Origin of the sequence: Streptomyces filipinensis, assembly GCF_014649495.1 — a bacterium.
Lineage (GTDB): Bacteria > Actinomycetota > Actinomycetes > Streptomycetales > Streptomycetaceae > Streptomyces > Streptomyces filipinensis.
Genome location: NZ_BMTD01000014.1, coordinates 57672 through 114447 on the forward strand (window position 1 = coordinate 57672; position 56776 = coordinate 114447).

Consider the following 56776-nt stretch of genomic DNA (forward strand, 5'->3'; position numbering starts at 1 on the left):
GAGGGCCCCGAGGTCGGCGGCCCGCACGCGCCGTACCGCCAGTCGCAGCGGATGGACCTCTACGCCGACGTCGCCCAGAAGCTCCTGGACGGCGGGTACGCCTACCGCTGCTACTGCTCCCAGGAGGAGCTGGACACCCGCCGCGAGGCCGCCCGTGCCGCCGGCAGGCCCTCCGGCTACGACGGCCACTGCCGCGACCTGTCCGCCGAGCAGGTCGAGGAGTACAAGGCCCAGGGCCGCACCCCGATCGTCCGCTTCCGCATGCCGGACGAGACGATCACCTTCACCGACCTGGTCCGCGGCGAGCTGACCTTCACGCCGGAGAACGTGCCGGACTACGGCATCGTCCGCGCGAACGGCGCCCCGCTGTACACGCTGGTCAACCCGGTCGACGACGCCCTGATGGAGATCACCCACGTCCTGCGCGGCGAGGACCTGCTCTCCTCCACCCCGCGCCAGATCGCGCTGTACAAGGCGCTGACCGAGCTGGGCATCGCCCAGCAGACCCCGCGGTTCGGCCACCTCCCCTACGTCATGGGCGAGGGCAACAAGAAGCTGTCCAAGCGCGACCCGCAGGCGTCCCTCAATCTCTACCGCGAGAAGGGCTTCCTGCCCGAGGGCCTGCTGAACTACCTGTCCCTGCTGGGCTGGTCGCTCTCCGCGGACCAGGACATCTTCACGATCGAAGAGATGGTCGCGGCCTTCGACATCGCCGACGTGAACCCCAACCCGGCACGCTTCGACCTGAAGAAGTGCGAGGCGATCAACGGCGACCACATCCGCATGCTGGATGTGAAGGAGTTCACCGAGCGCTGCGCCCCCTGGCTGAAGGCCCCGTTCGCCCCCTGGGCACCGGAGGACTTCGACGCGGCCAAGTGGGAGGCCATCGCCCCGCACGCCCAGACCCGCCTCAAGGTCCTGTCGGAGATCACCGAGAACGTCGACTTCCTGTTCCTGCCGGAGCCGGTCTTCGACGAGGCGTCGTGGACGAAGGCGATGAAGGAAGGCAGCGACGCCCTCCTGCGCACCGCCCGCGAGAAGCTGGAGCCGGCCGACTGGACGTCGCCCGAGTCCCTCAAGGAGGCCGTCCTGGCCGCCGGCGAGGCCCACGGCCTCAAGCTCGGCAAGGCCCAGGCCCCGGTCCGCGTCGCCGTCACCGGCCGCACCGTCGGCCTGCCGCTCTTCGAGTCCCTGGAAGTCCTGGGCAAGGAGAAGACGCTGGCCAGGATCGACGCGGCGCTGGCGAAGCTGAGCGCCTAGCCGGCCCATGCGTCAGGGGCGGCACCCGGAGTGTTTCCGGGTGCCGCCCCTGTTGCGTCGGTCACCGCGCGTCGGCTTCGTCCATGCGGGCCGGTCCGCCGGCCGTCCGGCGGTACCGTCGGTGTCATGACGATCAGAGCCGTGGTCTGGGACGTGGACGACACCCTGTTCGACTACACGAGCGCCGACCGTGAGGGCATGCGGGCGCATCTGGCGGTGGAGGGGCTGCTCGCCGGGTACGACAGCCCCGAACAGGCCCTCGTCCGGTGGCGGGAGATCACCGACCGGCAGTGGGCGCGGTACGCGGCGGGGGAGTGTTCCTTCCAGGAGCAGCGGCGCGACCGCGTGCGGGTGTTCCTCGACACGGAGCTGGCCGACGCCGAGTGCGACGCCTGGTTCCAGCGGTACATCGGGCACTACGAGGCCGCCTGGACCCTCTTCCCGGACGTCCTGCCCGCCCTGGAGGCCCTCGCCGTCGACTACCGGCACGCGGTGCTGTCCAACTCCAGCATCACGGTCCAGGAGCACAAGCTGCGCACCCTCGGCCTCCTCGACCGCTTCGAGGCCGTGCTGTGCGCCGCCGAGCTGGGCGTCTCCAAGCCGGAGCCCGGCGCCTTCCTGGCGGCCTGCGAGGCGCTCGGTCTGCCCCCGCACCAGGTGGCGTACGTCGGCGACCACCCGGAGATCGACGGGCGGGGGGCCGCGGAGGCCGGGCTGCTGTCCGTGTGGATCGACCGCGGGACGCCGTACGCACGGGCCGCCGGGGAGGTCGTCGCGCACCGGATCTCGACCCTCGCCGAACTCCCTGCGCTCGTCCGCGCGGATACCCGTTTTGGAGCCCCGTCCACCTTCGGGTAATGTTCTTCCTGCGCCGAGGGGAGCAGGCCGGAAGGCCGGAGCCCCAAGGAGCGAACTAGAACGAGGACCCCGCAGGGGGTTGAGTTCCAGTGGCCTATGGTGTAATTGGCAGCACGACTGATTCTGGTTCAGTTAGTCTTGGTTCGAGTCCAGGTAGGCCAGCTCGCAGAGCTCATCTGCAAAGCCCCCGTTGTGTAGCGGCCTAGCACGCTGCCCTCTCAAGGCAGTAGCGCCGGTTCGAATCCGGTCGGGGGTACTGATCCTTCCCGCGAGGACGGCCAGGGTAGCTCCCACCGTCGTCGATGCAGGATCGCTAGGGCCCCCGTTGTGTAGCGGCCTAGCACGCCGCCCTCTCAAGGCGGTAGCGCCGGTTCGAATCCGGTCGGGGGTACTGACTGGTCTAAACCATCATTGGTCTATGGTGTAATTGGCAGCACGACTGATTCTGGTTCAGTTAGTCTTGGTTCGAGTCCAGGTAGACCAGCTCGGACCTGCGGAAACGCAGTGTCCACGCCCCCGTTGTGTAGCGGCCTAGCACGCCGCCCTCTCAAGGCGGTAGCGCCGGTTCGAATCCGGTCGGGGGTACAGAGGAAGGCCCTCCGCTTCGGCGGAGGGCCTTCGTCGTGTCCGGCGCCGCTACGCGAAGCCGTACCGCCGTGTCGTCTCCTCCTCCTGGGCCAGCCGGTGCAGCGCCTGCAGCAGCGGCTCGTTGAGGATCGCCCCCAGGACCGCGAACTCGATCCGCTCCGCCTCCGACGGGTGCGTCTCCATGTTGTCCAGGTCGAGGACGGCTGTCCGGTGCATCAACTCGGCGTACGGTGCGAGCTGTTCGACCCCCCAGTCGTAGCCGAGCCGGCGGAACGCGGCCACCGCCACCACCAGCGAGCGGTACGCGGGCGAGATGGCCGCGAGCAGCTTGGCGTTCCGCCAGCCGAGCCGGTCCAGCAGCGCGGCGACCTCCTGGTGCGCGGCCTGGACGTACTCGTCCTCCTCGTCCGGCTCCGGCACCTGCGGCAGCGCCCACAGCGACGCGCCCAGGCGCATCGAGCGGCCCAGGGAGTCGTCGTCCACGTGCCCGAGCACCTCGCGCACCTTGGCCACCGGCACCTGGCCCACCTGGATCATCGCCCGCACCAGCCGCAGCCGGCGCAGATGCTCCTCGTCGTACTCGGCCGTGGTGGCGTTGATCTGGCGGCCCGGCGGCAACAGCCCTTCGCGCAGGTAGTACTTGATCGTCGCGGTGGACACACCGCTGCGTCTGCTCAGTTCGGCGAGCCGCATGTCTTGCGCTCCTTCTCGGATAACGGCACTATCCAATCATCGGTACTCGGATAGTGACGCTCACCAACGAGGGGGACGTGGTCATGGTGTCCCGTACGACCGCCGACGCGAAGGGCGACGTCGTCGTCCTGCTGATCGGCATGCGCATCAACCGCTTCTGGGCCGTCCATCTGTGGCTGCCTGTGATGCTCGCGATGTTCCGCATGCTGCGCGAGCTGGAGAAGGACCCGGCGCGGGGCCTGCGCGGCCGGGTCATGCTGACGGCCTCGCCGCGCACGTACTACGTCGTGCAGTACTGGGAGTCCAAGGAGAAGCTGTACGCCTACGCGACCGCGCCGGACGCGTTCCACCACAAGGCCTGGGCACGGCTCAACCGCAAGGAGCGGACCGGGAAGCTGCGCGGGCAGGTCGGGATCTGGCACGAGTCGTACGTCGTGCCGGAGGGGTCGTACGAGGCGATCTACGGGGACATGCCGGCGTTCGGGCTGGCCGCCGCGCACGGGCAGGTCCCGCTGGAGAAGCGGGGGCGGTACGCGAAGGACCGGTTCTCCTACCGCTCGCAGCAGGAACCGGTGGCAGAGAAGACCGGCTGACCCGGGGGCCGGGGGAGCGAGGAGGGCCTGCCGCGGCGTTGGGGCAGGCCCTCCTCGGTGTTCCCGCGGGGGTCAGCCCGAGCGGCGCAGGGCCTCCGAGAGGCGGGCCGCGGCGTCGATGACCGCCTGGGCGTGCATACGGCCCGGGTGGCGGGTCAGGCGCTCGATGGGGCCGGAGACGGACACGGCGGCCACGACGCGGTTGGAGGGGCCGCGTACGGGCGCGGAGACGGACGCGACGCCCGGCTCGCGCTCGCCGATGGACTGGGCCCAGCCGCGCCTCCGCACGCCCGACAGGGCCGTCGCCGTGAAGCGGGCGCCCTGCAGGCCGCGGTGCAGCCGCTCGGGCTCCTCCCAGGCCATGAGGATCTGCGCCGAGGAGCCGGCCTTCATCGTGAGCGTGGAGCCGACCGGGACGGTGTCCCGCAGGCCGGACAGGCGTTCCGCCGCGGCCACGCAGATCCGCATGTCACCCTGGCGCCGGTAGAGCTGTGCGCTCTCGCCGGTGACATCACGGAGGTGGGTGAGCACGGGGCCCGCCGTCGCGAGCAGGCGGTCCTCGCCCGCCGCCGCCGCGAGCTCCGCGAGGCGCGGGCCGAGAATGAAACGGCCCTGCATGTCGCGTGCCACCATGCGGTGGTGTTCCAAAGCCACGGCCAGGCGGTGAGCCGTGGGTCGTGCCAGTCCGGTGGCCCCGACCAGACCCGCGAGGGTGGCCGGACCGGACTCCAGAGCGCTCAGGACGAGGGCCGCCTTGTCCAGAACGCCGACGCCGCTACTGTTGTCCATGCAACGATACTCACGTCTCACTCTGTGAAACGCAAGTTCAATTTTCCGTGGAACGCGCCACCCTGGAATCACACAGCGGCCCACAGACCAACGGGGCCCGGTGGTGGACGCCCGGATTCACGACACCCGGGGCGCGGGCGTCTTCTCCTCAAGATCTCTAGTTGGGCCGGTGCACGCTTGCCGGCCGGAGGGAAAGCGATGGGTAGGACACTCGCGGAGAAGGTCTGGGACGACCACGTCGTCCGGCGCGCCGAGGGCGAGCCCGATCTCCTCTTCATCGATCTGCACCTGCTGCACGAGGTGACCAGCCCGCAGGCCTTCGACGGACTGCGCAAGAACGGTCGCCCGGTGCGCCGCCTCGACCTCACCATCGCCACCGAGGACCACAACACCCCGACCCTCGACATCGACAAGCCCATCGCGGACCCGGTCTCCCGCGCCCAGCTGGAGACGCTGCGCAAGAACTGCGCCGAGTTCGGGGTGCGGCTGCACCCGCTGGGCGACGTCGAGCAGGGCGTCGTGCACGTCGTCGGCCCGCAGCTGGGCCTGACCCAGCCGGGCACGACCGTGGTCTGCGGTGACTCGCACACCTCCACGCACGGCGCGTTCGGCGCGCTGGCGTTCGGTATCGGCACCTCCCAGGTCGAGCACGTGCTGGCCACCCAGACGCTGCCGCTGGCCCGCCCGAAGACCATGGCCATCACCGTCGAGGGCGAGCTGCCCGAGGGCGTCACCGCCAAGGACCTGATCCTGGCGATCATCGCGAAGATCGGCACCGGCGGCGGCCAGGGCTACATCCTGGAGTACCGCGGCTCCGCCATCGAGAAGCTCTCGATGGAGGCCCGGATGACCATCTGCAACATGTCGATCGAGGCCGGTGCCCGCGCGGGCATGATCGCCCCCGACGAGACCACCTTCGAGTACCTCAAGGGGCGCCCGCACGCCCCCGAGGGTGCCGACTGGGACGCGGCGGTCGCGTACTGGAAGACTCTGAGGACCGACGAGGACGCCGTCTTCGACGCCGAGGTCGTCATCGACGCCGGCGAGCTGTCCCCGTTCGTCACCTGGGGCACCAACCCCGGCCAGGGCGCGCCGCTTTCGGCGGCCGTCCCCGACCCGGCTTCGTACGAAGACGCTTCGGAGCGCCTCGCCGCCGAAAAGGCCCTGGAGTACATGGGGTTGGAGGCCGGCCAGCCGCTGCGCTCCATCAAGGTGGACACCGTCTTCGTAGGCTCCTGCACCAACGGACGCATCGAGGACCTGCGCGCCGCCGCGGATCTGCTGCGGGGCCGCAAAGTCGCCGACGGCGTACGGATGCTGGTCGTCCCGGGCTCCGCGCGGGTCGGTCTGCAGGCCGTCTCCGAGGGCCTGGACGTGGTCTTCAAGGAGGCCGGCGCCGAATGGCGGCACGCGGGCTGCTCGATGTGCCTCGGCATGAACCCCGACCAGCTGGCCCCGGGTGAGCGTTCCGCCTCGACCTCCAACCGCAACTTCGAGGGCCGGCAGGGCAAGGGCGGTCGTACGCACCTGGTGTCGCCGCAGGTCGCGGCGGCCACCGCCGTCCTGGGCCACCTGGCCTCCCCGGCCGACCTGACCGACGACCGCACGCCCGCTGGAGTCTGAGAATCATGGAAGCCTTCACCACCCACACCGGCCGGGCCGTCCCGCTGCGCCGCAGCAACGTCGACACCGACCAGATCATCCCTGCTCACTGGCTCAAGAAGGTGACCCGGGACGGCTTCGAGGACGGGCTGTTCGAGGCCTGGCGCAAGGACCCGGAGTTCGTGCTCAACCGCCCCGAGCGGCAGGGCGCCACGGTCCTGGTCGCCGGCCCCGACTTCGGCACCGGCTCGTCCCGTGAGCACGCCGTCTGGGCGCTGCAGAACTACGGCTTCAAGACCGTGATCTCCTCGCGCTTCGCGGACATCTTCCGGGGCAACTCGCTGAAGAACGGCCTGCTCACGGTCGTGCTGGACCAGAAGATCGTGGACGCGCTGTGGGAGCTGACGGAACAGGACCCCACTGCTGAGGTCACTGTGGACCTTGAGGCGCGTGAGGTTCGTGCCGAGGGCATCACCGCCTCCTTCGAGCTGGACGAGAACTCCCGCTGGCGGCTGCTGAACGGCCTGGACGACATCTCCATCACGCTGCAGAGCGCGGCCGACATCGCCGCCTACGAGGCCAAGCGGCCGTCGTACAAGCCGAGGACGCTCCAGGCCTGATCCACTGCGCCGGGCGGCCCGCGCGGTCGAGATCCGGCCACCCCAACACCCCCTCCGTACCCCCGATCGCCACGATCGGGGGTACGGCCATGTCCGGGCCGAAATCGCCGCCCGGGCTTCTTGCCCGGCTCTCAACTTCCCACGTTACGAAGGGTGTTGCACGGGTACGTGAGTGCGGGGGCCGCTGCCTCCGCAAGTGCCTGGAAGGCCGTTTGAGGCGGCAGTTGCCCCCTGGGCAGGCGACAACTCGCCCCAGATGGCACAATCTGTGCATGGAACACGACGGCCAACTCCAGCTCTATACGGCGGTCGCGAACCAGCTCAAGGAAGCGCACGCAAGAGTGCGCGCACTGCAAGTCCCGGAGGGCGTACGGATGGCGCTGACCCGGAAGCTGCTGGTCATTACGGCCGCGGCCAAGCACGATCTCGCCGCTGCGGCAAGGCGGCTCGAGCGGTTCAACGCGGACCTCGACGAGGGTCGGATCCCCGACGAGGACCACTGAACAGCCCGAGACCACCGATTCCGTTGCGGCACAAGGGTGATAAGCCCGTTTCGTGTTTGATTTGCGGTATATATCTGCCTAACGTGCGAAAAAGCTTGAACACTTTCGTTCTGGCGATGTCTCCGAAGGGGAAGACGTGAACAAGGCGCAGCTCGTAGAAGCGATTGCCGACAAGGTGGGTGGCCGCCAGCAGGCCGCCGAGGCTGTCGATCATGTCCTGGACGCCATCGTCCGCGCGGTCGTCGCGGGCGAGCGGGTCTCGGTCACCGGCTTCGGGTCCTTCGAGAAGGTGGACCGCCCCGCCCGCTACGCCCGCAACCCCCAGACGGGCGAGCGGGTTCGGGTCAAGAAGACCTCCGTGCCGCGCTTCCGCGCCGGTCAGGGCTTCAAGGACCTGGTGAGCGGCTCGAAGAAGCTGCCGCGCGGCGGCGAGGTCTCGGTCAAGAAGGCGCCGAAGGGCAGCCTGACCGGCGGCGCCGCGGCGACGGTCAAGAAGGCCGCCGCGAAGAAGACCACCAAGGCCGCCGCCGCGAAGAAGACGGCGGCGAAGAAGGCGCCCGCGAAGAAGACCACGGCCGTCGCGAAGAAGACCACGGCGAAGAAGACGACCGCCAAGAAGACCACCGCGGCCGCCAAGACCACCGCCGCGAAGAAGACCACCGCCAAGAAGGCCACGGCCAAGAAGGCCCCGGCGAAGAAGGTCACCGCGAAGAAGGCCCCGGCCAAGAAGTCGACGGCGCGCAAGACCACCGCGAAGAAGGCCACCGCCCGCAAGGCGACGTCGTAAGGACGCCAGGGCACGCCAGGGCACTCACGCGCCGGGCCGGACTCCCCAGGGAGTCCGGCCCGCGGCGTGTGTAAGGGCAGTTACAGGGTTTGGAGGGTTACGAGGGTGATGCGCAGGGTGTCGCCCCGGCCCTCGGTCTCGATCCGCACGCGCTGACCGGGCCGCAGCAGCCTGAGGCCTCCGGCGGTGAACGCGGCGGCGTCGAAGGGCAGCGGGGTGCCGTCGTCGAGGAGTACCTGCCCGGCGTGGGTCTCCGGGTCGTAGGTGTATGCGGTGGCTTGCATGGCATCAGCGTACTGATCCGGGGTGCGCCGTGGGGGGCGGAGGCCGTCCGCGGGGTGCGGGCCCCCGGTGGCCGTTCGCGCGGTTCCCCGGGCCCCTTCAGGGCGCTTCCGGCACTTCTGCGCGAGCGGCGCTCCCGGCCTGCTCGGCGCGGCCCCGGGTGCGTTCAGGAGTCGGGGATCAGCAATCCGGCCGAAACGGCCGCCGTATACGGTCCGACCCCCAAGGCCAGCGCCGCGCGCAAGTCGTCCCCGGTGTCCACGTCCTGCCGTACCGAATCCACCCCCGCGAGCCCGAGTTCCTCCGCGCCGGACGCCCGGTGCCGGGAACGGGAATCGATACCGAACTCCGGCCGCAATTCCCCCTCCGGCCCCGCTGTCAGCAACGTCGTGCCCAGCTGGGCCGCATCCGCGAGAAACGCCCGGGAAAACTCCGCCGCCGCACCCAGGACCGCGGCCAGTTCCGCCGGCCGCAACGCCGGGAGATCGGCGTTCAGGGCGGCGACCGGTGTGCGCGGGCGCACAGCACGGACGACGGCCGCGCCGTGCGCCAGCGCGGCGTTCAGACCGCTCGCCGGCGTGTCCGGGACGATCCGCGCGCCCAGCACCGCCAGCTCACGGGCCGCCAGCTCGTCGTCCGTGACGACCGCCACATCCGCGACCGACGTACAGGCCAGCGCCGCGGCCACCGTGTCCTGCGCGAACGCGAGCGCCAGCCCCGGCCGCACTCCGTCGGCGGCGGTGTCCGCCAGCCTGCTCTTGGCCCGCGTCAAGGACTTCAGCGGGATCACCAAGCTCCACTGCACCGGCGTACCGTCCCTCTCTTGTCTCGATCATTGTCCTCGGGCCATCTGGCACCACGGGTGGCGGGGCGTACGGTGTTCTCGACAGACCGGCAACCCGGGGCGACACTTGTCCGGCCCCGCCGGAGTGACAGCCCTAGAGGAAGGTGTCCTTGTGCCCCGCCGCAGAATCGGCTTCTGGTACCGCTTCGCCGCGGTGATCTGCAAACCGCCGCTGGTGGTTCTGATCAAGCGGGACTGGCGAGGAATGGAGCACATTCCGGCCGAGGGCGGATTTATCACCGTGGTGAACCACAATTCCCACGTGGACCCCTTCGCGTACGCGCACTATCAGTACAACACCGGACGGGTTCCGCGATTCCTGGCGAAGAGCGGACTTTTCAAGAAGGGATTCGTCGGCGCCGCCATGCGCGGCACCGGGCAGATCCCCGTCTACCGCGAGTCCACGGACGCGCTCAGCGCCTTCCGCGCCGCCATCGACGCGGTGGACCGCGGTGAGTGCGTCGCCTTCTACCCCGAGGGCACCCTCACCCGCGACCCGAACGGCTGGCCCATGACCGGCAAGACGGGCGCCGCCCGCGTCGCCCTGCAGACCAAGTGCCCGGTCATCCCGGTCGCGCAGTGGGGCGCCAACGAACTGCTGCCGCCGTACGCCAAGAAGCCCGACCTCTTCCCGCGCAAGACCCATCACGTGCTGGCCGGCCCGCCCGTGGACCTCTCGCGCTTCTACGGCAAGGAGATGACCCCGGACCTGCTCAAGGAGGCCACCGAGGTCATCATGGCGGCCATCACCCGCCTGCTGGAGGAGATCCGCGGCGAGAAGGCGCCCGAGACCCCCTACGACCCGCGCCGCGAGCGGATCGAGCAGCGGCGCCGCACCCAGGCGCAGACGCAGCGCAAGGAACCCGAAGGGCAGGGCAAGTGAGCAAGGCGGTTAAGGCGGCGGTCATGGGCACCGGCTCATGGGGCACCGCCTTCGGCATGGTCCTCGCCGACGCGGGCTGTGACGTGACGTTGTGGGCCCGGCGCCCGGAGCTGGCCGAGGCGGTCAACTCCACCCGGACCAACCCCGACTACCTGCCCGGTGTCGAACTCCCGGAGAACCTGAGGGCCACCGCGGACCCGGCCGAGGCCCTGCGGGACGCGGACTTCACCGTCCTCGCCGTCCCCTCCCAGACCCTGCGCGCCAACCTGGCCGAGTGGACCCCGCTGCTCGCCCCGGACACCGTCCTCGTGTCCCTGATGAAGGGCGTCGAACTCGGCTCCGCCATGCGGATGAGCGAGGTCATCGAGGACGTCGCCAAGGTCGGCGCGGAGCGGATCGCGGTCGTCACCGGACCCAACCTGGCCCGCGAGATCGCCGCCCGCATGCCCGCCGCGGCCGTCGTCGCCTGCACCGACGAGGCCGTCGCCCAGCGCCTCCAGGCCGCCTGTCACACGCCGTACTTCCGGCCGTACACCAACACCGACGTCGTCGGCTGCGAACTGGGCGGCGCGGTCAAGAACGTCATCGGCCTCGCGGTCGGCATCGCCGACGGCATGGGACTCGGCGACAACGCCAAGGGCTCGCTCATCACCCGGGGTCTCGCCGAGACCACCCGGCTCGGCATGGCGCTCGGCGCCGACCCGCTGACCTTCTCCGGACTCGCGGGCCTCGGCGACCTGGTGGCCACCTGTTCCTCGCCGCTGTCCCGCAACCACACCTTCGGCACCAACCTCGGCAAGGGCATGACCCTGCAGGAGACCATCGCGGTCACCAAGCAGACCGCCGAGGGCGTCAAGTCCTGCGAGTCGGTGGCGGATCTGGCCCGCCGGCACGGTGTGGAGATGCCCCTCACCGAGACGGTCGTGGACATCGTGCACGAGGGCAAGCCGCCGGTGGTCGCCCTCAAGGAGCTGATGTCGCGCAGCGCCAAGGCGGAGAGGCGCTGAACACCGCCCCGCGCGACGCTGAGCGACCGTTGGAGGGACGCTGAGTCACAGCGGCCCAGCGGGCGCTGACTCGGCGGATACCAGCGGGTACTCTCAACCCGATATGAGCACCGAGAACCTTCCCCAGAGCCCTGAGCAGCCGTCGCGCAAGCCCCGCGTGGCCGTCGTGTTCGGCGGGCGCAGCTCCGAACACGGGATCTCCGTGGTCACCGCCGGCGCCGTCCTCAAGGCCATCGACCGGACGAGGTACGACGTCCTGCCGATCGGCATCACCCGGGACGGCCGTTGGGCGCTGACGGCCGACGAACCGGACCGGATGGCCATCGCCGACCGCTCCCTGCCCGCCGTGGAGGAGCTGGCGGAGTCGCACGAGGGCGGCGTGGTGCTCCCCGTCGACCCCTCGAACCGCGAGGTCGTCTACAGCGAGCCCGGCTCGGTGCCCAAGGCGCTCGGCGAGGTCGACGTGGTCTTCCCGGTGCTCCACGGCCCCTACGGCGAGGACGGCACCCTGCAGGGCCTGCTGGAGCTGTCCGGGGTGCCCTACGTGGGCGCCGGGGTGCTCGCCTCGGCCGTCGGCCAGGACAAGGAGTACATGAAGCGGATCTTCACCTCCTACGGGCTCCAGGTCGGCCCCTACGTGGTGATCCGGCCGCGCGAGTGGGAGCAGGACGAGTCCGCCGCCCGCAGGAAGATCGTCGACTTCGCCGGCGAGCACGGCTGGCCGCTGTTCGTGAAGCCCGCGCGCGCGGGTTCGTCGATCGGCATCACCAAGGTCGACGACCTGTCCGGTCTGGACGAGGCGATCGCCACCGCGCAGGCCCACGACCCCAAGATCCTGGTCGAGGCCGCCGTACGGGGCCGCGAGATCGAGTGCGGCGTGCTGGAGTTCGAGGACGGGCCGCGCGCCTCCGTGCCGGCCGAGATCCCGCCGCCGGACGCGCACGCGTACTACGACTTCGAGGCCAAGTACATCGACTCCACGCCCGGTATCGTCCCGGCGCCGCTGACCGCGGAGCAGACGGCCGAGGTGCGGCGGCTCGCGGTGGAGGCGTTCGAGGCCGTCTCCTGCGAGGGCCTGGTCCGCGCGGACTTCTTCCTCACCGAGGACGGCGAGTTCGTGATCAACGAGGTCAACACCCTGCCCGGCTTCACGCCGATCTCGATGTACCCGCAGATGTGGCAGGCCAGCGGCGTCAGCTACCCGGAGCTGATCGACCGCCTGGTCCAGGCCGCGCTGCGCCGCTCGACCGGGCTCCGCTGAGCCGCCCGCCCGCTTTCCGTACGCTCATCTCATGGAGGCGATCCCCTTCGGGATCGCCTTCTTCACGGCCCCCGCGAGATCCGTGAGCACGGCTGTGCCCTCCTCCTGCGCGGACATCCCCTCGGGCAGGCTCACCTGCACATAGGCCGTGCGATTGGCCGTGGTGAACCGCCAGCCGCCGCCGCTCTGCTTCTCCATCAGCCAGTCGACGCCGTCGACCCCGCCCGCGATGGCGTCCGGGTCGCCGCCCTCGGCCACCTCGGGGTCGACCATCTTCGGCGGCCGTACGACACCGCAGCGCAGTATGATCGCCGGGTTTCCCCAGCCCGCCGTGTAGGCGGACCGGGGTCCGGGGTCGTTGCGGCTTCGCCCGTCGAGCTTGCGCGGCAGCACCCGGTGCAGATCCCGGCACACCTGCGCCGTCTTCGCGTCGGGGCTGGGAACCGCCACCGTGGCGCTGTCGTCTGCCGATGAGCAGCCCGCGACCGCGATCAGCAGCGCGGGCGCGAGCAGGCCGAGGGGCCGGTGACGGAAAATGTTCACCGGCCAAGGGTAGACGGGGGCTACAGATGCACGACCGGACAGGTCAGTGTGCGGGTGATGCCGTCCACTTGCTGGACCTTGGCGACCACCATGCGACCGAGATCGTCGACGGTGTCGGCCTGGGCACGGACAATGACGTCGTACGGTCCCGTCACGTCCTCGGCCTGGAGCACTCCAGGGATCTTGCTGATCGTCTCGGCGACGGTCGACGCCTTGCCGACCTCCGTCTGGATCAGGATGTACGCCTGTACCACGGAACCTCCAGAGCGGCCACGAGGATCATGTGGGGGAAAGGAACGCCACGGTATCGCGTTGCCGCTCCCCGCGGGGAGACCTGCGGGAACCGGGCTTGCGCGCCAGGGTGCAGGCACGACGGAAGTTGACGGTCACCCGACCGTATCGGCGGTCCTTCGGACCGTGTCGACGGTCACCTCGACCGTATCGGGGACACTGATGACGCGCGAGTGGGCACGGCTTGGCAGAGAAGGGGAGCAAGGGAAATGAAGGGCACTGTTGGTGAGCTCGGGGAGTTCGGGCTCATCAGGGAGCTCACCTCCCGTCTCACCACCACCCCGGCGGTCCGGGTCGGCCCCGGCGACGACGCCGCGGTGGTCGCCGCGCCCGACCGGCGCGTGGTGGCGAGCACCGACATCCTGCTGGAGGGACGGCACTTCCGCCGCGACTGGTCCACGGCGTACGACGTCGGGCGCAAGGCGGCGGCGCAGAACCTCGCCGACATCGCCGCGATGGGCGCCGTACCGACCGCCCTGCTGCTGGGCCTGGTCGTGCCGGCCGAGCTGCCGGTGACCTGGCCGAGCGAGCTGATGGACGGCCTGCGCGACGAGTGCCAGGTCGCGGGTGCCTCCGTGGTCGGCGGCGACGTCGTACGCGGCGACACGATCATGGTGTCGATCACCGCGCTCGGCGATCTGCGCAACCAGGAGCCCGTCACACGCGCGGGCGCCCAGCCCGGCGACCTCGTGGCCGTCACCGGCTGGCTGGGCTGGTCCGCGGCCGGCTACGCGGTCCTCTCCCGCGGCTTCCGCTCCCCGCGGGCCTTCGTGGAGGCCCACCGGCGCCCCGAGCCGCCGTACCACGCCGGCCCGGCCGCCGCCGCGCTCGGCGCGACCGCCATGTGCGACGTGAGCGACGGGCTGATCGCCGACCTCGGGCACATCGCCGAGGCCAGCAAGGTCCGCATCGACATCCGCTCCGGCGCGATCGACATCCCCACGCAGATGAACGACATCGGGCAGGCCGTCGGCGTCGACCCGATGCAGTGGGTGCTGACCGGGGGAGAGGACCACGCGATCGTGGCGACCTTCCCGCCGGACGCCAAGCTCCCGGCCCGCTGGAAGGTCATCGGCGAGGTCCTCAACCCCTCCGCGCTGCCCCAGGTGACCGTCGACGGGGCGCCCTGGACCAGCAAGGGCGGCTGGGACCACTTCGGGGACATGGAGTCGTGATCCCGCGCGTCCTGACCGTCGCCGGCTCCGACTCCGGGGGCGGCGCCGGCATCCAGGCCGACCTGAAGACGATGCTCGCGCTCGGCGTGCACGGGATGAGCGTGATCACGGCGGTGACCGCGCAGAACTCCCTGGGCGTGCAGGGCGCGTGGGAGCTGCCCGTGGAGGCGGTCCGGGCGCAGTACCGCAGCGTCGTGGACGACATCGGCGTACAGGCCGTGAAGACCGGCATGCTGGCCTCGGCGGAACTGGTCGAGGCGGTCGCCGAGTTGGTCTCCGGCACGGACGCCCCGGCCGTGGTGGACCCGGTGGGCGTCTCCAAGCACGGCGACCCGCTGCTGGCCGCCACCGCCCTGGAATCCGTCCGCACCCGGCTGCTGCCGGTGGCGACCGTGGCCACCCCGAACCTCGACGAGGTGGCCCAACTCACCGGGGTGCGGGTCGACTCCGAGGACGACCTGCGGCAGGCGGCGGCCGCCGTGCTGGCGTACGGGCCGCGGTGGGTGCTGATCAAGGGCGGGCATCTGTCCGGAGACGCCCTGGACCTGCTGACGGACGGTTCGGCGGAACACTGGCTGCGGGCCCCGCGCCACGACAACCGGCACACGCACGGCACGGGCTGCACCCTGGCGTCCGCGATCGCGTCGGGCCTGGCCAAGGGCCTGACCGTGCCGGAGGCGGTCAGGGAGGCCAAGGAGTACGTCACCGGCGCGATCGCCGCCGGATTCCGGCTCGGCGCCGGGATCGGGCCGGTGGACCACGGATGGGCCCTGCGCCGGCCTCACGCCGGGTAGTGCCGCAGCTCGATGTCCGTGGCCGCCTTCTCGGTGAGCCGCTTGAAGAAGCCGGCCAGCAGCCGCGAGCTGAGCAGCCGGTACATCCGGTCGCGGCTGCGGATGCGCCGCTCGGTGGGCGGCGCGAAGAACGGGCCCGCGTTGCCGGAGATCTTCTGGCAGCCCCTGGCGAAGCCCGTGATCCGGCTCTCGTACTCGGCGAAGGCCCTGCGGTGGTCGCCGCCCGCGAGGGCGAGTTCTCCGGCCAGCACATACGCGCCGACGATCGCCGCACCGGTGCCCATCCCGCCCATGGTGGCGCCGTACCCGGCGTCCCCGAGCAGCACCACCCGCCCCTCGGCCAGCCGGTCGACGTGGATCTGCGCGATGGCGTCGAAATACAGGTCGTCGGCGTCCTCAAGCGCCTTGAGGACGTGCGGGGCCTCCCAGCCCATGCCCGCGAACCGGTCGGCGAGGATCCTCTTCTGCGCGGCCGTGTCCCGCCGGCCGTACGCCAGCGGCTCGGACCGGAACACCAGCAGGGCCCCGGCCCACGCCGGGTCGCCGTCGTAGTTGCTGAGGGAGACACAGCGTCCGGGTTCGCTGTACAGGAGGCCGCTGCGGTCGAGGCCCAGATGGTTCGGCACCCGGAAACCGGCCACGTAGTGGTCGAAGAACCGCAGGTAGCGGGACTCGTCCCCGAAGGCCAGGCGGCGGGTGTTCGAGTGCAGACCGTCGGCGCCGACGACCAGGTCGAACCGGCGGGGCGCGCCGCGCTCGAAGGTGACCTCGACACCGTCCGGGGTCTCGGTGAGCGTCGCGATCGAGTCCCCGAAGACGTACTCGACCAGGTCTTCGGTGCGCTCGTACATGATCCGGGCCAGCTCGCCGCGGAAGATCTCCACGTCGCCGCTCATCATCTCGGCCGGCAGGTCCACGCGCGGGCTGCCGTCGGCGTCCACGACGCGCTGGCGGCCCATGTGCGTCTGGCGGGCGTGGATCTCCTCCCAGATGCCCATGGCGGTGAGCACCGTGCGGTGGACGTGGCCGCGGAAGTCGACGGCGAAGCCGCCGCCGCGCAGGGCGGGCGCCCGCTCGACGACCGTGACACGGGCGCCGTGGCGGGCGAGGTTCAGGGCGAGGGCGGGTCCGGCGACGCTGGCGCCGGAGACGAGGACGTGGAGGTGGCCGAGGCGGCCGCGGGTGTGCGTCATGGCGGGCAGCCTCCGGGGAGGCGCTGACCGTCCGCCTACCGTTCGCTGACCGCCGCTGACCGCAGCCGCCGGCCCCGCTCGAAGGCCGCGTCGTAGGCCGCCGGGGCCAGTCGCGCGCGCACCTCCCGCTCCGTGCGCACGACGTCGGGGTCGCCCCCGGGCACGGCGCCCCGCAGCCCGGCGCCCGCGCCGAGCAGGACGGCGGCCCGCTCGGCCGTCCCGGCGACGGACGCCAGCGCCTCCGCCGCCTCGGCGAGTTCCAGGACGCCGGGGCCGTCGGCGGCCAGCGCGGCGGCCTGCCCGAACCAGTCACGCGCCTCCTCGGCGCGCCCCTCGGCGGCGGCCGTACGCCCCAGGCCGATGAGGATCCGCGCGGTCTCGCTCGCGCTGAACCAGTTCGCGGCACAGGTGTGGAGGGCCTCTTCGTAGTGCACACGCGCGCGTGCGGTGTCCCCCGACAGCCGGGCGGCGTCACCGAGGCCCCGCCGGGCGGCGGCCACCTTGTCGGGCGCGCCGGTGGAGCGGGCCAGGGCCGCCGATCGCTCGAAGTGCGCGACCGCGTCCTCGACGTCACCGCGGTGCAGCAGCACCGTCGCCCGGGTGCGCAGCAGGTCCGCCGTCTCCTCCGGCGCCCGGAGCTCCCGGACGTGCGCCAGGCCCTCGTCCAGCAGCGTCAGGGCGCGCTCGTGGTCGCCCCGCCCGGCGGCGAAGGCGCCCAGCGGATCCAGGCAGTTGGCCATCCCCCAGCGGTCACCGGTCGCCTGGAAGCCCTCCAGGGCACGCGTGAAGGCGGCCTCCGCGTCGGCGGGACGCCCCGTGAACTGCGCCTGGTAGGCGATCCCCACGTCCAGCAGCGCGCGCCCCCAGGGGTCGTCGCCGGCCCGGACGGCACGCAGCTTCTCGTCGTCGGAGAACAACGGGCCGCCGGTCAGCGCCCAGAGGACCATCGTGAACGGCAGCCGCAGCGGCGCGTCCAGCGCGCGCATGAGCTCGGCCACGCGCGCGATGCGGCCGGGTTCGGCGGGGTCGTCCCCGCGGCCGGTGATCGTGTTCATCGTGCACAGGGCGTACTCCTCGGTCAGCCCCTCGGGCGGTTCGTCGCCGACGGCCGCCAGCAGCGCGCGGGCCGGCGGCACCTGTTCGCCGTGCAGCCCGCGCAGCCGCCAGAACCAGGACAGCGCCGCCATCAGGCGCAGCGCGTCCGAGGTGTTGCCGCGTGTGAGGTGGCGCAGGGCCGCGTCCAGGTTGGCGTGCTCGGCGGCCAGCCGGGCCAGCCACGGCAGTTGTCCGCCGCCGCGCACGAACGGCTCCGCGCGCTCGGCCAGGCCCAGATAGTGGGCGGCGTGCGCGTCCCGCAGCGACGAGCCGCCGGTGACGTGCTCGGCGGCGAAGGCGCGGATGGTCTCCAGCATCCGGTACCGCCCCCCGGACACCTCCAGGAAGGACTTCTCCACCAGCGACACCAGCAGGTCCTCCGGATACGGCACCCCGCACACGGCCTCCACCGCGTCCACCGTGGCGCCGCCGGAGAACACGGTCAGCCGCCCGGCCAGCTCCCGTTCCTCCGCGTCCAGCAGGTCCCAGCTCCACTCCACGACGGCCCGCAGCGTGCGATGGCGGGGCGCCTTGGTGCGGTCGCCGCGGGACAGCAGCCGGAAGCGGTCGTCCAGGCGGTCGGCCAGCTCCTGCGGGTCCAGCGTGCGCAGCCGGGCCGCGGCCAGCTCGATGGCCAGCGGCAGCCCGTCCAGGGCCCGGCAGATGTCCGCCACGCGCGCGTGGCCGTCGAATCCGGGGCGCACCGCCCGGGCACGTTCGAGGAACAGCCGCCCGGCCGGCTCCGGCGCGAGTGCCGGCACCGGCACCAGCACCTCACCGGTGATGCCGAGGGCCTCCCGGCTGGTGGCGAGGACGCGCACCCCGGGACAGCAGCCGAGCAGCAGCCCGGCGACCCGGGCCGCGTCCTCCACCAGATGCTCGCAGTTGTCGAGCACGAGCAGCAGCTCCCGGTCCTCCAGCGCCGCCAGCAGCCGCCCGGAGACGTCCGTCGTGGCGTTGCGCAGGCCCTCCCGGATCCCGAGGGCCGCGAGGATCGCGTACGGGATCCGGGCGCCGTCGGTGAGCGGGGCCAGCTCGACGAGGTACGCGTCCGCGCGGGCGCGCGCGGCCTCGATCGCCAGCCGGGTCTTGCCCGCCCCGCCGGGACCGGTCAGTGTGACCAGGCGCGCGTCGGCGAGCAGTGCGGGGATCCGGGCCAGTTCGGCGTCCCGGCCGACGAAGCGGGTCAGCTGCGCCGGGAGCCGGGGCCGTGGGCGCCCGGGCGCCGCGCCCCGCAGCAGCTCCAGATGCAGGGCCGCCAGCTCGGGCGAGGGATCGGCGCCCAGTTCGTCGGCGAGCGTGCGCCGGGCCTCCTCGTACACGGCGAGCGCCTCGGCGGGCCGCCCGCCCGCGTGCAGGGCCCGCATCAGCTGCCCGTAGAGCCGCTCGCTCAGCGGATGCGCGGCGAGCAGCGAGCGCAGCTCGGGTATGAGTTCCGGGCCGCCCTCCGAGGCGAGGTCGGCCTCGATCCGGTCCTGGACGGCTGCCAGCCGCAGCTCCTCCAGGCGGGCGGTGTCGGCGTGGGCGCCCGGGAGGTCGGGCAGCGCGGGGCCCCGCCACAGGGCGAGGGCCGCGCGCAGCCGGTCCGCGGCGCCCCGGAAGTCGCCGGCGGCGAGGGCCTCGCGGCCCTCCCGGGCCAGCCGCTCGAAGCGGTGGGCGTCGACGCGGTCGGCGGGGACCCCGATCCGGTAACCGGCCGGGCCCGCCTCGATCCGTGTGTGCGGGACCAGCCGCCTGCGCAGCCGGGAGATCTGCGACTGCAGGGCGCCCGCCGCGTCGGCGGGCGGCTCGGCGCCGTACAGACCGTCGATGAGCCGCTCCGTGGCGACCGGGCGGCCGGCGTCCAGGAGCAGCAGCGTGAGCAGGGCGCGGGGGCGGGGACCGCCGGGGTCGATCGGGTCGCCGTCATCGGTACGTATGTCCAGCGGGCCCAGGATGCCGAAGCGCATTCCCCGGATTCTGGCAGGCGGCGAAGGGCCCCGGGTACGGCCGGGGGACTGAGTCCGGGTACGGCAAAAAGCCGGCCCACCCGGAGGTGGACCGGCTCAGTGCAGCGAACCAGGCAGTGGCCGCGCGCTCAGCTGTAGCGTCAGCGCGAGACCTTGCCGGCCTTGATGCACGAGGTGCAAGCGTTCACGCGCTTCGGCGTCCCGCCGACCACGGTACGCACACGCTGGATGTTCGGGTTCCAGCGGCGGGACGTACGGCGGTGCGAGTGCGAGATGTTGTTGCCGAAGCCCGGCCCCTTGCCGCAGACGTCGCAGTTGGCAGCCACGGGTCACTCCAAAGACTTCAGATGCACTTACGGTTAATCCCGGCATGCCGGGATCGAGATCGTACGACCTGAGATCTGAGTGGCGTTGCCAGGGGAACGGCCCGATCAGGATCGGGCAACCGGAGCAGCATACAACGGCTGCGTCCGTACAAGGAAACTACCATGGCAGTTCAGGGCCCCGCTCCCGGCCCTCTTCCGGTGGACACGGTCCCGGGGTCTACGCTGCGTCCCACGTCCAGCTCAGGGAGGCGCAGGTGGCGCAGGTGCCGCAGACGTTCTTCGATGCTCTCGCGGTGCGCACCTGGTGCGGTCTGGCGCTCAGAGCGCTGGGGCGCGCGCGTGAGGAGATCGACGCGATCAACGTCTATCCGGTGGCCGACGGCGACACCGGGACGAACCTGTATTTCACCCTGGAGTCGGCGGCGACGGCCGTGGAGGCGGTGTTCGCCGGGTACGAGACGGGTGCCGGGGAGCCCTCCCTGGCCGACGCCGTGCACGCGATGGCCCACGGGGCGCTCATCGGGGCCCGCGGCAACTCCGGGACGATCCTGGCGCAGCTGCTGCGGGGCATGGCGCAGGTGCTCGCGGACGACCGCGGGAGTGAGGCGGCTCACGTCGGCGGCGCGGGACTGCGGCTGGCGCTCAGGCGGGCCGCCGACTCCGCCCGGCAGGCCGTGGCCCACCCCGTCGAGGGCACGGTCCTGACGGTCGCCTCGGCCGCCGCCGATGCCGCCGAGGGGGCGGAGGGCGACTGCGGGACGGTCGCGCGGGCGGCCTACGAGGGTGCGCGGACGGCCCTCGCGGCCACCCCCGGCCAGCTGCCCGTGCTCGGCCGGGCCGGGGTGGTCGACGCGGGCGGACGCGGTCTCGTGGCGGTGCTCGGGGCGCTGGTGGAGGCGTTCACGGGGGAGGCGGTGCGGGAGGCTCCGACAGGGCGGGAGGTTCCGGTGGCCCGGGAGGGCCTGGTGGCGGGACAGGCCGCGGCGGCGCGGGAGGTCTGGCGGGTCTCGGACACGGTCGGGGCCGGGGGCGTCGGCGGGGCTGTGGGCGCTGGCGAGGCCGCAGCGGACGGCGTCGGGGTCGCGGGCGGTGCTCATGCGGGGCACGCATGCGTGGCGGCCGTTTCCGATGCCGGCCCGTCCGCGGTCCCGGCGTCCTCCGCCGGGCCGTGCGTCGACGGCACCCAGGCCCTCGGGCCCGCCTACGAGGTGATCTACCTCCTGGAAGCCGACGACACGGCCGTGGCCCGGCTCCGGGAACGCCTCGACGCCCTCGGCGACTCCCTGGTCGTGGTCGGCGGCGACGGGCTGTGGAACGTCCATGTGCACGTCGACGACGCGGGCGCCGCGGTGGAGGCCGGCGTGGAGGCCGGGCGGCCCTACCGGATCCGGATCACCCACTTCGGCCTCGCGGACGTGCACACCGGCGGCGAGCGGTCCCCGCGCGAGCGGGCCCAGCGGGCCGTCGTCGCCGTCGTCCCCGGCGAGGGCCTGGCCGGGCTCTACACCGAGGCGGGCGCGACCACCGTTCTCGCGCGGCCGGGGGAGCCGCCGGCGGGCGGGGAGCTGGTGGAGGCGGTACGGCGGGCCCACGCGCGCGAGGTCGTCCTGCTGCCCAACGACGCCGAGCTGCGCCACACGGCCGCCGCGGCCGTCGAGCAGGCCCGCGCCGAGGGCATCCGCGTGGCCCTGATCCCGACCCGCTCGGCGGTCCAGGGCATCGCCGCGCTCGCCGTGCACGAGCCGCAGCGCCGGTTCGACGAGGACGTCGTCCAGATGACCTCGGCGGCGGGCGCCACCCGGTACGCCGAGGTCGTCGTCGCCGAACGCCAGTCCTGGACGACGGCCGGGATCTGCCAGGCGGGGGACGTGCTCGGGCTGATCGACGGTGACGTGGCGGTGATCGGCCCCGACGTCGCCGCCACCGCCGCGACCGTCCTGGACCGGATGCTCCAGGCCGGCGGCGAGCTGGTCACCCTGGTCGTCGGCGACGACGCCCCCGAGAACGTCGCCGACCATCTGGAGACCCGGGTACGGGAGTCCTACCTCGCCGTGGACACCGTGGTGTACCGGGGTGGCCGGCAGGGGACCCTGCTGCTCATCGGCGTCGAGTGACGCACCGGCGCACTCCCGGCGCGCTCCGGCCTCACGACTTCGGTGCGCCCCGGTCCGGCGACGCCGTCCCGAGCACCTCGGCCGCCTCCGCGCGCCGCGCCCGGACGGTCGGGTCCTCCTCGCCCGCGTACTCGTAGGCCGCGAGTACGGCACGCGCGCGTGCCGCCGCCTCCGCGGGGCGCCCGAGGTCCGCTTCCAGCCGGCCCGCCGCGAGCTCGGCACCGGTACGGCTGTGCAGCCCCTCCGCGCCCCGTGTGGCGAACAGCGCTGCCGCCCGTTCCAGCTGGACCAGCGCCGCCTCGCACACGGCCCGGACGACACCGTCGTGGGCCTCCTCGGTCTGCTCGGCCTGCTCGGCCGCCGAGCGGACCAGCAGATCGCCGAACTGGCGATGGGTGGCGGCCAGTTCCTCCGTGAGCTGTTCCCGGGACGCCGGGTCGGCCGCGGCCTCCAGCGCCCGCTCGCACTCCCGCACCGCCTCCGCCATCAGCTCGCGCGCGCCCTCCGCTCCGGCCTCCCCGCGCAGCGCCAGCCAGCTGCGGGCACGCAGGGACCGGACGAGGAAGGGCGCGTTGCCCAGCGCGCGCCACAGATCGCCCGCGCGCGCGTAGGCCCGGTCCGCCTCCGCCGCCAGACCGGCGTTGCTCAGGGACTCGCCGGCGAGGTGGGCGAGCGTGGCGTGATCCTGCTGCTCGGGCCAGTGCCGGGCGATCTCGGCCGCCCGCAGCCGGCGGTCGGCGGCCGCGCGGTGGTCGCCCAGCTCGCTCAGGCAGTCGCCGAGCCACCACAGCGCCTGTACGACGCTCCCCTCGCCGTGCGTGCGGGCGGACAGGTCGGCCAGCGCCGACTCCAGTACCTCGGCGGCCTCCGCGCAGCGCCCCTGGCCGAGCAGGAGCCCGCCCAGCTGCTGCCGCGCCCAGGCGCCCAGCGTGCCGCTCTCACCGGCCTCGTCGGCCCAGTACGCGGCCTGCAGCGCGTGCTCGGAAGCTTCGGCGCTCTCGCCCCGGCCGCCGATCACCTCGGCGAGCTGCAGATGCAGCTGGGCCCGCCCGACCGGCTCCACGTACGGCCCGCCGTGCTCCAGGGCGGCCCGCAGCGCCCGCTCGGCCTCGGCCAGGTCGCCGGCCTGGTGGGCCAGTGCGGCGACCTGCACCTCGTACTCGACCGTGAACCAGGGGAGTCCGGCGGCCACGTAGTCGGCGGCGGCCCGCCGGAACAGCTTGGCCGCCTGCCCGGCGTCCCCGGTGTGCGCGGCCAGCTCGGCGAGCATGGCCCGCGCCTCCGCGGCCCGACCGGCCAGCCGCACATCGTCCGCCCCCCGCTCCCCGACCAGCGCAAGCACTTCCCGCACAGCACGCCCGGCCGCCACCACACCCGGATCGTCCCCCACCACCGCGCCCCCGCCCAGCGGAGCCCCGCCCGGCCCGGCCGCACCCCCGCCCGGCTGCTCCTCGGTCGCCGGTGCCCCCACCGCAGCCCCGTCCGGCCCCAGCCCTTCGGCCGCTGACGCCCCCTCCGGCCCAGGCTCCTCGGTCGCCGGTGCCCCGAGCGTCACCCCGGCCAGGTTCGGCCCCCTGGGGCCTTCCGGTGGGGGTGGGGTTCCCGTGGGGCCGTCCGGACGGGCCTCCTTCTCGAAGACCGGGGCCTCGTGCAGGCGTCGCATCAGGATCCGGGCCCGGCTCATCAGGACCGACGCCGTCTGCCGCAGGCCGGTGGCCTTCGAGGCGTAGAGGGCCAGTGCCTCGTCGTACAGGCCGGTGACCGTGTCGAGCGCCGCGTCCACCTCGCCCGTCAGGGCACGGACGTACGCCCCACGCGCGCGTGCCGCCAGCGCCTCCCCGGGATCGCCCGCTTCCGCGTACAGCACAGCCGCCCGTTCGAACAGCTCGATGCCCTCGGGGCCGCGGGCCATCGCCTCGTGGTCGGCGATCTCCGCGCGGTCGCGCGTCGCCGGCGCCGGCTCCGCGTCGCGTGCGGCCCGTGCGACCGCCGCCCAGGCGTCGAGGGCGTGCGGCTGCAGGGTGTCCGACAGCCGCCGGGCCTCGGCGAGGAGGGCCGCGAGGTCGGACGCCTCCGGGACCTCGGGCGCCGCGGCTGCGGTCACCGGCGCCGGTGCCGGTGGCGGTGCCGGTGCCGGGCGTACCGTGCGCACGCCCAGCGGAAGGCGCTCCACCACCGGCCGTTGCGCCATACGCGCGCGTGTCCGGTCGCCGACGTACGACGTGCCGTTGCGCCGGTCGAACCGCTCGGCCAGGTCCAGCGCCTCCCCGCGCGCGTGCCCGGCGAGTTCCCCCGCGGTCCACGCCCGCCCGGCCGGCCCCGGCACCCGCTGCCCGGCGAGGCCCAGCCCGGTCAGCCGGTCCATCAGCAGGACCACCACGGCCAGGAACTCCAGCCGGCTGCGCGGCTGCCCGGTGTCCGTGAAGTACGCCGGCCGCTCGGCGAGCAGCTCCAGGGCGCGTGCCTCGTTGCCGGTCAGCGCGCAGAACTCCACATGGTCGGCGTACGCTCCGCGCATCGACTCCATCGGGCGTACGAGACGCAAGCCCCGCAGGTGGTTCGCTCGGGCCTCGTCCAGGCGGCCCAGACGCAGCAGCGGGGCCAGCGAGGAGGCGAGCACGGTGTGCGGTTCGTGCGCGCAGGCGAACTCGCCCGCCAGCACCGGCCGCCAGAGTTCGAGCGCCTCGACGTCGCGGCCGCGCTCGGCCTGCCAGGTGCCCTGCCCGTGCAGCTCGCAGGCGTGGCAGTCGGCCATCTCGTCGCGGTCCGCGGCGAGCCATGCCGCGTACGCCCGCTCCGCCCGCACCAGGTCCCCGACGTGCGCGGCCACACTGAACTCGGCGCCGCGCACGGCCCGTTCGGAGTACCCGGCGAGCCGGTAGCGGTGCTCCATCTCGCCGAGCCACTTCGTGATCGAGGCGAGCGGGATGTGCGGCTGGTCCAGCATGCCCGACGACATCCACTTGAAGACCCAGTGCAGCGAGTGCGCCTCGCACGCGTCGAAGTCCTCGGGCCGTTCGTCCCACATGCGCAGCAGCCGCGCGAACGGGACGAACATCTTGTCCTTCTCGGAGCTGTAGTTGTAGACCTTCAGCTGGTGCCCGAGCGCCTCGATCACGGCGAGCGGGACGTCCAGCCGCTCGGCCTCGGCGAGCAGCTGCTCCGCGCGCGCGTTGCGGGCCGGGCCCTCCGGTTGCCCGGAGTTCTCCGCCAGCGCCCGGCGCAGCGCGTCGAAGTCCGTGATCTCGTTCATCGCGCCTCACCCTCCCCATGGGTCGCCCACTCCAGCAGGCCGATGAACGCCCGGTTCAGCAGCGCCGAGTCCGCCGGCCTGAGCGGGCGCTGCGCCATCAGCAGGGCCTGCCCGTACAGCGACTCGGTGGCGGTGCCGACCAGTTCCGCGTCCCCGAGCGAACCGATCCTGCGCACCAGCGGGTTGAGATGGTTGAGCACCAGACGCGCGCGCGGGGCGCTGCCGCGCAGCGAGCCGAGGATGCCCGCCCAGAGGTCGTCGGCCTGCTCCTCGGCCGCCGCCCGGGCCTGCTCGTGCCGGGCGGCCCGGTCGTCCAGGTGCAGGGCGGGCACGGACAGCGGATGGAAGGCCCGGAGTACGACGTCGCAGCCCAGGGGGTCGAGCTTCGCCCGCGCGGTCGCCAGGAAACCGGACAGGGCCAGCTCCTCGCCCGGGTCGACCCCGTCCAGGTGCGCGGTCACGGTGTCCGCGTCCAGCTCGGCGACCACCGTCCCCGGCCGCACCGACGGCAGCGCCTCGACCAGGTCGCTGTCGTAGGTGTAGCCGCCGTTGACCACGCCGATGCCCTGCGCGGAGGCGATCGGCGCGACCTGCCGGTACTCCTCGACGGTACGGGTGAAGTGCACCACCGGGTGGCGCTGCGCGAACTCCTCCAGGGACAGCTGTCCGTCGGTCGTCTCGAACGGCAGCCAGGGCAGCATCGTGCGCAGCATCCCGTGGTCGTGCCGGGCGAGGGACTTCACGCCCAGGTGGTGCACGGCGAGGAACGCCTCCAGCCGCTCCGGATCACCGGCGGCGAGCCCCGTGAGCCACGAGCGGATCCTTTCGCCCAGTGCCTCCCGCACGGCGGCCAGCGTCTCGTCCTCGTACAGCGACTCGCGCGAGGCCGTCGGCCGCAGGCTGTCGGTGTCCAGCACGCAGCGCACGAAGAACGCCCAGTCCGGCAGCACCTGTTCGGCCCGCTCGGTCAGCAGCATGCCCTTCAGGTGCACCCGGTGGGTCGCCCGCTGGGCGGGGCTCACCGCCGACGGCAGCACGTACGCCACCCCGCGGATCCCGGCCAGCGGCACGTCCAGGTCGATCGAGTCCAGCGGCGCGAACCCGAACAGCTCCCGGCAGTGCCGGGCCAGCGCGATCCGGCGCGCGGCGGGAGACGGATACGGCCGGTCCCAGGGCGCGGGCAGCGCGGTGACCGGCTCCTCGCCCACCCGCACGTCGTACGGCAGCAGCGAGCCGAAGTCGCGGGCGAGGGTGCGGACCCGGTCGGGCGACAGCCACTCGGCCGCCCCGGCCCGCGGGCTCAAGTACACCGTCGTGCCGGGCTCGGGGCGCGCCGAGCCGGGCAGGGTGCGCACGGTGTACGACCCGTCGTCGCTCGCCGTCCACTCCACCGGTGGCGCGTCGGGCGTACGGGCGCTGCGGCTGACCACCCGGATCCGCTCGGCGACCACGAAGCAGGCGAGCAGGCCGATGCCGAACTGGCCGAGGAAGTCCGAGCGGGCCTCCTGCAGGCCCTCGGCCCGTTTGGAGCTGCGCCCGATGGTGGCCAGCAGGTCGTGCACGTCCGCCTCGGTGAGCCCTATGCCGCTGTCCTCCACGCGCAGGCCGCCGTCCGCGGGGTGCAGCCGGACCAGCGCCGGCGCGTCCGGCTGCCCGGCCCGCCGGGCGGTGATCGCGTCCACGGCGTTCTGCAGCAGTTCGCGCAGGTAGACCTTCGGGCTGGAGTAGAGGTGATGCGAGAGCAGGTCCACCAGCCCGCGCAGGTCGACCTGGAACGCATGGGGTGGGTGAGGTGACCGGGATGCCTGGGATGGCTGCGAATTCTGGGAGTCCATCGTCACGGCGCCGCGGACCGGGGGAGCTCGCACGGCGCGGGGTCGGGCGGTCCCGGTGGGGCGGTGACCGCGGAGGGGATGGCCGGAGCGCGCCATCCTAGAGCCCGAACGAACCGTCTGACCAGGACTTTCCCGAAGCGTATACGGCATTGTCAGTGGCGTGGTGTGCAATGGATCTCGTGCCCGCACTGGAAGAACCACTGAAGCAGCCCCTGAAGTCAGTGCTCGGCCCCGCCACCGCGAAGGTGATGGCCGAGCATCTCGGCCTGCACACCGTAGGCGACCTCCTCCACCACTACCCGCGCAGATACGAGGAGCGCGGTCAGCTCACCCATCTCGCCGACCTCCCCATGGACGAGCACGTCACGGTGGTCGCGCAGGTCGCCGACGCCCGGCTGCACTCCTTCGCCTCCGCCAAGGCCCCCCGCGGCAAGGGCCAGCGCCTGGAGGTCACGATCACCGACGGCAGCGGCCGGCTCCAGCTGGTCTTCTTCGGCAACGGCGTCCACAAGCCCCACAAGGAGCTGCTGCCGGGCACCCGCGCGATGTTCGCCGGCAAGGTCTCGGTCTTCAACCGTCGCCTCCAACTGGCCCATCCGGCCTACGAGTTGCTGCGCGGCGACGGCGAGGAGGCGGTCGAGAGCTGGGCCGGCGCCCTGATCCCCCTCTACCCGGCCACGGCCAAGCTGGAGTCCTGGAAGATCGGCAAGGCGGTCCAGACGGTGCTGCCCACCGCCCAGGAGGCCGTCGACCCGCTGCCGCCCTCCCTGCGCGAGGGCCGCGGCCTGCTCCCGCTCCCCGAGGCCCTCCTGAAGATCCACCGACCGCACACCAAGGCGGACATCGCGGGCGCCCGCGACCGTCTGAAGTGGGACGAGGCCTTCGTCCTCCAGGTCGCCCTGGCCCGCCGCCGCCACGCGGACGCCCAACTCCCCGCCGTCCCCCGCACCCCCCGGCCGGACGGCCTCCTCACGGCCTTCGACGACCGTCTCCCCTTCACCCTCACCGAGGGACAGCAGAAGGTCTCCAGGGAGATCTTCGACGACCTCGCCACGGAGCACCCGATGCACCGCCTGCTGCAGGGGGAAGTCGGTTCGGGCAAGACCATGGTGGCGCTGCGCGCCATGCTCGCCGTGGTCGACGCGGGCGGACAGGCGGCCATGCTGGCGCCCACCGAGGTCCTCGCCCAGCAGCACCACCGCTCGGTCACCGAGATGATGGGCGAGCTGGCCGAGGGCGGCATGCTGGGCGGCGCCGAGCACGCCACCAAGGTCGTCCTGCTCACCGGCTCCATGGGCGCCGCCGCCCGCCGCCAGGCGCTGCTCGACCTGGTCACCGGCGAGGCCGGCATCGTCATCGGCACGCACGCCCTGATCGAGGACAAGGTCCAGTTCCACGACCTCGGCCTGGTCGTGGTCGACGAACAGCACCGCTTCGGCGTCGAGCAGCGCGACGCCTTGCGGGGCAAGGGCAAACAGCCGCCGCACCTGCTGGTGATGACGGCCACCCCGATCCCGCGCACGGTCGCCATGACGGTCTTCGGCGACCTGGAGACCTCCGTCCTCGACCAGCTCCCCGCAGGGCGCTCCCCGATCGCCAGCCATGTGGTCCCGGCCGCCGACAAGCCCCACTTCCTCGCCCGCGCCTGGGAACGGGTCCGCGAGGAGGTGGCGAACGGCCACCAGGCGTACGTCGTCTGCCCCCGCATCGGCGACGACGTCGACGAGGCGGTCGCCCCCGGGAAGGCCGGCGGGAAGAAGTCCCCCGAGGACGAGGCGGAGAAGCGCCCGCCGCTCGCCGTCCTGGAGGTGGCCGAGCAGCTGGGCCGCGGCCCCCTGCAGGGCCTGCGGGTCGAGGTCCTGCACGGCCGCATGCACCCCGACGACAAGGACGCGGTGATGCGCCGGTTCACGGCCGGCGAGACGGACGTCCTGGTCGCCACCACGGTCATCGAGGTCGGTGTGAACGTCCCCAACGCCACGGTGATGGTCATCATGGACGCGGACCGCTTCGGCGTCTCCCAGCTCCACCAGCTGCGCGGCCGTGTCGGCCGCGGCTCGGCCCCCGGCCTGTGCCTCCTGGTCACCGAGATGCCCGAGGCCAGCCCCGCCCGCCAGCGCCTGGGCGCCGTGGCCTCCACCCTCGACGGCTTCGAACTCTCCCGCATCGACCTGGAACAACGCCGGGAGGGCGACGTCCTCGGCCAGGCCCAGTCCGGCGCCCGCTCCAGCCTGCGCGTCCTGGCGGTCATCGAGGACGAGGAGGTCATCGCGGAGGCGAGGGAGGAGGCGACGGCGCTGGTGGCGGCGGATCCGGAGCTGGAGCGCCTGCCGGGCCTGCGCACGGCTCTGGACGCGCTGTTGGACGACGAGAGGGAGCAGTACCTGGAAAAGGGGTGAAGGGCGGCACCCCAGGGGGCGGGGCTGTACCGATACACGGCTCCGCCGTGCGGGCGCGAGCGACCACGACGGACCGCCTGCGAGACTGAAGCCGTACACCACCCCCGAACAAGGACTGAAGATGACCCGCGTGATCGCCGGCAGGGCAGGCGGCCGTCGCCTCTCGGTACCACCCGGCACCGGAACCCGGCCGACATCGGACCGCGCCCGCGAAGGTCTCTTCTCCACCTGGCAGTCCCTCCTCGGCGGCCCCCTGGACGGCGAACGGGTCCTCGACCTCTACGCCGGCTCCGGAGCCGTGGGCCTGGAGGCCCTCTCCCGGGGCGCGAGCCACACGCTCCTGGTCGAGGCCGACGCCCGCGCAGCGAAGATCGTCCGCGACAACGTGAAGAACCTGGGCCTCCCCGGCGCCGAGGTCAGAGCGGGCAAAGCGGAACAGATCATCAAGTCACCGCCCCCGCAGGAGCCGTACGACCTGGTCTTCCTCGACCCGCCGTACGCCGTCACGGACGACGATCTTCGCGAGATTCTGCTCACACTCCGCTCGGAAAGCTGGCTCGCTGAGCAAGCGCTCGTCACCGTGGAGCGCAGCACCAGAGGCGGCGAATTCCGCTGGCCGGACGGCTTCGCGGCGATCCGGTCCCGTCGCTACGGCGAGGGAACGTTTTGGTACGGTCGCGCCGCCTCTACGTGCGAAGACGCACGATGACCGGACCGGAGAGCGAGGGATCACAAGTGCGCCGCGCCGTCTGTCCCGGGTCGTTCGACCCGATCACCAACGGACATCTCGACATCATCGCCCGTGCCTCCCGTCTGTACGACGAGGTCTACGTCGCGGTGATGATCAACAAGTCCAAGAAGGGCCTGTTCGAGATCGACGAGCGGATCGAGCTGATCCGCGAGGTCACCGCCGACTACGCCAACGTCCGCGTCGAGGCCTTCCACGGCCTCCTCGTCGACTTCTGCAAGCAGCGCGACATCCCCGCCATCGTCAAGGGCCTGCGCGCCGTCAGCGACTTCGACTACGAGCTGCAGATGGCCCAGATGAACATCGGCCTCACCGGTGTCGAAACGCTGTTCGTGCCCACCAACCCCACGTACAGCTTCCTCTCCTCCTCCCTGGTCAAGGAGGTCGCCGCCTGGGGCGGCGACGTCTCCCACCTGGTGCCCGCGCCGGTTCTCCAGGCCCTGAACAAGCGCCTGCGCAAGGACTGATGGGGCTACAGTCGTCCCGTCCGTCTCCAACCCGGCTGTAGAGAGTGGCGAGCACAGGTGGACGTGCAGAAGAAGCTCGACGAGATCGTCTCCACGGTCTCCGGCGCCCGGTCCATGCCCATGTCGGCGTCGTGCGTGGTCAACCGCGCCGAGCTGCTCGCGCTGCTCGAAGAGGTACGCCAGGCGCTGCCCGGCTCGCTCGCGCAGGCGCAGGAGCTGATCGGCGACCGTGAGCAGATGGTCGAGCAGGCCCGGCTGGAGGCCGAGCGGATCATCGGCAACGCCCACGCCGAACGCGGTTCGCTGATCTCCGACACCGAGATCGCCCGCCGCTCCCAGACCGAGGCCGACCGGATCCTGGCCGAGGCCCGCAAGGAGGCCGAGGAGATCCGCGCCGAGGCCGACGACTACGTCGACTCCAAGCTCGCCAACTTCGAGGTCGTCCTCACCAAGACGCTCGGCTCGGTCGGCCGTGGCCGCGAGAAGCTGCTCGGCACCGGCCCGGGCCTGGACGAGAACGGCTACGAGGACGAGGACGCCCCCGAGCGCAGCCACGACCCCGAGACCCTGCGCCACAACGCCGACCAGTACGTCGACGCCAAGCTGGGTGCCTTCGAGGCGGTCCTCGCCAAGACGCTGGAGGCCGTCGGGCGCGGCCGGCAGAAGCTGCACGGCCGGATCGCCACGGACGACCTCGGCGCCCTCGCCGACGACTCCACGACCTTCCAGCACTCCAGCGACGCCGACTACCTCGCCGACCTCGCGGCCCTCGCCGAGCAGGACACCCCGGCCGAGCGCCCGGACCGGCAGTCGCAGCCGCAGCAGCCCTCGTACGAGCCGCAGCCGGCCTACTCCTACGACCAGCAGCAGCCGGACCCCTACGCCGGCTTCCCGCAGCAGCCCGCCTACGGGGGGCAGGACCCGTACGGCTACCAGCAGGCCGACCCCTACGCCTACCAGGGCTCCTACGACCCCCAGCAGGCCGCCTACGACCCGCAGCAGGCCCAGCAGTCCCCGCAGCACCCGACGCAGCAGGGCTACGCTCTGGACGAGACCAGCCTCTTCGACACGGGCATGATCAGTGCGGAGCAGTTGCGGGCGTACGAGCAGGGGCGCGGGCTGCAGTGACGTACCGGATTGGGCCCTGAGCGAAAGCTCCAGTATCCTGGCTCTTCGGTCGCGTGTACGTCCGCGATCACCGCTGCCCTCGGTACCGACGGGCGGCGGCCCTCCGAGCTCGAAGATCGAAAGCAGGAATGGCTTCCAACGCCCGCCTCGACCACCGCAACCCCCTCGTGTTCGACACACACGAGCTGGGTCGGCGTCCTGGCGCGCTGCAGCGCCTGACCCGCACGATCGACGCTCCCGCCGATCTCGGCATCCAGGGGGTCATCGGAGTGCCGGCAGGCGCACCGGTGGAGCTCGAACTCCGGCTCGAGTCGGTCATGGAAGGGGTGCTCGTCACAGGCACCGCCCGTGCACAGGCCGAGGGGGAGTGCGTAAGGTGTCTGGAGCCGGTCGGGCAGGAGCTCGAAGCGGACTTCCAGGAACTGTTCTCGTACCCTGACGCCGACGACCGGGGCCGCGTGATCGCGGAACCGGGCGACGACGCCGAGGACGACGAGGACAGGTTCTTCATCGAGGACGGACTCTTCGACCTCGAACCTCTGCTGCGCGATGCGGTGGTGCTCGCACTGCCGATGCAGCCGGTGTGCCAGGAAGACTGCCCGGGTCTGTGCTCCGAGTGCGGAGCGCGGCTCGCGGACGACCCGGACCACCATCACGACGCCGTCGACATCCGTTGGGCGGCTTTGCAGGGACTCGCCGGTTCACTCGAAGACGGCGAGAAGGACGAGATGAGCGGCGCTGACGCGGAAGCGGGCGTCGACGAGAAGCAGGAGAAGTAGCCGTGGCTGTTCCGAAGCGGAAGATGTCGCGCAGCAACACGCGCCACCGCCGGTCGCAGTGGAAGGCTGCGGTCCCCACCCTGGTTGCGTGCGAGCGCTGCCACGAGCCCAAGCAGCAGCACATCGCGTGCCCGTCTTGCGGCACCTACAACAAGCGCCAGGTCCTCGAAGTCTGAGCGGGCTGGTGAGAGGCACTGTGTCCAGTCCCAAGAAGGCGGAAGACGCCAAGGCGGACGCACCCGCCAAGAAGAAGGCGGACAACACGGCCTCGTCCCACACGCTTCTGGAAGGGCGGCTCGGCTACCAGGTCGAGTCCGCCCTTCTGGTGCGCGCGCTGACCCACCGTTCCTACGCGTACGAGAACGGCGGTCTGCCGACGAACGAGCGGCTGGAGTTCCTCGGTGACTCCGTCCTCGGCCTCGTCGTCACGGACACGCTGTACCGAACCCACCCCGACCTGCCCGAAGGCCAGCTGGCCAAGCTGCGGGCCGCGGTGGTCAACTCGCGTGCGCTGGCGGAGGTCGGGCGTGGCCTCGACCTGGGCTCCTTCATCCGGCTCGGCCGCGGTGAAGAGGGCACGGGCGGCCGGGACAAGGCGTCCATTCTCGCCGACACCCTGGAAGCGGTGATCGGCGCGGTCTATCTCGACCAGGGCCTCGACTCGGCGTCCGAGCTGGTGCACCGGCTCTTCGACCCGCTGATCGAGAAGTCCTCGAACCTCGGTGCCGGCCTGGACTGGAAGACCAGTCTCCAGGAGCTGACCGCGACCGAAGGACTCGGTGTGCCCGAGTACCTGGTCACGGAGACCGGACCCGATCACGAGAAGACCTTCACTGCTGCCGCCCGCGTCGGAGGCGTCTCGTACGGCACCGGCACCGGCCGCAGCAAGAAGGAGGCGGAGCAGCAGGCCGCGGAGTCCGCCTGGCGGGCCATCAAGGCCGCCGCGGACGAGCGCGCCAAGGCAGCCAAGGAGGCCGAGCAGGCCGCCGAGGAGGCCAAGGAAGCCGTCAAGGACGGCGAGTCCTCGTCCGCCCCCGCCTGACCCACAACAGCGCCGAGCGCCCGCCCCGCCGTTCCCGGTGGGGCGGGCGCTCGGCTCGTCCACCGCTTCGTACGGGGGTCCCATGCCCGAGTTGCCCGAGGTCGAGGTCGTCCGGCGTGGCCTCGCGCGCTGGGTCGCCCACCGCACCGTCGCCGAGGTCGAGGTGCTGCACCCGCGCGCCGTGCGCCGGCACATCGCGGGCGCGGACGACTTCGCGCACCGGCTCAAGGGCCATCACATCGGCACCCCCAGCCGCCGCGGCAAGTACCTGTGGCTGCCGCTGGAGGAGACCAACCAGTCCGTCCTCGCCCACCTCGGCATGAGCGGCCAGCTGCTGGTGCAGCCCGTTCGGACGCCGGACGAGAAGCACCTGCGCATCCGGGTCCGGTTCGCCGACTCCCTGGGCACCGAGCTCCGGTTCGTCGACCAGCGCACCTTCGGCGGGCTGTCGCTGCACGACAACACCCCCGACGGCCTGCCCGACGTCATCGCGCACATCGCCCGCGACCCCCTCGATCCGCTGTTCGACGACGAGGCCTTCCACCAGGCACTGCGCCGCAAGCGGACCACCATCAAGCGCGCCCTGCTGGACCAGTCGCTGATCAGCGGGGTCGGCAACATCTACGCGGACGAGGCGCTGTGGCGCTCCCGCATCCACTACGAGCGCCCCACGGCGAACTTCACCCGCCCGGTCACGACGGCGCTCCTCGGCCATGTCCGGGACGTGATGAACGCGGCCCTCGCCGTCGGCGGCACCAGCTTCGACAGCCTGTACGTCAACGTCAACGGCGAGTCCGGCTACTTCGACCGGTCCCTGGACGCCTACGGCCGCGAGGGCCTGCCCTGCAAGCGGTGCGGCACGCCGATGCGCCGGCGCCCCTGGATGAACCGGTCCAGCTACTTCTGCCCGAAGTGTCAGAGGGCGCCGCGCGTCTCGTCGTAACGCGCGCGTGCCGCGAGGACGTCGTCCATGGCGCCCTCCACGCAGTGGATGAGCGCCAGCAGACGCTCGGTGACCTGTCGGCCCAGCGGGGTCAGCTCGTAGTCCACGCGCGGCGGGTTCGTCGGCTGTGCCTCGCGGTGCACCAGACCGTCGCGTTCCAGCGCGTGCAGCGTCTGGGACAGCATCTTCTCGCTCACGCCGTCCACGCGGCGGCGCAGCTCGTTGAAGCGCAGCGAGCCCTCGTACAGCGCGCCGAGCGTCAGTCCGCCCCAGCGGCCCGTGACGTGCTCCAGCGTGCCGCGGGACGGGCAGGACTTGGCGAAGACGTTGTAGGCCAGGTCGTCGTGCGCCTGGTCGTCCTGGTCCTGGGTGGTGGCGGTCATGGGACAAGGGTACGCGGGCGCAGCGCTAACCACTAGCTTGCACTAACTGGAGGTTAGTGCTTTCCTGAAGTCACTGCTCTTGAGCTGCCCATCCGAGCCCACCCGTTCGAGGAGCCTCTGTGACCACCCCTGTCGTTTCCATCGCCTACCACTCCGGCTTCGGCCACACCGCCGTCCTCGCCGAGGCCGTCCGTGCCGGGGCCGCCGACGCGGGTGCCGAGGTGCACCTGATCAAGGTCGACGAGATCACCGACGACCAGTGGGAGACGCTGGACCGCTCCGACGCGATCGTCTTCGGCTCGCCCACCTACATGGGCACCGCCTCCGGTGCCTTCCACGTCTTCGCCGAGGCGACCTCCAAGCGCTGGTTCGGCCAGGACTGGAAGGACAAGCTGGCCGCCGGCTTCACCAACTCGGCCTCCAAGAGCGGCGACAAGCTGCACACCCTGCAGTTCTTCCAGACGCTCGCCGCCCAGCACGGCATGACCTGGGTGAACCTCGGCCTGCTCCCCGGCTGGAACGCGAGCACCGCATCCGAGAACGACCTCAACCGCCTCGGCTTCTTCGCCGGCGCCGCCGCCCAGAGCAACAACGACCAGGGCCCCGAGGGCGTCCACAAGGCGGACGTCGCCACCGCCGAGCACCTCGGCCGCCGGGTCACCGAGACGGCGAAGGTCTTCGCCCGGGGACGGGCCGCCGCCTGAGCGAACCCTGGACCGGCCGCCGCCGGTCACCGCCGACTCGACCGTCGGTGGTGACCGGCGGCGGCCGTCTGCATGCCGCGGGCGCCGGTTGCACCATCGGACGTGCCGCGGAGGGCTGTAAGGCGTCGGTCGTGGGTCGCCGGCGAGCACCCTCCGACGGCCCCGGGACGGCCCGGCCGGGCGAGCGCGGCGGGCCCTCGGTGCGTCCGTGGTGGTCGGCGCCGGTCGTCGTCGGCCGCCCTCGGACGGCCCGAAGACCGTCCCAGGGTGCCGGGTCAGGGCCCTCGACGCCAGGGTTCCGGGGTGTCTGGAACCATGCCGGTCATGAGCACGTGGACGTCCATGGCCGTGGCGGAGCAGGCGCTGCTGCGCCGAGCCATGCAGAAGCACCAACTGGCCGGCATGGTGCAGTACTACGGAGCGGCGCTGCGCTGGGCCGGTGACTCTGAGGCCCAGCCCCCGCGTAGCTACACGCAGGGGGAAGCGCGGGAGCTGGCGCCCCGGCTGGCCGAGGCGGCCTTGGGCCTGGTCGAGCGGGGGCGGCTGGATGTCCGCCAGGTGTCCGGACCGTGGTCCGATCCTTCCGCCCGGTCTTGAACCGCCGGGAGCTGCATGGGGTGCTGACCGACCCGGACCAGTGGATCCCGACCGAGTCATCCCCGGACCGTATCTGGCTGTCGGTGCCAGAGGCCGTCGACGCACGTTTCAGGGCCGACGCCTTGCCGGCGCCGCAGTCGGGCGGATTCCCGCCCGCGGAGGAGCGGACTGCGGTCGAGGAGGAGCTGCTGGTCGGCCTGGGGGCCTGGCGTGCCTGACCACCACCGCCCATCATGCTGAACGAGCGCCCCCGCGCGGAGGGGTGGCCCGAGCGGGGAGGCTCGCGCCACCGGCACCAGGGGGCTGCCGCGGGATCGGAACCGCTTCAACGACCGCGTCTGGCGGCCGGCACTTCGGGCGGCGGGTGCCGAGACCGGGCGGGACAACGGCATGAACGCGCTGCGGCACTTCTACGCCTCGGTGCTGCTGGACGCGGGGGAGGGCATCAAGGCTCTCAGTGAGTACCTGGGCCACCACGACGCCGCCTGACCTGCGGTTGTCTCAGTACCCGAAGTCCTGGGTCCACCAAGGGCCGCCGGGACCGAAGTGGACGCCGACTCCGAGGGTCTTGAAGTCGCAGTTCAGGATGTTGGCGCGGTGGCCGGGGCTGTTCATCCAGGCCTGTACCACGGCCGCCGCGTCGGCCTGGCCGCGGGCGATGTTCTCGCCGCCGAGGTCGGTGACGCCGGCCGCCGCGGCCCGGTCCCACGGCGTCTTGCCGTTGGGGTCCGTGTGGTCGAAGAAGTCCCGCGCCGCCATGTCGTCGCTGAACGACTCGGCCAGCCGGGTCAGCGAGGAGTTCGCCGCCAGCGGGCTGCACCCGACCTTCGCCCGCTCCTGGTTGACCAGCTTGAGCACCTCCGCCTCGGCGGCGGCCCGCGCCGAGACGGTCACCGGTGCGGAACTCGCCGTGGGCTTCCTGGGCGTCTTGGGTGACATGGTCGCCGCGGGCGACGGGGCGTGGGTCGTCTTCCGCCGGGACGGCGTGGTGGTCGGCGCCGGCTCCTCGGACGCGGTCTTCGACGGGCCGGGCGTGGGGGAGACCGATTTCGAGGCCGACGCGGAGACGGACGGGCGCGGGGACTCCGGGCCCACCGGGTTCCGGCCGGTGCCGGTGCCCGTGCCGCGCTCGCCGGTGTCGGCGCTGCCCGAGGTGCCGCCCTGCTCCGCGGCCGTGTTGCTCGGTGTGCCCGCCGCCTGCACCCGCTCGCCGCCGGCGGTCTCCGTGGTGCCGCCGAGCTTGTAGTTCTGCAGACCCGGCACCACGCCCGTGGCCACCGCGGCCGTACCGAGGGCGACGGCCGCGGACACCCCGAGCAGGCCCGTGCGGACCGGCTTTCCGGCCCTCTTCCGGCGCCGGGGGCCGGGGGAGGGGGCGCCGGCCGGCGGGAAGCCGCCGCCCGCGGAGCCTTCGGCCGCCGGGCCGCCGTCGCCCGCCGCGAACAGATAGGCGTGGGCCCTGGCGGTCTCCTCGGCGTAGGCCTCCGGGTTCAGATACGGCGCGATGCCCCTGGGCGCCCGATCCGCGTACCAGTCCTGAGGGTCCCCGCTCCCGGTGGCGGAGCGCTCCGTACGTATGCCCTCCGTGGCGCGGCCCGAGGCGGCGCGGCCGGCGGCGATGCGTCGGTGGCGTCCCATGTCCCTGACCTCTTCTCGTCCTCGCGGTCGGCCGGGAGCCTGCGCGGCGAGTGACTCCTTCTGGCCAACCCGACTCACTCGATCGAGTGAGTTTCATATGAGATGCATTGGCTCGGGACGGTACCCCATGCCGCCGGAGGACGATGTGTGCTGAGCGACACCGCCCGGTTAGGTTGCCCCCATGAGCGAGGATGTTCGACTGGTCGCCTGGGTGCGTGGACGCGTGCAGGGTGTGGGTTTCCGCTGGTTCACGCGTGCCAAGGCGCTGGAGATCGGCGGCCTGAGTGGTTTTGCTCTCAATCTGGCCGACGGCCGGGTCCAGGTGGTCGCGGAGGGGGCCCGGGAGGGCTGCGAGGGGCTCCTCGACTGGCTCCAGGGCGACGACACGCCCGGGCGGGTCGACGGAGTCACGGAGATCTGGGACACACCGCGCGGCGGCTACGACGGCTTCGCCATCCGCTGAGCCGGATCCGCGAAGGCGCGCGGCCCGGCGCGCGGCGAGCTGCCGCGAGCGCCTGCGCAAGCGGAAACGACCTGGTGGTTGCCAAGAACGGCCCAGCATGGCAGGCTCCGCTGGTACTGCTGATCGTCACGCCCTGAGGGCTCCGGGTGAGTCGCAGCGCCGCCGCTTTTCCGGCCGCGCGCCCCGGTCTGCCCGCCAATACAGGGCGTGATCGTGTTGACCGTCAAACTTTTTGGTGAGACGCTGAAAGCCCCGCGCACCTTAGCTGTTTGGCATGGAGCAACAGCAGAGCAACACCCGAATGTGCCAAGCACCGCGGGTGCGAATCCCTCACGACCCACACCGCATCGGTCGGTCACTCAGTGTGGAGGACCATCCATCATGGCAAAGGCGCTTCTCGGTTACGTCGGCGGCTCCGACCCGCGACTCCTCGCCGAGATGCGACGGCTGCAGCAGCGTGTACAGGACCTGGAGTCCGAGCTGGTAAGGATCCAGGCGGAGAACGAAGCGCTGTCGGCTGCCGCCTCTCAGGACAGGATCATGGAGAGCATCGACGCACACCAGGCGGAGCCTGCGCTCACCTGATCACTGCATCAGCTCCACCACAGCAGTCGCAGCGATCGGGCTGCCGTGTCAACCGCTCAGTTGATCGGGCGACCGAAACCCGGCCGCCAGAGTTGCAAGGGACGCTTCGGCGTCCCTTCTTTCTTTCCCCCGCGCATCCTTTCACCTTCTTTAACGTACGGTGTGCCCTGCATGTTCAATGGCGAAACCGCGCGGTTGCGAGGGTTCATGGAGTGAGATAGCGGCGCCCGGTAGAGTCCGGCGGCGTGCACCTCAAGGCCCTGACCCTCCGCGGCTTCAAGTCGTTCGCCTCGGCGACCACGCTCCGGTTCGAACCAGGCATCACGTGTGTCGTCGGACCGAACGGCTCGGGCAAGTCCAACGTCGTGGACGCGCTCAGCTGGGTCATGGGCGAGCAGGGCGCCAAGTCGCTGCGCGGCGGCAAGATGGAGGACGTCATCTTCGCCGGCACCACCGGCCGTCCGCCGCTGGGCCGGGCCGAGGTGTCCCTGACCATCGACAACTCCGACGGCGCGCTGCCCATCGAGTACGCCGAGGTCACCATCACGCGGATCATGTTCCGCAACGGCGGCAGCGAGTACCAGATCAACGGCGACACCTGCCGCCTCCTCGACATCCAGGAACTCCTCTCCGACTCCGGCATCGGCCGCGAGATGCACGTCATCGTCGGCCAGGGCCAGCTCGACTCCGTCCTGCACGCGGACCCGACGGGCCGCCGCGCCTTCATCGAAGAGGCCGCGGGCGTCCTCAAGCACCGCAAGCGCAAGGAGAAGGCGCTGCGCAAGCTGGACGCGATGCAGGCCAACCTCGCGCGCGTGCAGGATCTGACGGACGAACTGCGCCGCCAGCTCAAACCCCTGGGCCGGCAGGCGGCGGTGGCCCGCCGGGCCGCCGTCATCCAGGCCGACCTGCGGGACGCACGCCTGCGCCTGCTCGCCGACGACCTGGTACGGCTGCGCGAAGCCCTCACGGCCGAGGTCGCCGACGAGGCGGCCCTGAAGGAGCGCAAGGAGACGGCCGAGCAGGAGCTGAAGAGGGCCCTGCACCGCGAGGGCCTGCTGGAGGACGAGGTACGGCAGCTCACGCCGCGGCTCCAGCGCGCCCAGCAGACCTGGTACGAACTGTCCCAGCTGGCCGAACGTGTGCGCGGCACCGTCTCGCTGGCCGACGCCCGGGTGACGAGCGCCACCTCGGCGCCCCCCGAGGAGCGGCGCGGCCGCGACCCGGAGGACCTGGAGCGCGAGGCCGCCCGCGTCCGCGAGCAGGAGGCCGAGCTGGAGGCGGCCCTGGAGGCGGCCCAGCACGCCCTCGACGACACCGTCGCCCACCGGGCCGAACTGGAACGGGAGCTGGCGGTCGAGGAACGCCGGCTGAAGGACGTGGCCCGGGCCATCGCCGACCGCCGCGAGGGCCTGGCCCGGCTGTCCGGGCAGGTCAACGCGGCGCGCTCCCGCGCGGCCTCCGCCCAGGCCGAGATCGACCGCCTGGCCACGGCCCGCGACGAGGCGCAGGAACGTGCCGTCGGGGCCCAGGAGGAGTACGAGGCGCTCAAGGCCGAGGTCGACGGCCTCGACGCGGACGACGCGGACCTCGCCGAGCAGCACGAGGCGGCCAAGCGGCAGCTCGCCGAGGCCGAGGCCGCCCTGAGCGCGGCCCGCGAGGCGCTCACCGCGGCCGAGCGCGGCCGCGCCGCGACCCAGGCCCGCCACGAGGCCCTGGCCCTGGGCCTGCGCCGCAAGGACGGCACCGGAATACTGCTCGCCGCCCGCGACCGGCTCACCGGGGTCCTCGGCCCGGCAGCGGAGCTGCTGACGGTCGCGCCCGGCCACGAGGTCGCGCTGGCCGCGGCTTTCGGCGCGGCGGCGGACGCGATCGCCGTGACGACCCCGGCATCGGCGGCGGAGGCGATCAGACTCCTGCGCAAGCAGGACGGCGGCCGGGCGGCACTGTTGCTGGCGGGGCCCGTGGAGGCGACGTCCGGGGCAGCGCCCCACCGGGGCGCGGGGACCGGCGCGGCAGGCCAGGACGCGCCCACGGCCGCCGAACCGGTTCCCACGGCACCCCCCGGTGGGCACTTCGCCGCGGACCTGGTCCGCGGCCCCGCCGAACTCCTCCCCGCCGTCCGCCGCCTCCTGCGGGGAATCGTGGTCGTCGGCACCCTGGAGGACGCCGAGGACCTCGTCTACGCGCACCCGGAACTGACCGCCGTCACCGCGGAGGGCGACCTCCTGGGCGCCCACTTCGCGCACGGCGGATCGGCCGGCGCCCCCAGCCTGCTGGAGGTACAGGCCTCCGTCGACGAGGCCGCGGCCGAGCTGGCCGGACTGGTGGTGCGCTGCGCGGACCTGGCCGAGGCACAGCACACCGCGGCCGAGCGCCGTGGCCTGGCCGCGTCGCACGTCGAGGAACTGGGGGAGCGCCGCCGCGCCGCCGACCGGGAGAAGTCGGCCGTGGCCCAGCAGCTGGGGCGGCTCGCCGGACAGGCGCGGGGCGCCGCCGGCGAGGCCGAGCGGTCGGCCGCGGCGGCGGCGCGCGCGCAAGAGGCGCTGGAGAAGGCCGTACAGGAGGCGGAGGAGCTGGCCGAGCGGCTCGCGGTCGCCGAGGAGATGCCGGTCGAGGAGGAGCCGGACACCTCCGTGCGGGACCGGCTCGCCGCCGACGGCGCCAACGCCCGCCAGACCGAGATGGAGGCCCGCCTCCAGGTCCGTACCCACGAGGAACGGGTCAAGGGGCTCGCCGGACGGGCGGACTCCCTGGACCGGGCGGCCCGCGCGGAACGCGAGGCACGCGCGCGTGCGGAGCAGCGCAGCGCCCGGCTGCGGCACGAGGCCGCCGTCGCCGGGGCCGTCGCCGCCGGTGCCCGGCAGCTGCTCGCGCACATCGAGGTGTCCCTCGCCCGCGCCGAACAGGAACGCACCGCCGCCGAGGCCGCCAAGGCCCTGCGCGAGCAGGAACTGACCGCCGCGCGCACCGCCGGACGCGAACTCAAGGCCGAACTCGACAAGTTGACGGATTCGGTGCACCGTGGCGAGGTACTCGGCGCCGAGAAACGGCTGCGGATCGAGCAGCTGGAGACCAAGGCGCTGGAGGAACTGGGTGTCGAGCCGGCGGGACTGGTGGCGGAGTACGGGCCGCACCAGCCCGTGCCGCCCTCGCCCGCCGCCGACGGCGAGCAGCTGCCCGACGACCCGGATCACCCGCGCAACCAGCCGTGCCCGTTCGTGCGGGCCGAGCAGGAGAAGCGGCTCAAGGCCGCCGAGCGGGCGTACCAGCAGCTGGGCAAGGTAAATCCGCTGGCGCTGGAGGAGTTCGCGGCGCTGGAGGAGCGGCACAAGTTCCTCAGCGAGCAGCTGGAGGACCTGAAGAAGACGCGGGCCGACCTGCTGCAGGTGGTGAAGGAGGTCGACGAGCGCGTCGAGCAGGTCTTCACCGAGGCCTACCGGGACACGGCCCGGGAGTTCGAGGGCGTCTTCAGCCGGCTGTTCCCCGGTGGCGAGGGACGGCTCGTCCTCACCGACCCCGACAACATGCTCACCACGGGTGTGGACGTCGAGGCGCGCCCGCCGGGCAAGAAGGTCAAGCGGCTCTCCCTGCTCTCCGGCGGTGAGCGTTCGCTGACGGCCGTCGCGCTGCTGGTGTCGATCTTCAAGGCCCGGCCGAGCCCGTTCTACGTCATGGACGAGGTCGAGGCGGCGCTGGACGACACCAACCTGCAGCGGCTGATCCGGATCATGCAGGAGCTGCAGGAGGCCTCGCAGCTGATCGTGATCACGCACCAGAAGCGCACGATGGAGGTCGCCGACGCGCTCTACGGCGTCTCCATGCAGGGCGACGGCGTGTCCAAGGTCATCTCCCAGCGGCTTCGCTGACGTATTCGGCATCCCTGAACAAGATCAACTGACTCGATGTTCACTTCTTGAACACTCGGGGGCTTGGCGTATCTCAAAACTCACAGCAGCTGAACTATTGACTTCGAAACTTGAACGCATAGTCTCTGCAACGTTGCTTTTACCTTCAGGTGTGAGCGGCGTGTCCCTATGCGCCACTGGATACCTGGATGGGATCACCCCCACCCGCGGCAGCGCTGCCGTGGCCCGAGGAGATTTACGTGACCAGCACAGCGCAGGCACCTCAGTCAGGAGCCGGTACGGCTCATCCCGAACATCTCGGGCACGTCATCTTCATCGCGGCAGCCGCCGCGATGGGCGGTTTCCTCTTCGGCTACGACAGTTCCGTGATCAACGGCGCGGTCGAGGCCATCCGCGGCAAGTACGACATCGGCTCCGCGGCCCTCGCCCAGGTCATCGCGATCGCCCTGATCGGCTGTGCCGTCGGCGCCGCCACGGCCGGCCGCATAGCCGACCGGATCGGCCGTATCCGCTGTATGCAGATCGCCGCGGTCCTGTTCACGATCAGCGCCGTCGGCTCCGCGCTGCCCTTCGCGCTGTGGGACCTCGCCTTCTGGCGCGTCGTCGGCGGCTTCGCCATCGGCATGGCCTCCGTCATCGGCCCGGCCTACATCGCCGAGGTCGCCCCGCCCGCCTACCGCGGCCGTCTCGGCTCCTTCCAGCAGGCCGCGATCGTCGTCGGCATCGCCATCTCCCAGCTGGTCAACTGGGGTCTGCTGAACGCCGCCGGCGGCGACCAGCGCGGCCACCTGATGGGCCTGGAGGCCTGGCAGGTCATGCTCGGCGTCATGGTCATCCCGGCCGTCCTGTACGGCCTGCTCTCCTTCGCGATCCCCGAGTCCCCGCGCTTCCTGCTCTCCGTCGGCAAGCGTGAGCGCGCCAAGGAGATCCTCGCCGAGGTCGAGGGCAAGGGCGTCGACCTGGACGCGCGCGTCGCCGAGATCGAGCACGCCATGACGAGCGAGCACAAGTCCACCTTCAAGGACCTGCTCGGCGGTGGCTTCTTCTTCAAGCCGATCGTCTGGATCGGTATCGGCCTGTCGGTCTTCCAGCAGTTCGTCGGCATCAACGTCGCGTTCTACTACTCCTCGACGCTGTGGCAGTCGGTCGGTGTCGACCCGACGGACTCGTTCTTCTACTCCTTCACGACGTCGATCATCAACATCATCGGCACCGTGATCGCGATGATCTTCGTGGACCGCATCGGCCGCAAGCCGCTCGCCCTCATCGGCTCGGTCGGCATGGTCGTCGGTCTCGCGCTGGAGGCCTGGGCGTTCAGCCACCACCTGGTCGACGGCAAGCTCCCGAGCACCCAGGGCTGGACCGCCCTGATCGCCGCGCACATCTTCGTCCTCTTCTTCGCCCTGTCCTGGGGCGTGGTGGTCTGGGTCTTCCTCGGCGAGATGTTCCCGAACAAGATCCGCGCCGCCGCCCTCGGTGTGGCCGCCTCCGCGCAGTGGATCGCCAACTGGGCCATCACCGCGAGCTTCCCGTCACTGGCCGACTGGAACCTCTCCGGCACCTACGTGATCTACACGGTCTTCGCCGCGCTCTCCATCCCGTTCGTCCTGAAGTTCGTCAAGGAGACGAAGGGCAAGGCGCTGGAGGAGATGGGCTGACCCGCACGGCCAGCTCCCCGAGACCGAGGAGAAGGGGCCCAAGACCCCGCTGCCCCTCTCCTCGTACCCCCCCGCCCCCGCACCGGCCACTGCCCGGTCCGGGGGCGGCGGTTTTCCGCCCGGCCCGGTGGCCACCTCTCCTAGGGTGTCCGCCATGCATACGAAGATCGGAAAGCCGGTCCTGGCCGCGGGACTCGGCGTCGCGCTCGCGGTGTCCGCGACGGCCTGCGGCGGCCACGAACAGCGGGGCGGCCCGGCCGGGAAGTCCGGTGCCGGAGCGGCTTCGCGGCTGTCGTCGAGCCGCGGCCTGGGGAACATCGTCGTCGGCGGCAGACCGGTGACCGGATCGGAGCCCTCGGGCATCGCCAAGGTCCCCTACCGGCGCACCTACACGGACGGCGCGCTCTACGCCCCGGTCACGGGGTACCGGTCCATGGCCTTCTACCGGAGCGGACTGGAGGCCGTCTACGACGACGTCCTGTCCGCCGGGCTGAAGTCCGGCGGCCCGTCGGGCGACGTCGTGACGACCATCCGCCCCGGCGTGCAGAAGGCGGCGTTCGACGCACTCGGCGACCGCGAGGGGGCGGCCGTCGCCCTGGACACCCGGACCGGGAAGCTGCTCGCCCTGGTGAGCACGCCGTCCTACGACCCCGGGACGTTCAGCGGCAACACCCTCCGGGACGAGACGGCCTGGAAGACCCTGATCAGACAGAAGCCCGCCCCCCTGCTCAACCGCGCCCTGCGCCTGACCGCCGCCCCCGGGGCGGCGTTCCACGTCGTGGTCGCCGCCGCCGCTCTGGAACGGGGGCTGTACCCAGGCGTGGACGACGCCACGAAGAGTCCCCTGACGTTCGCCGTACCCGGCACGGCGGACACCGTGACCGGTGACGACCCGCGGTGTGAGAACGCGACCATCCGGACGGCTCTGCGGTACTCCTGCGCCAACGTCTTCGCCAGGATGTCGCTCGACGTGGGCCGGTCCGCGCTCCGCTCGACGGCCGAGAAGCTCGGCTTCAACGACGAGAAGCTGCTGACCCCTCTGCGGGCCGCCGAGAGCACCTATCCCACGCAGGCGCTGTCGGGGGCGCAGCTGGCCCGGACGGGCGACGGGGGCGGGGGCGTCGCCGCCACCCCCGTGGAGATGGCGCGGATCACGGCGTCCCTCGCCGACGGCGGCCGGCTCGTGACCCCGCGGCTGGTGGACCGGGTGGAGAAGGCGGACGGAGGCACGGAGCGGCCCGGGGCGTCGGGCGACCGGTCCGGGCAGGCCGTCTCCCGCCACACGGCGCAGGCACTGCGGTCCGTCCTGACGGCCACGGCGGTCCGGGGCGGCGACGTCGCCGGATCCTGGTTCACCACGTGCGCACGACAGGCCGACGGGGGGACCGTCAGCATCGCCGTCTACGTGGGGCGGTCCGGCGGGGACGGCGCTCGGCGAGCGGAGCAGGTCGCCGGGCGGATCGCCGGGGCGCTGTCCTGACCGCGTCCGGCGTCAGCCGAGCCGCGGCACCACCCGCTCCGCGAACAGCCTGAGGCTCCGCCACCCCTCCTCCACCGGCATCCCGCCCGCCAGCGGATGCAGGACGAGACTGGCCAGGCCCTGGGCCACGCACTGCTCCGGCGTGAGGATGCGGTACACACCCTCCGCCCGCAGCTCCTGCACCGTCGTGGCCGCCGACCGCACCGCCGAGCGGATCTGCCCCGACTGCCAGGAGGCGTACGTCCGGGCCTCGTGCAGGAAGTGCTCACCGTAGTGCGCCCACGCCCGGTCCGGGTCCTCGGCGACGTGCAGCAGGGGGGTCTCGGCGGCGGGCATCATGACCCAGCCCTCGGTGCCGTACTCGGTGAGCTTCTCCTTGTAGTACGCCTCCAGCTCCGGCAGATGCGCGCTGGGGAAGAACGGCAGGCCGAGCCGGGCGGCCCGGCGGGCGGCGGCCTTCGAGGAGCCGCCGACCAGGAGGAGGGGGTGCGGATCGGTGCACGGGCGCGGGGTGAGCCGTACCGTACGGCCCCGGTACGCGAACTCCTCGCCGGTCCACGCCTTCAGCAGCGTCTCCAGGAGCTCGTCCTGCAGCCTGCCCCGGCGCTTCCAGTCGACGTCGAACAGCGCGTACTCCTCGGGCCGGTACCCGATCCCGGCCACCGTCACCAGCCGTCCGCCGCTCAGCAGGTCCAGTACGGCGATCTCCTCGGCCAGCCGCAGCGGGTCGTGCAGCGGCCCGATCACCGCCGACACGGTCACCGCGATCCGGCGGGTCGCCCCGAACACCGCGCCGGCGAAGGTGAACGGCGACGGCAGCCAGTTGTTCGCGGCACCGTGGTGCTCCTCGGTCTGCACGGTGCTGATCCCGTGCTCGTCCGCGTACCCGGCCATCTCCAGGGCGGCCCGGTAGCGGGCCGAGAGGGCCGCGGGGGCGGCGCCCGGGGCGACGAGATTGAAACGGACGACCGTGACGGGCATGGGAAGTCCCCCTCCGGTGCGATGCGGTGGAGGGGGACGGTAGCTGACGTGACGTCAGATAGCCATGGAGGGGCGGGAGGTAGGCTCGCGGCATGACCGAAGCCGTACCCACGGACCCGCGGGCGGAGGCCGGCCGGGGGCGGGTCGCGCTGTGGCTCGACCCGGACGACCTGCGCTGGCTGGCCCGCCACTGCTGCTGCCCGGACGACGCCGAGGAGGAGGCGGCGGACCGCTGCGCCCGCCTCCGCTTCCGGGCGGGCGCGGCCCTGCACAAGAACGGCCTGTCCGGCTGACGCCGCTCGCTCAGACGGCAGCGGGGGCCGTCTCCTCGGCGGGCTCCGCGGCCCGCGCCGGGGTGAGCACCGCCGGCTTCGGCAGGACGGTGTACAGCAGGCCCGAGATCACGATCGTGGCCACCCAGCCGAGGCCGTACTCGCCGATCACGTTGTTCTTCGCGAGCGGGCCGGTGAACCAGTCCGAGGTCGTGAACATCAGGCCGGAGACCAGGCCGATCGCCCAGGCGGCGACGGCCGAGAGGGCGAAGCCGCCCGTGTACCAGTAGGCGCTGGTGCGGGTCGTGTCCGACATGGCCCGGCCGTCGTACTCGGTGCGGCGCAGCATGTCCGCGCCGAACACGCCGACCCACGCGGAGAAGGCGACCGCGAGCAGCGAGAGGAAGGCGATGAACGAGCCCATGAAGCTCGTCGCCACCAGCATCAGCACACCGCCGAAGATCAGCGAGATCACCGCGTTCACCGAGACCGCCCAGTGCCGCGGCACCTTGAAGCCCAGGGTCTGCGCGGTGAAGCCCGCCGAGTACATCGACATCGAGTTGATCAGCAGCATGCCGATCAGCGCGATGCACAGGTAGGGCACCGCGATCCACGTCGGCAGGATCTCGCCGAGGAAGGACACCGGGTCGGTGGCCGAGGCCAGGTCCGGCGTGGACACCGCCATCACCGCGCCCATGAGGACCATGGGCAGGACGACGACGCCGGCGCCGCCGACCGCCGTGCCCACGATCGCCTTCGAGGACGCCGTGCGCGGCAGGTAGCGGGTGAAGTCCGGCGCGGACGGGATCCAGCTGACACCGCCCGCCGCGATCATGCCGACCCCGGTGATCACCGCGGCCGTCGAGCCGCCACCGTGGTGCAGCACCTTCGACCAGTCGGTGTTCGCCACCAGGTAGACCAGGACCAGCACCGAGAAGACGCCGAAGAAATAGGTCGCGTACTTGTTGCACTTCTGCACGGCGTTGATGCCGAGCCCGGAGATCGCGAAGGTGGAAACGACGAACACCAGCAGCATCACCATGTCCAGCACACTGTTCGCCTTCAGGCCGAACACGATGTCCAGGATGGTGAGCATGGCGTAGGCGCCGGTCACCGCGTTGATCGTCTCCCAGCCCCAGCGGGCGACCCAGATCAGCGAACCGGGCAGCAGGTTGCCGCGCTGGCCGAACACCGCGCGCGACAGCGCCATGCCGGGCGCGCCGCCCCGCTTGCCGGCGATGCCGATCAGTCCGACCAGGCCGTACGACACGACCGGTGCGGCCACCGCGACGACGAGCGCCTGCCAGATGTCCAGGTGGTACGCCACGACGAGGCTCGCGCCCATGGTCAGCAGCAGCACGCTGATGTTGGCGCCGACCCAGGTGGGGAACAGCTCACGGGTCTTCGCGGTGCGCTCGTGATCCGGGACCTGCTCGATGCCACGGGTCTCGAGAGCGCCCTCGGTCTCGACGGTTTTACTCATGGAAAAGGGGCCAGACGTGGGGGGACAGGGAACGCTCGGACTCTACGCGCGTCAACCGAGCCGCCACCATCGTACTTTGCTCCGACTCCTCGCTTTAAGTGGCGTTTGTCTCTCAGAGGAAGCCACAAACAGCCTCTCGCGGTCACCCATGGCCGATACTGGACGAGTTATGGAAACCGTCATCCTTGCTGTAGTCATCGCCGTGGTCGTGCTCGGCGCGCTCGGCGGGCTGATCGTGGGCAGCCGGCGCCGCAAGCCGCTGCCTCCGCCGCCCCCCAGGACGCCCGACATCACCGCGCCCCCGGCCGAGCCGCACGTCGGCGACGAGGCCGAGACGCCGCGCGACGAACCGCGCCGGACGATCGAGGAGGTGGATCTCCCGGGCGGCCCCGCGGTCGTCGTAGAGGAGCCTCCGAGTGGCCCCGCCGTCGAGGTTCCCGAACTCGAGATCCCGGAGCCCACCGCGGGCCGGCTGGTCCGGCTGCGCGCCCGCCTGTCCCGCTCCCAGAACGCCCTCGGCAAGGGCCTGCTCACGCTGCTCTCGCGTGAGCATCTGGACGACGAGACCTGGGAGGAGATCGAGGACACGCTGCTCACCGCCGACGTGGGCGTGCAGCCCACCCAGGAGCTGGTCGAGGGGCTGCGCGAGCGCGTGAAGGTCCTCGGCACCCGCACCCCCGAGGAACTGCGCGGTCTGCTCCGCGAGGAGCTGCTCAAGCTGGTCGGCACCGACGTCGACCGCACGGTCAAGACCGAGCCCGAGGACCGCAAGCCCGGCATCGTGATGGTCGTCGGCGTCAACGGCACCGGCAAGACCACCACCACCGGCAAGCTCGCCCGGGTGCTCGTGGCCGACGGCCGCACCGTCGTCCTCGGCGCCGCCGACACCTTCCGTGCCGCCGCCGCCGACCAGCTGCAGACCTGGGGCGAGCGGGTCGGCGCCTACACCGTGCGCGGGCCCGAGGCCGGCGACCCCGCCTCCGTGGCCTTCGACGCGGTCAAGGAGGGCAAGGAGATGGGGGTCGACGTCGTCCTCATCGACACCGCCGGCCGCCTGCACACCAAGACCGGCCTCATGGACGAGCTCGGCAAGGTCAAGCGGGTCGTGGAGAAGCACGCGCCGCTGGACGAGGTGCTGCTCGTGCTGGACGCCACCACCGGGCAGAACGGCCTGGTGCAGGCCCGCGTGTTCGCCGAGGTCGTGGACATCACCGGCATCGTGCTGACCAAGCTGGACGGTACGGCCAAGGGCGGCATCGTCGTCGCGGTCCAGCGCGAGCTGGGCGTGCCGGTCAAGCTGGTCGGACTCGGCGAGGGCGCGGACGATCTCGCGCCGTTCGAGCCGGAGGCGTTCGTGGACGCGCTGATCGGTGACTGAGGGGTCACCGCATCCGGTGGCCGACGAGAAGCGCCCGTCCCAAGCAGGGGGGACGGGCGCTTCGCCTTGCCGGCGCGGTTACGCCCGCGCCCGCGACCGGTGCGCCACGTACGCCAGCGTCCCCAGCAGCAGCCGGGCCGCCGGCGGCCGGGTCGCCGAGTCCAGCGCGGGCGGGCGCAGCCAGCGCACCGGGCCCAGCCCGCCCCGGTCGGAGGGCGGCGCCGTGATGGACGCACCGGGCCCGAGGCCGCGCAGGTCCAGGGCCGAGGGATCGTCCCAGCCCATGCGGTAGAGCAGCCGGGGGAGCTCGGCGGCGGCGCCGGGCGCGACGAAGAAGTGGGCACGGCCGTCCGGGGTCGCGGTCACCGGTCCGAGGGGGAGCCCCATGCGCTCCAGGCGGACCAGGGCGCGGCGGCCGGCGGCCTCGGAGACCTCGATGGCGTCGAACGCCTGGCCCACCGGCAGCATCACCGCGGCGCCCGGGAACTCCGACCAGGCCTTGCTCACCTCGTCCAGCGTGGATCCGGCCGGCACCTGCGGTGCGAAGTCCAGCGGATGCGCGCCCGGCGCCGCGCAGTCGGCGCGCCCGCAGGAGCAGACGCCCGCCGCGGCCCGCGCGCCCGGCACCACGTCCCAGCCCCACAGCCCGGTGAACTCGGCGACCGTGGTGCAATCCGACGAACGGCCGCGCCGGCGCGTGCCGGAGCGGATCTCGCGAATGCCGCCGATCGTGAAGCCCATGCCCCCTCCAACGGGTCCGGCGCGCCGGTGGTTACGACACGGAACGGGACGGAAGCGGAACGTAACGCTACGGCTCCGCCTTCCCGTCCCGGCGCCGGGTGAAAGCGGCGCCTTGAGGCGAAACGGGGTGGTGCCCGGAGGGCTTCGCGCCCCCGCGTGCTTCACTCCGCCCACTTCCGGCCGTCCTATGTCAAGTGAATCGCGTGCGAGCGGTCGTGAGTTCATTCGAAGGGGTGGCGAATGGTGGCGTTTCCGGGATCCGTGTGGCTGAGCGGGTGATCGTAGGATTACTGTGAGTGTGCGAGTCCGGGAGGCATATGCACAGATGGGTATGCCGGAGGCGAGTCGTCAGCTCGTTCGAAGGGTGAGAACCTCCGGACGGGAAGCCGTATTTACCGGCATTCTGATAGGGCTTGGCGCGCGGAGGTCTCCCTACAGGGGCGACCGAGGGTCGCAACGACGACAAGTGGTCTCAGGGAGTGGGGGCGTTCCAGTGAGCGGCAACGGCGGTAGCGGCACGAACGCTGACAAGCGCCCCAACGAGCTGCTCGGATCGTGGTTCGTGCGCAGCGGCTGGTCCAAGGGCGAGCTGGCCCGCCAGGTGAACCGCCGGGCCCGTCAGCTCGGCGCCAACCACATCTCCACGGACACCTCGCGCGTGCGCCGCTGGCTGGACGGCGAGAACCCGCGCGAGCCGATCCCGCGGATCCTCTCGGAGCTGTTCTCGGAGCGCTTCGGCTGTGTCGTCTCCATCGAGGACATCGGCCTGCGCGCCGCCCGCCAGTCACCCTCCGCGTCCGGGGTCGACCTGCCCTGGACCGCCCCGCAGACCGTCGCCCTGCTCAGCGAGTTCTCGCGCAGCGACCTGATGCTGGCCCGGCGCGGCTTCCTCGGCACCTCCCTGGCGCTGTCCGCCGGTCCCTCCCTCATCGAGCCCATGCAGCGCTGGCTCGTGCCCAGCCCCGCCTCCCCGGTCCCGCCCGAGCCCGAGCCGGTCCTCGACTCCCGCAGGCCCGGCCGGCTGTCCAAGCCCGAACTGGACCTGCTGGAATCCACCACGCGGATGTTCCGGCAGTGGGACGCCCAGTGCGGCGGCGGTCTGCGCCGCAAGGCGGTCGTCGGCCAGCTGCACGAGGTCACCGACCTGCTCCAGGAACCCCAGCCCGAGGCCACCACCCGCAAGCTCTTCAAGGTCGCCGCCGAGCTCGCCGAACTGGCGGGCTGGATGAGCTACGACGTCGGTTTGCAGCCCACCGCGCAGAAGTACTTCGTCCTCGCCCTGCACGCGGCCAAGGAGGCCGGCGACAAGCCGCTCGGCTCGTACATCCTCTCCAGCATGAGCCGCCAGATGATCCATCTCGGCCGGCCCGACGACGCCCTGGAACTGATCCACCTCGCCCAGTACGGCAGCCGCGACTGCGCCAGCCCGCGCACCCAGTCCATGCTGTATGCGATGGAGGCCCGCGCCTACGCCAACATGGGCCAGCCCGGCAAGACCAAGCGGGCGGTGCGCATGGCCGAGCACACCTTCGCCGAGGCCGACGAGTGGGACGAGCCGGACCCCGACTGGATCCGCTTCTTCTCCGAGGCCGAGCTCCACGGCGAGAACTCCCACTCCTTCCGCGACCTCGCCTACGTCGCCGGACGCAGTCCCGCCTACGCCTCCCTCGCCGAGCCGCTCATGCAGCGGGCCGTGGAGCTGTTCGCCAAGGACAGCGAGCACCAGCGGTCGTACGCGCTCAACCTGATCGGCATGGCCACCGTGCACCTGCTCCGGCGCGAGCCCGAACAGAGCACGGCCTATGCCTCGCAGGCCATGGCGATCGCCAGGAAGGTCCGCTCCGAGCGGGTGAACACCCGTATCCGAAAGACGGTCGACACGGCCGTGCGGGACTTCGGCGAGCTCGCCGCCGTGGTCGACCTCACCGACCAGCTCGCCGTAGACCTGCCGGAGACCGCCGAAGCGGTCTGACACCTCCGGCACCGTGCCCCGGCCGCGGCCGGTCCTCCCGAACTGCCCGACTCGGCTCCCCCGCGCCAGGTCATCGGAGAGGCCCGCCGCGGCCGGCCTTGTCTCCGGGGGCACGCTCCGGAGGAGGTTGCGCCACGATAACGATCGGCGAACCTGGAATCCGGCGGTTCATTCAGGCGTAACAAGCAGGCCGCCCTTGTCACCCCGGCGAAACAACGAGGGGCTTCCACCGAAACCGCGCTGCGTCAGTCTCATGGCCCGTAACCGGCCCGCCCCACCACCCGCCGGACCGCTCAGGCACCGCCCGCACGGGGCCGTACCAACCGACGAGGAGACGCCGATGGCCCCAGCCATCACGCTTGCCGCGGAGGCACCCAAGCTGTCTGCCGCGAACACAGGCTTCATGCTCATCTGTTCCGCTCTGGTGCTGATCATGACCCCGGGCCTGGCCTTCTTCTACGGAGGCATGGTCCGCGTCAAGAGCACCCTCAACATGCTGATGATGAGCTTCATCAGCATGGGCATCGTCACCATCCTCTGGGTGCTCTACGGCTTCTCCCTCGCCTTCGGTGAGCACAACAGCCTCATCGGCTGGAACTCCGACTGGTTCGGGCTCAGCCACATCGGCCTGACGGACCTCTGGCCCGGGTACACCATCCCGGTCTTCGTCTTCATGGTCTTCCAGATGATGTTCGCGATCATCACCCCGGCCCTGATCAGCGGCGCCCTCGCGGACCGTGTGAAGTTCTCGGCCTGGGCGCTCTTCATCGCCCTGTGGGTCACGATCGTCTACGTCCCGGTCGCCCACTGGGTCTGGGGCGCCGACGGCTGGGCCTTCAAGCTCGGTGTGATCGACTTCGCGGGTGGTACGGCGGTCCACATCAACGCGGGTGCGGCGGCGCTCGGTGTCATCCTCGTCATCGGCAAGCGCGTCGGCTTCAAGAAGGACCCGATGCGCCCGCACAGCCTCCCGCTGGTCATGCTCGGCGCGGGCCTGCTGTGGTTCGGCTGGTTCGGCTTCAACGCGGGCTCCTGGCTCGGCAACGACGACGGCGTCGGCGCGCTGATGTTCGTCAACACGCAGGTCGCCACCGGTGCCGCCATGCTGGCCTGGCTCGCCTACGAGAAGATCCGGCACGGCGCGTTCACCACGCTGGGCGCCGCCTCCGGCGCGGTCGCCGGCCTGGTCGCGATCACCCCGTCGGGTGGCGCGGTCTCCCCGCTCGGCGCGATCGCCGTCGGCGCCATCGCAGGTGTCGCCTGCGCCGCGGCCGTGGGCCTGAAGTTCCGGTTCGGCTACGACGACTCCCTGGACGTCGTCGGCGTGCACATGGTCGGCGGCATCATCGGCTCCCTGCTCATCGGCTTCTTCGCCACCGGCAAGGGCCAGTCCACCGCCACGGGCGTCTTCTACGGCGACCACACGTGGACCCAGCTGTGGAAGCAGTGCGCCGGTGTCGGCGCGGTCCTCGCCTACTCCCTGGTCGTCTCCGCGGTCCTCGCCTTCCTGCTGGACAAGACGATCGGGATGCGGGTCAGCGAGGACGAGGAGATCTCCGGCATCGACCAGGCCGAGCACGCCGAGAGCGCCTACGACTTCAGCGGCACCGGCGGCGGTGTCCTCGGCTCCGCCGCCCACGCCCCGGCCCTGGCCACCCCGCAGAGCAAGAAGGTGGACGCATGAAGCTCATCACCGCCGTCGTCAAGCCCCACCGGCTCGACGAGATCAAGGAGGCCCTGCAGGCCTTCGGCGTCCACGGACTGACGGTCACCGAGGCCAGCGGTTACGGTCGGCAGCGGGGCCACACCGAGGTCTACCGCGGTGCCGAGTACACCGTCGACCTCGTCCCCAAGATCCGCATCGAGGTGCTGGCCGAGGACGACGACGCCGAGCAGCTGGTCGAGGTCATCGTCAAGGCGGCCCGCACCGGCAAGATCGGTGACGGCAAGGTCTGGTCCGTGCCGGTCGAGACGGCCGTACGGGTCCGCACCGGCGAGCGCGGTCCGGACGCGCTCTGACCACAACGGGTGAGAACGGGAGTCGCTGGGTGTCGGGAACGGACGTGCGTACGGAAGCAGAGGACTCGGGACCCAGCGGTTACGCGGCGGCCCGGCTGCGCCTCCTCACCGAGGGGGCGCGGTCCGGGCCGCCGCGCCGTGCGGCCCTCGCCGAACTGACCGACGACTGGCTCGCCGGACTGTTCACCGCGGCGGCGCCGGGCGCGCAGGGGGTCTCGCTCGTCGCCGTCGGCGGCTACGGCCGCGGCGAGCTGTCCCCGCGCAGCGACCTCGACCTCCTGCTGCTGCACGACGGCTCCGACCCGAGCGCGGTCGCCGCCCTGGCCGACCGCCTCTGGTACCCGGTCTGGGACCTCGGCCTCGCCCTCGACCACTCCGTGCGCACCCCGGCCGAGGCCCGCAAGACCGCCGGTGACGATCTGAAAGCCCACCTCGGTCTCCTGGACGCCCGCCATCTCGCCGGCGACCTCGGCCTCACCGCGGGGCTGCGGACGGCCGTCCTCGCCGACTGGCGCAACCAGGCGCCCAAACGCCTCCCCGAACTCCAGGAACTCTGCGCCGAGCGCGGCGAACGCCAGGGTGAGCTGCGGTACCTGCTGGAGCCCGACCTGAAGGAGGCCCGTGGCGGCCTGAGGGACGCCACCGCCCTGCGCGCCGTCGCCGCCTCCTGGCTCGCCGACGCGCCGCGCGAGGGCCTCGCGGACGCCCGACGGCGCCTGCTCGACGTACGTGACGCGCTGCATCTGGCGACCGGACGCGCGACCGACCGGCTCGCGCTCCAGGAGCAGGACCAGGTGGCGGCCGGGCTGGGTCTGCTGGACGCGGACACGCTGCTGCGGCAGGTCTACGAGGCCGCGGGGGTCATCTCGTACGCCAGTGACATCACCTGGCGCGAGGTGGGGCGCGTGCTGCGCTCGCGCGCTGTCCGCCCGCGCCTGCGCGCCATGCTCGGGGGCGGCAAGCCGGTCGCCGAGCGTTCCCCGCTGGCCGAGGGCGTGGTGGAGCAGGACGGCGAGGTGGTGCTCGCCCGCGCCGCCCGCCCCGAGCGCGACCCCGTGCTCCCGTTGCGCGCCGCGGCCGCCGCCGCGCAGGCCGGCCTCCCGCTCTCCCTGCACGCCGTACGGCGCATGGCCGCCACCGCGCGCCCCCTGCCCACGCCCTGGCCCGCCGAGGCCCGCGAGCAGCTGGTGACGCTGCTCGGCTCCGGCCGCCCCACGGTGGAGGTCTGGGAGGCACTGGAGGCGGAAGGCCTGATCAGCCGCCTCATGCCGGACTGGGAGCGGGTCCGCTGCCGCCCGCAGCGCAACGCCGTCCACATCTGGACCGTCGACCGGCACCTGATCGAGACGGCCGTCCGGGCCTCCGAGCTGGCCCGCCGCGTCAGCCGCCCCGACCTGCTCCTGGTCGCCGCCCTGCTGCACGACATCGGCAAGGGCTGGCCCGGCGACCACTCGGTGGCCGGTGAGATCATCGCCAAGGACCTGGCCGCGCGGATCGGCTTCGACCGCGCGGACGTGGCCGTGCTCTCGACGCTCGTCCGCCACCACCTGCTGCTGATCGAGACGGCCACCCGCCGCGACCTGGACGACCCGGCCACGGTCCGCTCGGTCGCCGAGGCGGTCGGCACCCAGAGCACCCTGGAACTGCTGCACGCGCTGACGGAGGCCGACGCCCTCGCCACCGGACCGGCGGCCTGGTCCTCCTGGCGCGGATCCCTCGTCGCCGACCTGGTCCGCCGGGCCCGCGCCGTCCTCGCCGGCGACGCCCTCGGTGAACCCGAGCCCGCAGCGCCCACCGCCGAGCAGGAGCGGCTGGCGATCGAGGCGTACCGCACGCAAAGCCCGGTCCTCGCGCTGCGCGCCCAGCCGGAAGCACCGGCGGACCCGGCCCCCGACGGGGAGCCCGCCCA

Annotated in this window: 51 protein-coding genes, 5 tRNA genes and 1 pseudogene (2 of these 57 only partly in view); 41 read left to right on the forward strand and 16 right to left on the reverse strand. The window is 72.1% G+C overall.

From position 1 onward, the window contains the following. From gltX to IE244_RS27910, 7 genes are all read left to right on the forward strand, one after another. Window positions 1-1260, forward strand: partial view of a glutamate--tRNA ligase gene (gene gltX / locus IE244_RS27880; protein ID WP_191876342.1) — the 3' portion only. It extends 225 nt beyond the left edge of the window; the window shows 1260 of its 1485 coding nt (coding positions 226-1485); its start codon lies beyond the left edge, outside the window; it ends in the stop codon at window positions 1258-1260. Window positions 1261-1386: 126 nt separating this feature from the next. Then, entirely contained in the window at window positions 1387-2118 is a 732-nt protein-coding gene (locus IE244_RS27885) for an HAD family hydrolase (protein ID WP_191876343.1), read from the forward strand. 90 nt (window positions 2119-2208) lie between these two features. Beyond that, window positions 2209-2280 (forward strand) — tRNA-Gln (locus IE244_RS27890). Between the two features lie 21 nt (window positions 2281-2301). After that, a tRNA-Glu gene (locus IE244_RS27895) sits at window positions 2302-2374 on the forward strand. 62 nt (window positions 2375-2436) lie between these two features. Beyond that, window positions 2437-2509, forward strand: a tRNA-Glu gene (locus tag IE244_RS27900). Between the two features lie 21 nt (window positions 2510-2530). Continuing rightward, window positions 2531-2602 (forward strand) — tRNA-Gln (locus IE244_RS27905). Between the two features lie 28 nt (window positions 2603-2630). Next, window positions 2631-2703: transfer RNA gene (locus tag IE244_RS27910), tRNA-Glu, on the forward strand. Between the two features lie 51 nt (window positions 2704-2754). Here IE244_RS27910 and IE244_RS27915 read toward each other — a convergent pair. Continuing rightward, the gene (locus IE244_RS27915) at window positions 2755-3399 is read right to left on the reverse strand and encodes a MerR family transcriptional regulator (RefSeq protein ID WP_191876344.1); all 645 of its coding nucleotides are present in this window, start codon (window positions 3397-3399) and stop codon (window positions 2755-2757) included. 83 nt (window positions 3400-3482) lie between these two features. Between IE244_RS27915 and IE244_RS27920 the strand changes: the two genes are divergently transcribed. Next, window positions 3483-3992 (forward strand): DUF4188 domain-containing protein, encoded by a 510-nt coding sequence (locus tag IE244_RS27920; RefSeq protein ID WP_191876468.1) that lies wholly within the window; start codon window positions 3483-3485, stop codon window positions 3990-3992. Window positions 3993-4064: 72 nt separating this feature from the next. Here IE244_RS27920 and ndgR read toward each other — a convergent pair whose 3' ends face one another. Further along, window positions 4065-4781 carry an IclR family transcriptional regulator NdgR gene (gene ndgR, locus IE244_RS27925; protein ID WP_009320373.1) on the reverse strand — a complete coding sequence of 239 codons (717 nt, stop codon included), beginning with the start codon at window positions 4779-4781 and terminating at the stop codon, window positions 4065-4067. Between the two features lie 198 nt (window positions 4782-4979). On the opposite strand from ndgR, the gene leuC reads away from it, so the two are divergent. The 4 genes from leuC to IE244_RS27945 all read left to right on the forward strand — a co-directional run bounded on the left by leuC (window position 4980) and on the right by IE244_RS27945 (window position 8293). Next, window positions 4980-6404, forward strand: coding sequence for a 3-isopropylmalate dehydratase large subunit (leuC, locus tag IE244_RS27930; RefSeq protein WP_191876345.1), 1425 nt, complete (start codon window positions 4980-4982; stop codon window positions 6402-6404). Between the two features lie 5 nt (window positions 6405-6409). Next, a complete protein-coding gene (leuD, locus tag IE244_RS27935) occupies window positions 6410-7003 on the forward strand; it encodes a 3-isopropylmalate dehydratase small subunit (protein WP_191876346.1) in 594 nt (197 codons plus the stop codon). Window positions 7004-7275: 272 nt separating this feature from the next. After that, window positions 7276-7506, forward strand: a complete 231-nt coding sequence (locus tag IE244_RS27940; RefSeq protein WP_067130673.1) for an SCO5555 family protein — start codon at window positions 7276-7278, stop codon at window positions 7504-7506. Between the two features lie 136 nt (window positions 7507-7642). Further along, on the forward strand, window positions 7643-8293 hold the full coding sequence (locus tag IE244_RS27945; RefSeq protein ID WP_191876347.1) for an HU family DNA-binding protein: 651 nt from the start codon (window positions 7643-7645) through the stop codon (window positions 8291-8293). Between the two features lie 80 nt (window positions 8294-8373). Here the strand turns inward: IE244_RS27945 and IE244_RS27950 are convergent, their stop codons facing one another. Continuing rightward, window positions 8374-8577 carry a hypothetical protein gene (locus tag IE244_RS27950; RefSeq protein WP_191876348.1) on the reverse strand — a complete coding sequence of 68 codons (204 nt, stop codon included), beginning with the start codon at window positions 8575-8577 and terminating at the stop codon, window positions 8374-8376. 164 nt (window positions 8578-8741) lie between these two features. Then, window positions 8742-9380, reverse strand: coding sequence for a 2-phospho-L-lactate guanylyltransferase (gene cofC / locus IE244_RS27955; RefSeq protein WP_191876349.1), 639 nt, complete (start codon window positions 9378-9380; stop codon window positions 8742-8744). A gap of 151 nt (window positions 9381-9531) precedes the next feature. Between cofC and IE244_RS27960 the strand changes: the two genes are divergently transcribed. The 3 genes from IE244_RS27960 to IE244_RS27970 all read left to right on the forward strand — a co-directional run bounded on the left by IE244_RS27960 (window position 9532) and on the right by IE244_RS27970 (window position 12570). After that, entirely contained in the window at window positions 9532-10302 is a 771-nt protein-coding gene (locus IE244_RS27960) for a lysophospholipid acyltransferase family protein (protein ID WP_031167223.1), read from the forward strand. After that, on the forward strand, window positions 10299-11309 hold the full coding sequence (locus IE244_RS27965; RefSeq protein ID WP_191876350.1) for an NAD(P)H-dependent glycerol-3-phosphate dehydrogenase: 1011 nt from the start codon (window positions 10299-10301) through the stop codon (window positions 11307-11309). The genes IE244_RS27960 and IE244_RS27965 overlap by 4 nt, the downstream gene beginning before the upstream one ends. 103 nt (window positions 11310-11412) lie before the next feature. Further along, on the forward strand, window positions 11413-12570 hold the full coding sequence (locus IE244_RS27970; RefSeq protein WP_191876351.1) for a D-alanine--D-alanine ligase family protein: 1158 nt from the start codon (window positions 11413-11415) through the stop codon (window positions 12568-12570). Between the two features lie 24 nt (window positions 12571-12594). Here IE244_RS27970 and IE244_RS27975 read toward each other — a convergent pair whose 3' ends face one another. Both IE244_RS27975 and IE244_RS27980 read right to left on the reverse strand, forming a co-directional pair. Further along, complete coding sequence (locus IE244_RS27975; protein WP_191876352.1) at window positions 12595-13113, reverse strand: DUF3515 domain-containing protein; 519 nt, start codon at window positions 13111-13113, stop codon at window positions 12595-12597. Window positions 13114-13133: 20 nt separating this feature from the next. Next, window positions 13134-13367 carry an Lrp/AsnC family transcriptional regulator gene (locus IE244_RS27980; protein WP_003993216.1) on the reverse strand — a complete coding sequence of 78 codons (234 nt, stop codon included), beginning with the start codon at window positions 13365-13367 and terminating at the stop codon, window positions 13134-13136. A gap of 246 nt (window positions 13368-13613) precedes the next feature. Here IE244_RS27980 and IE244_RS27985 point away from each other — a divergent pair, with 246 nt between their 5' ends. Beyond that, complete coding sequence (locus IE244_RS27985; protein WP_031167230.1) at window positions 13614-14579, forward strand: thiamine-phosphate kinase; 966 nt, start codon at window positions 13614-13616, stop codon at window positions 14577-14579. Further along, a complete protein-coding gene (gene thiD / locus IE244_RS27990; protein WP_191876353.1) occupies window positions 14576-15373 on the forward strand; it encodes a bifunctional hydroxymethylpyrimidine kinase/phosphomethylpyrimidine kinase in 798 nt (265 codons plus the stop codon). Before IE244_RS27985 ends, thiD begins: the two co-directional genes overlap by 4 nt. Here thiD and IE244_RS27995 read toward each other — a convergent pair. The 3 genes from IE244_RS27995 to rpmB form a co-directional block, all read right to left on the reverse strand. Then, entirely contained in the window at window positions 15361-16566 is a 1206-nt protein-coding gene (locus IE244_RS27995) for an FAD-dependent monooxygenase (protein WP_191876354.1), read from the reverse strand. The genes thiD and IE244_RS27995 overlap by 13 nt on opposite strands. Window positions 16567-16601: 35 nt before the next feature. Next, a complete protein-coding gene (locus tag IE244_RS28000; RefSeq protein WP_191876355.1) occupies window positions 16602-19610 on the reverse strand; it encodes an ATP-binding protein in 3009 nt (1002 codons plus the stop codon). A 140-nt stretch (window positions 19611-19750) separates the two neighbouring features. Next, a complete protein-coding gene (gene rpmB, locus IE244_RS28005; protein WP_003993230.1) occupies window positions 19751-19936 on the reverse strand; it encodes a 50S ribosomal protein L28 in 186 nt (61 codons plus the stop codon). 254 nt (window positions 19937-20190) lie between these two features. Here rpmB and fakA point away from each other — a divergent pair, with 254 nt between their 5' ends. Beyond that, window positions 20191-22050 (forward strand): DAK2 domain-containing protein, encoded by a 1860-nt coding sequence (gene fakA / locus IE244_RS28010; RefSeq protein WP_191876356.1) that lies wholly within the window; start codon window positions 20191-20193, stop codon window positions 22048-22050. Between the two features lie 31 nt (window positions 22051-22081). Here the strand turns inward: fakA and IE244_RS28015 are convergent, their stop codons facing one another. Next, a complete protein-coding gene (locus tag IE244_RS28015; RefSeq protein ID WP_191876357.1) occupies window positions 22082-25303 on the reverse strand; it encodes an ATP-binding protein in 3222 nt (1073 codons plus the stop codon). Continuing rightward, a complete protein-coding gene (locus IE244_RS28020; protein WP_191876358.1) occupies window positions 25300-27138 on the reverse strand; it encodes an HSP90 family protein in 1839 nt (612 codons plus the stop codon). The genes IE244_RS28015 and IE244_RS28020 overlap by 4 nt, the downstream gene beginning before the upstream one ends. Before the next feature lie 170 nt (window positions 27139-27308). Between IE244_RS28020 and recG the strand changes: the two genes are divergently transcribed. The 8 genes from recG to mutM all read left to right on the forward strand — a co-directional run bounded on the left by recG (window position 27309) and on the right by mutM (window position 34644). Then, window positions 27309-29537 carry an ATP-dependent DNA helicase RecG gene (recG, locus tag IE244_RS28025; RefSeq protein ID WP_191876359.1) on the forward strand — a complete coding sequence of 743 codons (2229 nt, stop codon included), beginning with the start codon at window positions 27309-27311 and terminating at the stop codon, window positions 29535-29537. Between the two features lie 121 nt (window positions 29538-29658). Next, window positions 29659-30246, forward strand: coding sequence for a 16S rRNA (guanine(966)-N(2))-methyltransferase RsmD (rsmD, locus tag IE244_RS28030; RefSeq protein ID WP_191876360.1), 588 nt, complete (start codon window positions 29659-29661; stop codon window positions 30244-30246). 26 nt (window positions 30247-30272) lie between these two features. Beyond that, window positions 30273-30752, forward strand: a complete 480-nt coding sequence (gene coaD / locus IE244_RS28035; protein WP_191876361.1) for a pantetheine-phosphate adenylyltransferase — start codon at window positions 30273-30275, stop codon at window positions 30750-30752. Window positions 30753-30809: 57 nt separating this feature from the next. Further along, complete coding sequence (locus IE244_RS28040) at window positions 30810-31880, forward strand: F0F1 ATP synthase subunit B (RefSeq protein ID WP_191876362.1); 1071 nt, start codon at window positions 30810-30812, stop codon at window positions 31878-31880. A 128-nt stretch (window positions 31881-32008) separates the two neighbouring features. Continuing rightward, window positions 32009-32659, forward strand: a complete 651-nt coding sequence (locus tag IE244_RS28045) for a YceD family protein (RefSeq protein ID WP_191876363.1) — start codon at window positions 32009-32011, stop codon at window positions 32657-32659. A gap of 2 nt (window positions 32660-32661) precedes the next feature. Further along, the gene (gene rpmF, locus IE244_RS28050; protein ID WP_003951102.1) at window positions 32662-32835 is read left to right on the forward strand and encodes a 50S ribosomal protein L32; all 174 of its coding nucleotides are present in this window, start codon (window positions 32662-32664) and stop codon (window positions 32833-32835) included. Window positions 32836-32843: 8 nt separating this feature from the next. Beyond that, window positions 32844-33701: a ribonuclease III gene (rnc, locus tag IE244_RS28055; protein WP_191876364.1), complete on the forward strand. Its 858-nt coding sequence runs from the start codon at window positions 32844-32846 to the stop codon at window positions 33699-33701. A gap of 82 nt (window positions 33702-33783) precedes the next feature. Continuing rightward, entirely contained in the window at window positions 33784-34644 is an 861-nt protein-coding gene (gene mutM / locus IE244_RS28060; protein WP_191876365.1) for a bifunctional DNA-formamidopyrimidine glycosylase/DNA-(apurinic or apyrimidinic site) lyase, read from the forward strand. On the opposite strand, the gene IE244_RS28065 is transcribed toward mutM, so the two are convergent. Then, complete coding sequence (locus tag IE244_RS28065; RefSeq protein ID WP_191876366.1) at window positions 34617-35027, reverse strand: winged helix-turn-helix transcriptional regulator; 411 nt, start codon at window positions 35025-35027, stop codon at window positions 34617-34619. The genes mutM and IE244_RS28065 overlap by 28 nt on opposite strands. A gap of 119 nt (window positions 35028-35146) precedes the next feature. On the opposite strand from IE244_RS28065, the gene IE244_RS28070 reads away from it, so the two are divergent. The 4 genes and pseudogenes from IE244_RS28070 to IE244_RS28085 all read left to right on the forward strand — a co-directional run. Next, window positions 35147-35731 (forward strand): flavodoxin family protein, encoded by a 585-nt coding sequence (locus IE244_RS28070; RefSeq protein WP_191876367.1) that lies wholly within the window; start codon window positions 35147-35149, stop codon window positions 35729-35731. A 324-nt stretch (window positions 35732-36055) separates the two neighbouring features. Further along, window positions 36056-36328, forward strand: coding sequence for a hypothetical protein (locus IE244_RS28075; RefSeq protein ID WP_191876368.1), 273 nt, complete (start codon window positions 36056-36058; stop codon window positions 36326-36328). 20 nt (window positions 36329-36348) lie between these two features. Next, window positions 36349-36546 (forward strand): hypothetical protein, encoded by a 198-nt coding sequence (locus tag IE244_RS28080; RefSeq protein WP_191876369.1) that lies wholly within the window; start codon window positions 36349-36351, stop codon window positions 36544-36546. A gap of 85 nt (window positions 36547-36631) precedes the next feature. Further along, window positions 36632-36808 (forward strand): annotated as a pseudogene (locus tag IE244_RS28085) (site-specific integrase); the annotation flags it as partial. Window positions 36809-36829: 21 nt separating this feature from the next. Here the strand turns inward: IE244_RS28085 and IE244_RS28090 are convergent. Next, a complete protein-coding gene (locus tag IE244_RS28090) occupies window positions 36830-37966 on the reverse strand; it encodes a CAP domain-containing protein (RefSeq protein WP_191876370.1) in 1137 nt (378 codons plus the stop codon). Between the two features lie 181 nt (window positions 37967-38147). Between IE244_RS28090 and IE244_RS28095 the strand changes: the two genes are divergently transcribed. The 5 genes from IE244_RS28095 (at window position 38148) to IE244_RS28115 (ending at window position 46021) form a co-directional block, all read left to right on the forward strand. Continuing rightward, a complete protein-coding gene (locus tag IE244_RS28095; protein WP_031167288.1) occupies window positions 38148-38429 on the forward strand; it encodes an acylphosphatase in 282 nt (93 codons plus the stop codon). Between the two features lie 381 nt (window positions 38430-38810). Beyond that, window positions 38811-39014, forward strand: a complete 204-nt coding sequence (locus tag IE244_RS28100) for a hypothetical protein (RefSeq protein WP_031167290.1) — start codon at window positions 38811-38813, stop codon at window positions 39012-39014. A 245-nt stretch (window positions 39015-39259) separates the two neighbouring features. Continuing rightward, on the forward strand, window positions 39260-42883 hold the full coding sequence (gene smc, locus IE244_RS28105; protein ID WP_191876371.1) for a chromosome segregation protein SMC: 3624 nt from the start codon (window positions 39260-39262) through the stop codon (window positions 42881-42883). Between the two features lie 239 nt (window positions 42884-43122). Further along, the gene (locus tag IE244_RS28110) at window positions 43123-44541 is read left to right on the forward strand and encodes a sugar porter family MFS transporter (RefSeq protein ID WP_191876372.1); all 1419 of its coding nucleotides are present in this window, start codon (window positions 43123-43125) and stop codon (window positions 44539-44541) included. Window positions 44542-44695: 154 nt separating this feature from the next. Next, complete coding sequence (locus IE244_RS28115; RefSeq protein ID WP_191876373.1) at window positions 44696-46021, forward strand: penicillin-binding transpeptidase domain-containing protein; 1326 nt, start codon at window positions 44696-44698, stop codon at window positions 46019-46021. A 12-nt stretch (window positions 46022-46033) separates the two neighbouring features. On the opposite strand, the gene IE244_RS28120 is transcribed toward IE244_RS28115, so the two are convergent. Beyond that, window positions 46034-47002 (reverse strand): LLM class flavin-dependent oxidoreductase, encoded by a 969-nt coding sequence (locus IE244_RS28120; RefSeq protein WP_191876374.1) that lies wholly within the window; start codon window positions 47000-47002, stop codon window positions 46034-46036. Between the two features lie 92 nt (window positions 47003-47094). Between IE244_RS28120 and IE244_RS28125 the strand changes: the two genes are divergently transcribed. Next, a complete protein-coding gene (locus IE244_RS28125) occupies window positions 47095-47295 on the forward strand; it encodes a hypothetical protein (protein WP_191876375.1) in 201 nt (66 codons plus the stop codon). A 10-nt stretch (window positions 47296-47305) separates the two neighbouring features. On the opposite strand, the gene IE244_RS28130 is transcribed toward IE244_RS28125, so the two are convergent. Then, window positions 47306-48757 carry a cytosine permease gene (locus IE244_RS28130; RefSeq protein WP_191876376.1) on the reverse strand — a complete coding sequence of 484 codons (1452 nt, stop codon included), beginning with the start codon at window positions 48755-48757 and terminating at the stop codon, window positions 47306-47308. Between the two features lie 169 nt (window positions 48758-48926). On the opposite strand from IE244_RS28130, the gene ftsY reads away from it, so the two are divergent. Then, entirely contained in the window at window positions 48927-50135 is a 1209-nt protein-coding gene (gene ftsY / locus IE244_RS28135) for a signal recognition particle-docking protein FtsY (protein ID WP_031167305.1), read from the forward strand. Between the two features lie 78 nt (window positions 50136-50213). On the opposite strand, the gene IE244_RS28140 is transcribed toward ftsY, so the two are convergent. Next, window positions 50214-50876, reverse strand: a complete 663-nt coding sequence (locus tag IE244_RS28140; RefSeq protein ID WP_191876377.1) for a bifunctional DNA primase/polymerase — start codon at window positions 50874-50876, stop codon at window positions 50214-50216. A gap of 493 nt (window positions 50877-51369) precedes the next feature. On the opposite strand from IE244_RS28140, the gene nsdA reads away from it, so the two are divergent. The 4 genes from nsdA to IE244_RS28160 all read left to right on the forward strand — a co-directional run. After that, a complete protein-coding gene (gene nsdA, locus IE244_RS28145) occupies window positions 51370-52848 on the forward strand; it encodes a transcriptional repressor NsdA (RefSeq protein WP_191876378.1) in 1479 nt (492 codons plus the stop codon). A gap of 340 nt (window positions 52849-53188) precedes the next feature. Then, a complete protein-coding gene (locus tag IE244_RS28150) occupies window positions 53189-54532 on the forward strand; it encodes an ammonium transporter (protein ID WP_191876379.1) in 1344 nt (447 codons plus the stop codon). Next, window positions 54529-54867, forward strand: coding sequence for a P-II family nitrogen regulator (locus IE244_RS28155; protein WP_031167312.1), 339 nt, complete (start codon window positions 54529-54531; stop codon window positions 54865-54867). The genes IE244_RS28150 and IE244_RS28155 overlap by 4 nt, the downstream gene beginning before the upstream one ends. 29 nt (window positions 54868-54896) lie before the next feature. Continuing rightward, on the forward strand, window positions 54897-56776 hold the 5' portion of the coding sequence (locus tag IE244_RS28160) for a [protein-PII] uridylyltransferase (protein WP_191876380.1). 577 nt of this gene lie beyond the right edge of the window; the window shows 1880 of its 2457 coding nt (coding positions 1-1880); the start codon lies at window positions 54897-54899; the stop codon falls past the right edge of the window.

Bases quoted from the DNA above. Each gene is read 5' to 3' on its own strand.
- IE244_RS27885 (WP_191876343.1), top strand. From the start codon at position 1,387: ATGACGATCAGAGCCGTGGTCTGGGACGTGGACGACACCCTGTTCGAC.
- IE244_RS27915 (WP_191876344.1), bottom strand. From the start codon at position 3,399: ATGCGGCTCGCCGAACTGAGCAGACGCAGCGGTGTGTCCACCGCGACG.
- IE244_RS27920 (WP_191876468.1), top strand. From the start codon at position 3,483: ATGGTGTCCCGTACGACCGCCGACGCGAAGGGCGACGTCGTCGTCCTG.
- ndgR (WP_009320373.1), bottom strand. From the start codon at position 4,781: ATGGACAACAGTAGCGGCGTCGGCGTTCTGGACAAGGCGGCCCTCGTC.
- leuC (WP_191876345.1), top strand. From the start codon at position 4,980: ATGGGTAGGACACTCGCGGAGAAGGTCTGGGACGACCACGTCGTCCGG.
- leuD (WP_191876346.1), top strand. From the start codon at position 6,410: ATGGAAGCCTTCACCACCCACACCGGCCGGGCCGTCCCGCTGCGCCGC.
- IE244_RS27940 (WP_067130673.1), top strand. From the start codon at position 7,276: ATGGAACACGACGGCCAACTCCAGCTCTATACGGCGGTCGCGAACCAG.
- IE244_RS27950 (WP_191876348.1), bottom strand. From the start codon at position 8,577: ATGCAAGCCACCGCATACACCTACGACCCGGAGACCCACGCCGGGCAG.
- IE244_RS27970 (WP_191876351.1), top strand. From the start codon at position 11,413: ATGAGCACCGAGAACCTTCCCCAGAGCCCTGAGCAGCCGTCGCGCAAG.
- IE244_RS27985 (WP_031167230.1), top strand. From the start codon at position 13,614: ATGAAGGGCACTGTTGGTGAGCTCGGGGAGTTCGGGCTCATCAGGGAG.
- IE244_RS27995 (WP_191876354.1), bottom strand. From the start codon at position 16,566: ATGACGCACACCCGCGGCCGCCTCGGCCACCTCCACGTCCTCGTCTCC.
- IE244_RS28000 (WP_191876355.1), bottom strand. From the start codon at position 19,610: ATGCGCTTCGGCATCCTGGGCCCGCTGGACATACGTACCGATGACGGC.
- IE244_RS28015 (WP_191876357.1), bottom strand. From the start codon at position 25,303: ATGAACGAGATCACGGACTTCGACGCGCTGCGCCGGGCGCTGGCGGAG.
- IE244_RS28020 (WP_191876358.1), bottom strand. From the start codon at position 27,138: ATGGACTCCCAGAATTCGCAGCCATCCCAGGCATCCCGGTCACCTCAC.
- recG (WP_191876359.1), top strand. From the start codon at position 27,309: ATGGATCTCGTGCCCGCACTGGAAGAACCACTGAAGCAGCCCCTGAAG.
- rsmD (WP_191876360.1), top strand. From the start codon at position 29,659: ATGACCCGCGTGATCGCCGGCAGGGCAGGCGGCCGTCGCCTCTCGGTA.
- IE244_RS28045 (WP_191876363.1), top strand. From the start codon at position 32,009: ATGGCTTCCAACGCCCGCCTCGACCACCGCAACCCCCTCGTGTTCGAC.
- mutM (WP_191876365.1), top strand. From the start codon at position 33,784: ATGCCCGAGTTGCCCGAGGTCGAGGTCGTCCGGCGTGGCCTCGCGCGC.
- IE244_RS28065 (WP_191876366.1), bottom strand. From the start codon at position 35,027: ATGACCGCCACCACCCAGGACCAGGACGACCAGGCGCACGACGACCTG.
- IE244_RS28075 (WP_191876368.1), top strand. From the start codon at position 36,056: ATGAGCACGTGGACGTCCATGGCCGTGGCGGAGCAGGCGCTGCTGCGC.
- IE244_RS28090 (WP_191876370.1), bottom strand. From the start codon at position 37,966: ATGGGACGCCACCGACGCATCGCCGCCGGCCGCGCCGCCTCGGGCCGC.
- IE244_RS28095 (WP_031167288.1), top strand. From the start codon at position 38,148: ATGAGCGAGGATGTTCGACTGGTCGCCTGGGTGCGTGGACGCGTGCAG.
- IE244_RS28100 (WP_031167290.1), top strand. From the start codon at position 38,811: ATGGCAAAGGCGCTTCTCGGTTACGTCGGCGGCTCCGACCCGCGACTC.
- IE244_RS28115 (WP_191876373.1), top strand. From the start codon at position 44,696: ATGCATACGAAGATCGGAAAGCCGGTCCTGGCCGCGGGACTCGGCGTC.
- IE244_RS28120 (WP_191876374.1), bottom strand. From the start codon at position 47,002: ATGCCCGTCACGGTCGTCCGTTTCAATCTCGTCGCCCCGGGCGCCGCC.
- IE244_RS28125 (WP_191876375.1), top strand. From the start codon at position 47,095: ATGACCGAAGCCGTACCCACGGACCCGCGGGCGGAGGCCGGCCGGGGG.
- IE244_RS28130 (WP_191876376.1), bottom strand. From the start codon at position 48,757: ATGAGTAAAACCGTCGAGACCGAGGGCGCTCTCGAGACCCGTGGCATC.
- ftsY (WP_031167305.1), top strand. From the start codon at position 48,927: ATGGAAACCGTCATCCTTGCTGTAGTCATCGCCGTGGTCGTGCTCGGC.
- IE244_RS28140 (WP_191876377.1), bottom strand. From the start codon at position 50,876: ATGGGCTTCACGATCGGCGGCATTCGCGAGATCCGCTCCGGCACGCGC.
- IE244_RS28150 (WP_191876379.1), top strand. From the start codon at position 53,189: ATGGCCCCAGCCATCACGCTTGCCGCGGAGGCACCCAAGCTGTCTGCC.
- IE244_RS28155 (WP_031167312.1), top strand. From the start codon at position 54,529: ATGAAGCTCATCACCGCCGTCGTCAAGCCCCACCGGCTCGACGAGATC.